This window comes from Pedobacter sp. UBA5917, from assembly GCF_002432345.1.
GTDB lineage: Bacteria > Bacteroidota > Bacteroidia > Sphingobacteriales > Sphingobacteriaceae > Pedobacter.
Window position 1 is genome coordinate 1 of record NZ_DJDT01000301.1, and the last position, 41,267, is coordinate 41,267.

General features: G+C 37.9%; 36 protein-coding genes. 14 read left to right on the top strand and 22 right to left on the bottom strand.

Going from position 1 to position 41,267, the window contains the following annotated elements; translation table 11 throughout:
- The 18 genes from B2V92_RS21090 to B2V92_RS21175 all read right to left on the bottom strand — a co-directional run.
- Window positions 1–350: glycosyltransferase family 2 protein (locus tag B2V92_RS21090; RefSeq protein ID WP_293311981.1), on the bottom strand; the 350-nt coding region annotated here is incomplete at its 3' end.
- A complete protein-coding gene (locus B2V92_RS21095) occupies window positions 350–1,303 on the bottom strand; it encodes a glycosyltransferase family 2 protein (RefSeq protein ID WP_293311982.1) in 954 nt (317 codons plus the stop codon). The genes B2V92_RS21090 and B2V92_RS21095, both read right to left, overlap by 1 nt.
- Complete coding sequence (locus B2V92_RS21100) at window positions 1,293–2,228, bottom strand: glycosyltransferase family 2 protein (RefSeq protein ID WP_293311983.1); 936 nt, start codon at window positions 2,226–2,228, stop codon at window positions 1,293–1,295. Before B2V92_RS21100 ends, B2V92_RS21095 begins: the two co-directional genes overlap by 11 nt.
- Window positions 2,225–3,538, bottom strand: a complete 1,314-nt coding sequence (locus tag B2V92_RS21105; RefSeq protein ID WP_293311984.1) for a glycosyltransferase family 4 protein — start codon at window positions 3,536–3,538, stop codon at window positions 2,225–2,227. Before B2V92_RS21105 ends, B2V92_RS21100 begins: the two co-directional genes overlap by 4 nt.
- A complete protein-coding gene (locus B2V92_RS21110) occupies window positions 3,535–4,197 on the bottom strand; it encodes a glycosyltransferase family 25 protein (RefSeq protein ID WP_293311985.1) in 663 nt (220 codons plus the stop codon). The genes B2V92_RS21105 and B2V92_RS21110 overlap by 4 nt, the downstream gene beginning before the upstream one ends.
- A 1-nt stretch (window position 4,198) precedes the next feature.
- Window positions 4,199–5,047, bottom strand: a complete 849-nt coding sequence (locus B2V92_RS21115) for an alpha-1,2-fucosyltransferase (RefSeq protein ID WP_293311986.1) — start codon at window positions 5,045–5,047, stop codon at window positions 4,199–4,201.
- 38 nt (window positions 5,048–5,085) lie between these two features.
- The gene (locus B2V92_RS21120; RefSeq protein WP_293311987.1) at window positions 5,086–5,859 is read right to left on the bottom strand and encodes a glycosyltransferase family 2 protein; all 774 of its coding nucleotides are present in this window, start codon (window positions 5,857–5,859) and stop codon (window positions 5,086–5,088) included.
- Between the two features lie 81 nt (window positions 5,860–5,940).
- A complete protein-coding gene (locus B2V92_RS21125; RefSeq protein ID WP_293311988.1) occupies window positions 5,941–6,960 on the bottom strand; it encodes a glycosyltransferase in 1,020 nt (339 codons plus the stop codon).
- On the bottom strand, window positions 6,957–7,811 hold the full coding sequence (locus B2V92_RS21130) for a glycosyltransferase family 2 protein (protein ID WP_293311989.1): 855 nt from the start codon (window positions 7,809–7,811) through the stop codon (window positions 6,957–6,959). Before B2V92_RS21130 ends, B2V92_RS21125 begins: the two co-directional genes overlap by 4 nt.
- Before the next feature lie 21 nt (window positions 7,812–7,832).
- On the bottom strand, window positions 7,833–8,750 hold the full coding sequence (locus B2V92_RS21135) for a hypothetical protein (RefSeq protein WP_293311990.1): 918 nt from the start codon (window positions 8,748–8,750) through the stop codon (window positions 7,833–7,835).
- A 1-nt stretch (window position 8,751) separates the two neighbouring features.
- Window positions 8,752–9,582, bottom strand: coding sequence for a hypothetical protein (locus B2V92_RS21140; RefSeq protein WP_293311991.1), 831 nt, complete (start codon window positions 9,580–9,582; stop codon window positions 8,752–8,754).
- Window positions 9,561–10,820, bottom strand: a complete 1,260-nt coding sequence (locus B2V92_RS21145) for an ABC transporter ATP-binding protein (protein WP_293311992.1) — start codon at window positions 10,818–10,820, stop codon at window positions 9,561–9,563. The genes B2V92_RS21140 and B2V92_RS21145 overlap by 22 nt, the downstream gene beginning before the upstream one ends.
- Window positions 10,821–10,868: 48 nt before the next feature.
- Complete coding sequence (locus tag B2V92_RS21150; protein WP_293311993.1) at window positions 10,869–11,726, bottom strand: ABC transporter permease; 858 nt, start codon at window positions 11,724–11,726, stop codon at window positions 10,869–10,871.
- 17 nt (window positions 11,727–11,743) lie between these two features.
- Window positions 11,744–12,838 (bottom strand): glycosyltransferase family 4 protein, encoded by a 1,095-nt coding sequence (locus B2V92_RS21155; RefSeq protein ID WP_293311994.1) that lies wholly within the window; start codon window positions 12,836–12,838, stop codon window positions 11,744–11,746.
- A complete protein-coding gene (gene asnB / locus B2V92_RS21160; protein ID WP_293311995.1) occupies window positions 12,831–14,627 on the bottom strand; it encodes an asparagine synthase (glutamine-hydrolyzing) in 1,797 nt (598 codons plus the stop codon). Before asnB ends, B2V92_RS21155 begins: the two co-directional genes overlap by 8 nt.
- Before the next feature lie 207 nt (window positions 14,628–14,834).
- A complete protein-coding gene (locus tag B2V92_RS21165; protein WP_293311996.1) occupies window positions 14,835–15,338 on the bottom strand; it encodes a UpxY family transcription antiterminator in 504 nt (167 codons plus the stop codon).
- A 310-nt stretch (window positions 15,339–15,648) separates the two neighbouring features.
- Window positions 15,649–18,048, bottom strand: coding sequence for a GumC family protein (locus B2V92_RS21170; RefSeq protein WP_293311997.1), 2,400 nt, complete (start codon window positions 18,046–18,048; stop codon window positions 15,649–15,651).
- 263 nt (window positions 18,049–18,311) lie between these two features.
- On the bottom strand, window positions 18,312–19,085 hold the full coding sequence (locus tag B2V92_RS21175; protein ID WP_293311998.1) for a polysaccharide biosynthesis/export family protein: 774 nt from the start codon (window positions 19,083–19,085) through the stop codon (window positions 18,312–18,314).
- Between the two features lie 1,641 nt (window positions 19,086–20,726).
- Between B2V92_RS21175 and B2V92_RS21180 the strand changes: the two genes are divergently transcribed.
- From B2V92_RS21180 to gap, 4 genes are all read left to right on the top strand, one after another.
- Window positions 20,727–21,212 carry a hypothetical protein gene (locus B2V92_RS21180; protein WP_293311999.1) on the top strand — a complete coding sequence of 162 codons (486 nt, stop codon included), beginning with the start codon at window positions 20,727–20,729 and terminating at the stop codon, window positions 21,210–21,212.
- 730 nt (window positions 21,213–21,942) lie between these two features.
- Window positions 21,943–22,683, top strand: a complete 741-nt coding sequence (locus tag B2V92_RS21185) for a glycosyltransferase family 2 protein (RefSeq protein WP_293312000.1) — start codon at window positions 21,943–21,945, stop codon at window positions 22,681–22,683.
- A gap of 104 nt (window positions 22,684–22,787) precedes the next feature.
- A complete protein-coding gene (locus B2V92_RS21190) occupies window positions 22,788–23,876 on the top strand; it encodes an MraY family glycosyltransferase (protein ID WP_293312001.1) in 1,089 nt (362 codons plus the stop codon).
- Window positions 23,877–23,995: 119 nt separating this feature from the next.
- Complete coding sequence (gap, locus tag B2V92_RS21195) at window positions 23,996–24,991, top strand: type I glyceraldehyde-3-phosphate dehydrogenase (RefSeq protein WP_293312002.1); 996 nt, start codon at window positions 23,996–23,998, stop codon at window positions 24,989–24,991.
- Here the strand turns inward: gap and B2V92_RS21200 are convergent.
- Entirely contained in the window at window positions 24,981–25,382 is a 402-nt protein-coding gene (locus B2V92_RS21200) for a DoxX family protein (protein WP_293312003.1), read from the bottom strand. The two genes, gap and B2V92_RS21200, sit on opposite strands and share 11 nt — an antisense overlap.
- Window positions 25,383–25,528: 146 nt before the next feature.
- Between B2V92_RS21200 and B2V92_RS21205 the strand changes: the two genes are divergently transcribed.
- From B2V92_RS21205 to B2V92_RS21215, 3 genes are all read left to right on the top strand, one after another.
- Window positions 25,529–26,917: a sulfatase-like hydrolase/transferase gene (locus B2V92_RS21205; RefSeq protein WP_293312004.1), complete on the top strand. Its 1,389-nt coding sequence runs from the start codon at window positions 25,529–25,531 to the stop codon at window positions 26,915–26,917.
- 148 nt (window positions 26,918–27,065) lie between these two features.
- Window positions 27,066–27,503 (top strand): GNAT family N-acetyltransferase, encoded by a 438-nt coding sequence (locus B2V92_RS21210; protein ID WP_293312005.1) that lies wholly within the window; start codon window positions 27,066–27,068, stop codon window positions 27,501–27,503.
- A 5-nt stretch (window positions 27,504–27,508) separates the two neighbouring features.
- Window positions 27,509–28,702, top strand: coding sequence for a phosphoglycerate kinase (locus B2V92_RS21215; protein WP_293312006.1), 1,194 nt, complete (start codon window positions 27,509–27,511; stop codon window positions 28,700–28,702).
- 261 nt (window positions 28,703–28,963) lie between these two features.
- Here the strand turns inward: B2V92_RS21215 and B2V92_RS21220 are convergent, their stop codons facing one another.
- The gene (locus B2V92_RS21220; RefSeq protein WP_293312007.1) at window positions 28,964–30,535 is read right to left on the bottom strand and encodes a PepSY-associated TM helix domain-containing protein; all 1,572 of its coding nucleotides are present in this window, start codon (window positions 30,533–30,535) and stop codon (window positions 28,964–28,966) included.
- Window positions 30,536–30,743: 208 nt separating this feature from the next.
- Here B2V92_RS21220 and B2V92_RS21225 point away from each other — a divergent pair, with 208 nt between their 5' ends.
- The gene (locus B2V92_RS21225; protein WP_293312008.1) at window positions 30,744–30,974 is read left to right on the top strand and encodes a hypothetical protein; all 231 of its coding nucleotides are present in this window, start codon (window positions 30,744–30,746) and stop codon (window positions 30,972–30,974) included.
- A gap of 75 nt (window positions 30,975–31,049) precedes the next feature.
- On the opposite strand, the gene B2V92_RS21230 is transcribed toward B2V92_RS21225, so the two are convergent.
- Together B2V92_RS21230 and B2V92_RS21235 are read right to left on the bottom strand one after the other, a co-directional pair.
- Window positions 31,050–31,856: a PKD domain-containing protein gene (locus B2V92_RS21230; RefSeq protein WP_293312009.1), complete on the bottom strand. Its 807-nt coding sequence runs from the start codon at window positions 31,854–31,856 to the stop codon at window positions 31,050–31,052.
- Window positions 31,857–31,966: 110 nt separating this feature from the next.
- On the bottom strand, window positions 31,967–34,003 hold the full coding sequence (locus tag B2V92_RS21235) for a beta-N-acetylhexosaminidase (RefSeq protein WP_293312010.1): 2,037 nt from the start codon (window positions 34,001–34,003) through the stop codon (window positions 31,967–31,969).
- A gap of 441 nt (window positions 34,004–34,444) precedes the next feature.
- Between B2V92_RS21235 and mraZ the strand changes: the two genes are divergently transcribed.
- From mraZ to mraY, 6 genes are all read left to right on the top strand, one after another.
- Window positions 34,445–34,912: a division/cell wall cluster transcriptional repressor MraZ gene (gene mraZ / locus B2V92_RS21240; protein WP_124560861.1), complete on the top strand. Its 468-nt coding sequence runs from the start codon at window positions 34,445–34,447 to the stop codon at window positions 34,910–34,912.
- On the top strand, window positions 34,902–35,807 hold the full coding sequence (gene rsmH, locus B2V92_RS21245; RefSeq protein ID WP_293312011.1) for a 16S rRNA (cytosine(1402)-N(4))-methyltransferase RsmH: 906 nt from the start codon (window positions 34,902–34,904) through the stop codon (window positions 35,805–35,807). The genes mraZ and rsmH overlap by 11 nt, the downstream gene beginning before the upstream one ends.
- Entirely contained in the window at window positions 35,804–36,226 is a 423-nt protein-coding gene (locus B2V92_RS21250; protein WP_293312012.1) for an FtsL-like putative cell division protein, read from the top strand. Before rsmH ends, B2V92_RS21250 begins: the two co-directional genes overlap by 4 nt.
- Window positions 36,216–38,318 (top strand): penicillin-binding protein, encoded by a 2,103-nt coding sequence (locus B2V92_RS21255; RefSeq protein ID WP_293312013.1) that lies wholly within the window; start codon window positions 36,216–36,218, stop codon window positions 38,316–38,318. Before B2V92_RS21250 ends, B2V92_RS21255 begins: the two co-directional genes overlap by 11 nt.
- Window positions 38,319–38,467: 149 nt before the next feature.
- Window positions 38,468–39,925 (top strand): UDP-N-acetylmuramoyl-L-alanyl-D-glutamate--2,6-diaminopimelate ligase, encoded by a 1,458-nt coding sequence (locus B2V92_RS21260; RefSeq protein WP_293312014.1) that lies wholly within the window; start codon window positions 38,468–38,470, stop codon window positions 39,923–39,925.
- Window positions 39,925–41,172, top strand: a complete 1,248-nt coding sequence (mraY, locus tag B2V92_RS21265) for a phospho-N-acetylmuramoyl-pentapeptide-transferase (RefSeq protein ID WP_293312015.1) — start codon at window positions 39,925–39,927, stop codon at window positions 41,170–41,172. Before B2V92_RS21260 ends, mraY begins: the two co-directional genes overlap by 1 nt.
- Window positions 41,173–41,267: the final 95 nt, after the last annotated feature.

Here is a 41,267-nt window from a genome sequence, read left to right on the forward strand (position 1 = left end):
TCGGGATGGAGTTTGGCTAAAGAAATTTGTTTTTCTAAATACATCTCATTAATCAAATCATCCGCATCAAAAAAAACAATATAACTTCCGCTCGAATTTTGAAACGCTAGATTTCTGGCTGCCGCTGCGCCAATATTTTGGCTTGAGGAAAGTACTTTTATTCTATTATCTAAAGCTGAAAAGGAATTTAGGATTTCGATACTTTTATCACTGGAACAATCATCAACAACAATAATTTCAATGTTACCGTAAGACTGGTCAATGAATGCAGTTAATGTTGCAGCTAAGAAGTTTTGAGCATTATAGCAAGGGATGCACACAGAGATTAAAAAGGATTGATTTATGATCATTAAAACAAAATATCTTTAATTCTTTTCGTTAGTTTCCACCCAAATATTTTTGATATCTTTTTTGATAACCCACTTTGTGGAGGAGAGAGTTTTTTTCCGCTTAACATCCATACGGATTTTTGAGCCTCTTTTAAAAGCAATTTTTCTTTTGGATAAAAATGGTATGCCCACAACGCCCAGTAATTTGCCATTATTGCTTTGGCGCGGAGGCTATTTTCTTCCTTTAATACTCTTTGAGTAGTTAGCTGAAGGGCTAGGTACACGGAATGGAGACTTTTTGAACTGGAATTACCAGAGAGGGTATTGCGGTTTCCACTTCTGTAATACAATATTGCCTGTTTGCAGAAAAGTATTTTTTCTGCAGTAAGGAGCAATCGTGGAAAAAACTCAAAATCGTCTATCAGCGAGAGCTCTTCGTTCCAGCCACCTGCCTTTAGCAACAGGTTTCTCGGAATTAAAAACATACCCGACTGCATCATCCCCAGGCCTTTTCCATTATCAATAAGCAACCATTCAATTGGTTTAAGGTTTTTCCAGGTAGCAAGCGACTCTACCAAAACCTTATTCACATCATTGTTAAAGAAGCGTTGATATGCACATGCAACAATACAATCTTTGGTTCTATTACAAGTGAGCAAAAGTTCAGAAACATAGTGCTCGTTAACCCAGTCGTCGGCATCTAAAAAAATAATATACTCACCCTTACTCTCTTGAAAAGCGTAATTTCTAGCAGCTGCAGCTCCCTTTTTTTTGCAGTTTACATATTTTATTCTCGGATCTTTTCTGCTAAATGACGAAATGATCTCTGCACTTCCGTCATTACTTAGATTATCAGCAACAATTACCTCAATATAGCTGTATCGCTGCTTTAATAGTGCATTAAGCGTATCGGTCAAGTAATTAGCTGCATTATAACAGGGGATGCAGATTGAAACCAGTGCTTTATTTGACACTCCGGAGCTGGGGTTTAAATAAACGTATGTTAAATTCTCTCAACATATAGGCAAATAAGGGGCTAAAAAAACACAGTATCTTAAATAAACGGTTCCCTTCTGCCGGATATTTGCTATTCAGCTCGCGTGCGGCAGAGATATTTTTCTTGGTTAATTGCCAATCTCCATACTGTGCCGATAACTGGGCATTTTTCCAAAAACATTCTGAAATTTCCAATGGATAGTATTTGCCAAGTGCTGTTGCCAACTCAAGGCTAACATAATAATGTGCCTGTGCACATTTTAACATATTCGAAGCCGACATACTTTGAGCATACTTGTAATTAATACAGGTAATAGTTGGCTCATAATCAAACCTTAATTGATGGAGTAAAGCTCTGATATAAAATGCACGGTCTTCGTTGTACAATACTTCGGCATTTTGGTTAAATCCCCCTATGTGTAAGAAACTTGATTTTTTGCAAATAGCAAAGTTGACAATCTTGTTAGTAATAACAAATCTAGCCGGATTTTCAAGCAATTCCCTTCGGTCAAAATTGGCACCACCAATATACTGCCTTGAATCAGCATCTAAATAATTGTAGTTTAAAAGAATAATGTCGGGAGTAGAACTATTGTTTATCCATTTGTGTGCTATCTGGGTAAAATTAGGTAATAACTCATCATCTGCATCATGAAAATGAATCCAATCAGACTGGACTAAAGCTGCCAACTGATTTTTACCGAAGGCACAGCCTCTATTAATATCACCCGAAATTACTATGGCTCCGTATTTCTCCGCAATTTCTTTGGTATTATCTATACTGCAATCATCATAAACAAGTATTTCATCAAATGCGATTGCTTGTTGGTTAGCGGATTCGAGCAAACGTGGTAAACACCAGGCGGCGTTATAAGCAGGAATACATAAAGCGATGGAACTCATAATTTCTTCCTGATTCTTTTTAATAGATAAGTGATCAGTTTCTTTAAAGGCTGTTTATCAAGAAGACTATCAATCTGATATTCTGTTCTGGATGGTTGAAATGATGCAACCTGATAATCATTGGCCTCTGCCGAAATAAATTGTGCTTTTGCTTTTTTATATATCAATAAATTTGCTTCTATCAATATCAAAGTGGATAATTCGTTAGTGAGTGTATTCCGCGCATTTGTCACCATGGTATTGTATTCATCCTTACTAAGCGCTTGTACTTTTTTAATGCAACTGGCCAAAGCAAGGTGATCTTCTCTGCTATACCTGAAACCATTTATGCCATCTTCGATGAGTTCTGAAACACCGGCACCATCCGAACAGATTAGTATTGTGCCCGCACTCATATATTCTAAACCTGTAAAGTTATACATATCCCAGGTAGAGGGAATAATGGCATAGCGTGCTTTTTGTTGGATTAGCTGGAGGCTTGTATGATCAATAGGATTATGGACAACGATTTTTATCCCCCATATTGCAGAAAACGCTTTGCTAAGCTGTGTTGATTTAGAATTTATATTATCGTAATTGGTATCTTTTCCATACCATTTTATCAGAACATCCCTTTCAGCTAACTCTTGTATGGCTTTGCATAAAATATCGGGTCCCTTCCATTGCTGTATCCGGGCACAAACGATACCAAAAGGTTCTTTTTTTTCATATGGAACAGCATCAGCGTATACAGAAAATACCGGTGGAATTAAAGTAATCTCTTTACTAAGAATACTTTTCCAAAAAAGTTGATTAGTTGTACTATGTGTAATTAATTTATCGGCATGCTGGAGGAAGTTTAATTCGGTATACCTGCATAAATCGCCCGATAAGCCCTCTTTAAGGTTTGGCTCAAACATTTCTATTTGTCCGCTACTGCCATGTAACCTCGTAATTACAGGTATTTTGTGGTTAACCAACCATGGGATAAATCCCAATCCAAAATCGGTACATTCTATTATATCAAATCCGATGCCCCGGTTTACCTGTTCCCACATGGCCCACGCTGCGGCCACATTCTTTTTATATTCCGGGATTAAATCAAACTTGCTAAAATTTTTTAATTGATTTTGATATAGCCCGGGCTCAAGGTATTCTATGTTTACGCCATCTAAATTATATTTTTCATTTGATTGGGTATAGCCACTGCCTACAATTACTTTTATTAGCTGTACATGTGGCTTTAATGCCTTAATATAGTGTAAGTAATAGGTAGAAATACCCCCTCCGGAGTGCGGATAATACTCGGGGAGGACAAAAAGTATTTTCAAATCAGTTTTTTAATAAATTGATTTATTTTTAGGTACAGTTTTCCTAAAAATGTACCGGTATAATTTACATCTTTATTCATGATATCACTATATCCCTTCCTTTGAACTGCAGACGCTTTTGTAAAGCCATAAACTTTAAGTTGAGGATGTAAATCTGCGATAACCGAATCTATCGATCTTTTATCGCTTTCTATTTTTCTGATCAATGCATTTAAACATCGGGTGTTTATTGCAACTGCTTGAAGAGCTAATGTATTTTGTAATCTTAAAATATGGTCCGTAACCGGCTTAGGATTTAAAAAATTGAATCCGCCGAAATAAATCATGTCGTAGTCATCCCCAACCAGCGAAATGATATCTTTCAAATCTGAAATAAATTGTTTTTTGATGATGACATCATCCTCCAGAATTAAAATTCTGTTTTGCTTTTTGTGTACTGCTTCTTTATAAATTGTAAAATGGCTTAGCCTACAACCCAAAGCACCTTTCGAAAATTGCCATTCTGGATCTTCAATATCGTTACCGTCAAAAGCTTCAAAAAATGTTACATTTTTTGTGCCCAGATTCTTATAGTTTTTTTCAAATTCTTTCTTTCTATCATGCCTTCTGGCTAAGTTGATACAATAAATTTCATCGAAATATTTATCTGGATTTTCCATTTTAAATCTTAAGCCAGGTTTTTGAAGCAGGGTTGGGTAATGTTGGGAACCAGTTATCTGGAGCAATTACAATTTTTTCGGGATTATTGTTTAACCATGCTCCCCACCAGCTAAAACTGCTGTTGGCTATTATATTGTGTTTACAGATAGACATGAGGTGTATTGCCTCCCAATCTGTATTTGTTTCCTTTATAATTTTATAGTTTGTAGTCAAAAAACCAAAAGCAGACTTGCACCAAACCGGGTCGTCGGAAAAAATGTAAAAAAAAACATTTTCTAATTTCTTGTTTAGCTCTGTTATCCCTTTTTTATAGTAATCTACACTTAATACAGGATGGTGCTGGCTGATGGATAAGTTAAGATAATCACCCCTTCTAACATGAATTGCCACCGGATTGTGTTTACTGAATATTTCATCTGCAATTGAAATAGCAGAACCGGAAAGTTTTGGAAAAGTAAATGCCTTTTTAACAGAGGAGACATTTTTTAAGAAAATATCCTCATTTTGAAAGTAGCCATCGAAAATGTAATTGCCTTTATCATCAACTTCTACCGGGTTATTATCGTTAAGTATTGTAAAATTGTTCCAACGTTTTGGTATTACTTTTTTTAAAAAAGTAAACCTTCCGGTATGGGAAAGTACTCTCGCTATCAGGCCATTTAATTTTTTAGCGTTTAAATGATCAAAAATTGCTAATTCATACGATCTTGCCGTAAACGCCTCAGTAGTTTGATTATTTCTTTCAAAAAATGTTAAATCCAGATAGATGGTCTTATCTGTTACACCTCTTGCCGCTGCATATTGAAACATTTGGTTTCCCAACCCACCTTTTAATTTAACAATTATCATTTCTATCCTGGTTGATTACCGTTGAAAAATATATATAATTAGAATCTTAATTGTTTGAAAAAAAATGATAAAATTTTTATCATCCTGGAGTTTTTTAATGCTTTATATTTGGCAATCATTGGCTCATTTGTTCTAAAATCACTTAAAAATGCCGAGTACTTGTTTATTAAATGACTATTTCTCTCAACTGCAATAACCTGGCTGTTTTCGGCAAGTGAGCTTACACCATCGGTTTTAAAAGTTGAAATAGTTAGGGGTATGTGTATATATGATGCATTGTAACTAAATACTGCATCCAGAAAAAAAGTCCAGTCTGCGCAGATTTTAAGTTCGGGGTTGTATAATCCGTAGGTACTGAACAATTCGCGTTTAATAAAGGCCGATTGGTGTGGCAGGTTATTATTTACAAAATGGCCAAAACTGAGTACTGTTGGCGTAACGTGTACATACTTTTTATCACGATCTACAATTTCAATATCGCCGTAAACTATATCTTTAACCAATAGTTCCATAACATTTTTTATAACATCGTTATTATAAAAAATATCACCCGAATTTAAGAAAATTAAATACTCACCAGTTGCATGTTTAATCCCAGTGTTCATTGCATCGTAAATACCCAAATCGTTTTTAGACTGCCAATAACCTAATTTATCCGAAATGCTTTCTATATACTGTTTACTTCCATCTGTAGAATTACCATCTATAATTAGATGCTCAAAATTTTTAGATGATTGGGCAAGTACGCTTTCAGTCGTTTGTTTTAAGCCTGTTAAATTGTTAAGATTTACGGTAATGATGGAGATTTTCAAGTTAATAAAAAGTTTACATTAAGTTATTATTAAATGGTTTTTAATATTAAATGATTAGTATTGGTTTTCCATAAAACTCAATTACTTAAATTTGTTTTTTAATGATCCGGGAACAACTTTCTTTAAATAGCCGAAGACCTTTTTTAAGGTCGAAGTTTGTTGCCACTTAAGTTTCCGGTTTATCTCCCTTTGCTCTTCATAGATCAAAGAATAAGAAGACACAATTTTAGAAAAAAGGTAAAACTGTGAACTTACTACATTTGCATTATATTGATTATAAATTTCTACCAAATCGCTTCTGTCTTCTAAAATAAATCTATTGAGCCATTTTGGTAAAATGCTTCTATCAACGGTGAAAGAACTGAAATGATAGAATATTAAATTTTCTGAACTATTTACAATATATTTTTCTCCCACTTTGTATAAAAACCTTTCATGTAAATTCCATGGTGCCATGTTGCACCCAAAATGTTTTAAAACTTTTACGCCATCAAAGAATATAGGAGCCAAATTCATGGGCAACTGATCTACAAAGATTCCTTTTTCAGACATAATAAAACCATTTTCATATGTATGCGCTTTCCACCATTCTAATAAATCACTACTGTTCTTGTCGTTTTTTAGGGCAAGAAACCCTAGATTGAAACTCCCGAAGTTTAAAAATAAGTTTTCGTCGGGTGTTTTACCATCTCTCGGGATCGGTGTAAGGATGTGGGGGGTGAATATAATGGAATGATGATCCAATTCTTCATCTATAATGGCTAAACTGTCGAAAACACATGTGTCTGGGTCTAGATAAATTGCTTTTTCGATGCCTTTTAGATTAAAAAGATATTTAAAAATAGCGGGTTTAACAGCGGTGTTTAGCTCAACAATATTATATTTTTTTGCCAGCTGTACTATTTCCGGTTCGATAGATGAAACTTCGGTTACTTCAAGATCCAATAAGTTATAATCGATCTCCGAACTTTTGGTATCACATAAGAAAATTTGAAATGAAGTATTGGGATTGTTTTTTCCGATACTTCGACCTAATACAGCTGCTTGGGCCAAGTAGTTATTAGAACATATGGTAAATACAACTAGATGATTAGCGTTCATTTTTGATCAAGGTTTTTGGGAGGGGCCAAATTGTTTTGTATTTGTTGTTTGTGAGGAGGTAAATTAATTTTTAAGTGTTTTTTTATTAAGATGATCAATATGCGGGCAGCAGTAATTGGTTTAAGTGTTACAAAGTTGTAAATAGCTCTTTTTAATATTTTCTTGTTGCTTAATCTTAGTTTGTGTAAAAAAATCAAATGATTGTCAATAACGATATTGTCAAAATCAGTTTTGAATAACACATCAGGATTAGAACTTAGGCCGCCCCCTTTAAATTTTGCAACTATCAGGTCAATGTATTGAAATTCAAAAAGGGCACAGGCCCTTATGTTAAAATCATGATCCGCATTTATCGGATATCTTAGATTATAGTGCCCAATTGAAGTGAAAACATCTTTGTGATAAAAAATCGATTGATGACAGATATTATTCCGGATAATTTTTTCTTTGTTAAAAATGCCGTCATATACCTGTCCATTTTTGGCCCATCCAGCATCTTGATCCACCATCACATTTCCATATATAATTTTGGAATTACCTTTGGAAAGGCACGCGATTTTTTTTAAAATAAGATCTTCGTATAATTCATCATCACTGCCTAAAAAATAAAGCCATTCTCCTTTTGCTGATTTTATGCCTTTATTCATTGCTTCATATACACCACAATCGTTTTCAGAGAAAATTTTTATCTTATCGTTTGCATAACTTTTAGCAATTTGAACTGTAGTGTCAGTTGAGTTCCCATCCATAATAAGTACCTCAAAGTCTTCGAATGTTTGGTTCAGAATACTTTCCAAACATTTTTTTAACGTTTCAGACGAGTTGTATGTTGGAATTATGATACTAAACACCAAGGGTCAGGTATTTACAATTTATATTCTTACGATTCTGACACCAAAATACCCCAATAATCTATGGGTTAATTTTTTCAAAGTATTGGTAATCGTCGGCTTTTTATCTACTTTGGGATCTGATAAATCTTCTGCCAAATCTTCGGTATCTTTAAACCGATGATGGTTTAAAAGCTGTTGGTAGGGAGAATTATAATATGGGATAGCAGCATAATGCATTATTTCTGTTTGCTCAGCCTGATTTATGCAATTAAATTCTCCTTTTATTCTCAGATCATGTGTTTTGTAATGGTTGCCAAATTGAGTAGGCATCCGATAAAGGTTTAATTTGTGTTTTTGAGTTAAAATGGATAATATGGACTGATCCCACCTATGTTCTATAAAACCATTCAAATTCTGTAGGGTAATGTTTGGCAGATCGGTAATGATGTTTTTGTTCTGTCCGAATTGTAACCATTCCTTAACAAAATTAATGGTAAAACTGTTTTTTTTAAATATGATAAAGGCTGCATCAACGTGTGCGCTGTACCAATATTCTTCTGTATCACAATCCATTAAAGTGAAACAGTCCCTTTTGGTCCACATATAATTTTGATGATTGGCATTACCAAACAATATGATGGATTGATCGCGGGTTAATCCGATAATTGGATGAATATCATCGATTAATTCTATTCCACAATCAGAATAAATAAGAATATCGTTCTCTTTAAGCTTATTTAAACTTTCAAGTATGATGTAAGGTTTCCAAAGCCAATAACCCATACCTTTAGGGCAGGTCAGTATTTCTTGATTGTTTGAGAAGAATTCGGTTCCTCTTAAGTCTTCAAAATTATAAGAATTAATCTGGGTGATACCTCTGTTTTTTGCAGATAGGTTAAGCCGGCTTCTTCCGGTATTAAACAGTTCGTTAGATAAATTAACTAAAGTTACATTCATCTTAAATAATATTTGTGATTAGGCCAATATCATGTGGGGTTTCGTTTTCTCCAAGCCAACCATTAACCTTTAGTAAAAAAACACCTTTTTTTTGATCCACTTTTTTATCATTGATTAAATTTTTGGCAATTTGGTGAAATGAATTTTCCAGTCCATTATTCAGATCATCCCAAATGATAATGAATTTTTCGTCTAAAAGCTGATATTTATACAACATTTGATATTCCCATAAGAGTGCTTCAGGAGTATGAAGGGCGTCGGAAAAAATAATATTAAATTTATTTTCTGATAATTTCATCCAGGATGCCTCATCCCATATATCACCTGCCAAATATTTTATTTTATTAGATTTGTAGTTATAACTAGTTAACTCAAACTCCCTGTTTCTTAACGAAGTTTTGGGGCCTTTCCATTTTTCAGTTTCTACAAAACTGAATGTATGTTTTAGCGGACTACTCATATCTTCAATATCAAAACCCATTAAAAAGGAATTTTCCAATCCTTCAGCAATTTGATAAAAGTTTTTACCAACTGATACCCCTAGTTCTAAATATTTTGGAGAATTTAAATACCTACTGTAATAAAGTAACAAATCGGTATAGGTTATTTCATCACCAATTTCACGATTTAATAACGGTTTAACATAATCTGGAACACCGTAACTAAAAAAAGATTTTTCGAAATCGTCATCGTTAACCCACTTTTGAATTTCTTTTAGCGAACTTCTATTTTTCTTTTTTACACGGTCGATTTCTTTAGGATCTAACTTTGGTCTTTTTTCTTTTTTTATTATATGCTTAAGCTTTTGCTTTATTTTGGTAAGTAGTCCCATTTTACGATATTTAATAATATACCGCCTCTATGGCCGGTATTTAAATAATTGTTGTTCTGAATTGTGAAATCTAACGATACCTCGTCAAATAAGGTTGTATTAATAATGCCCATTAAAAGGGTGATTTTATAATTTCCATTATTAAGATTCAAAACACTTAATGGAACTCTGACGTAATACGTGCCACTTTTTTTTAATGAAGTTAATGACGGATTCAGATCAGTATCGGCAGAAGAATATATATTAGCGTTTAATGAATTAGAAACGATAATTCCGACATTAAAATTGTTTACATCCTCATTCAACTGATATTTTATTAATAGATAGGGTTTGGTATCATTGAAAAAGACATTACCTTTTTTACCAGATTCTTCAAAGAGGTCTATTTTTAGGAAGTTTCCATCTTTTTTATCGACTTTAGATTCATATGATGAAGTGTTAGCATTTTCGCAGTTAAGGTAATCATCAATAATCACGTTAATATTGTCGGCATTTTTAATTTTTCCATTAGATAAGTATATTCCTTTCTTACATAATTGCTCTACACTGGCCATATTATGGCTTACAAACAATACCGTTCTGCCTTCGCCTTTACTCACTTCTCCCATCTTACCCAGGCACTTTTTCTGAAACTCTGCATCGCCTACGGCTAAAACCTCATCAACAATTAAAATTTCTGATTCCAAATGCGCGGCCACTGCAAAGGCCAAACGCACATACATTCCGGAAGAATATCGTTTAACAGGCGTATCCAGATAACGTTCTATTCCTGCAAAGTCAACAATTTCTTCGAGTTTGCGCTGGATTTCTTTTTTACGCATGCCTAAAATGGCACCGTTCAAAAAAATGTTTTCGCGCCCCGAAAGCTCCGGATGAAAACCTGTACCTACCTCTAATAAACTTGCTATTCTACCTTTTCCCGAAATTTTACCTGTTGTTGGGGCTGTAACTTTACTTAAAATTTTAAGCAAAGTGCTTTTCCCTGCCCCATTACGGCCAATAATCCCCACGGCATCACCCTGTTCTATTTCAAAACTGATATCCCTTAAACTCCAAACTACATTACTTTCACTTTTGGAATATTGATCATTGCTTTCGCCAATGCGTAAAAAGGGATCTTCCTTGCCACGTAAACGGGCATACCAACGTTCGAGGTCGCGGCTAATAGTGCCGGTGCCAATTTGCCCCAATTGATAAGCTTTGCTAAGGTTTTCCGCTTTTATCGCTATTTTAGACATATTAAAATAAGGGAATTTATAGTTTATTTTTTGCCTTACGCTTCACATTTATACCGTATCCACAAAATTTCGTTCCACCTTATTAAAAATCACGGTCCCAAAAATCAGTAATAGGAGTGTTACTAATGTCGCATATCCAAAACCTCCCCAGCTAAAGCTCCCTTCTCCTAAAAAGCCGTATCTAAAAGTTTCTATGATTGGGGTCATGGGGTTATATTCAATAATCCAGGCATAGGCCGGGTATTTCTTTACTGCTTCTGATAAAGGATAGATTACAGTGGTTGCGTACATTAATAACTGAACACCAAAACCTACTAAAAATGCTAAATCGCGGTATTTGGTTGTCAAGGCAGAAATGATCATGCCAGTGCCTAAGCCCAATAGAGCCATTAATATTACCACCACTGGGAACAGGCTAATGGCCCAGCTGATGTTGAAATTCGCTCCGGTAAAGTAATAGTAGCCCATCATGATCAGGAACAGGATCATTTGGACACCAAAGCGTACCAGGTTACTTACCACAATACTTAAAGGCATAATTAACCTCGGAAAATAAACCTTTCCAAAAATACCTGCATTATCCCTAAAAACGGTTGATGTTTTGGTAAGGCAATCGGCAAAATAATTCCATGCGGTAATGCCGGCCATATAGAAAAGTGGTTTTGGTAAACCATCGGTAGAAATACCTGCCAGATTACCAAATATAAAAGTAAATATGATGGTGGTAAACAAAGGCTGGATGAAAAACCAAAGGGGCCCGAGAATGGTTTGTTTATAAAACGAAACAAAATCACGTCTAACCAACAGCCATAGTAAATCGCGATATGCCCAAACTTCGCTAAATTTCAGGTCAAATAACGATGTTTTCGCTTCGATGGTCCAATTATATTCTTCCTGATGTTCCATTATTCTTTATAATCTTTTCAAAAGCCAAGCAAATGTGCCACTTTTGATACGTAAGCATCAAATCCAAAATAAGCTTTAACTTTTTCCTTCCTTTTGGTCGCTTCATCTTCCTGTACCGGTTCTGAAAGCAGGGTTTTAATACCCTTATAAATTGCTTCGGTATCTTCAGGATTTACCAGTAAACCTAATTCTCCATTTAAAAGTGCATCGCTGCTACCGTCGGCATTTCCAGCCAAAACCCTGCAGCCATGGGCAAGAGCTTCTGTAAATACCAGTCCAAATCCTTCACCCTTACTGGGCATCGCAAAAACATCAGCCTGATTGTATAAATTTTCTATTTCTGTATCAGAAACATAACCCGTTAAAACAACATGTTGCTCCAGTTGATAATTAAAAACTAGTTCCTGAATTCTAGTAAGTTCTGCTTCATCGGCCTTTCCAACAATCAAATAACTTAGTTTGGGGTAGTTTTTAACCAAATCTTTAAGCGCTGATAAAACCTTATCGTAACCTTTATACTGCTCGGATGAGGAGAGGCGGCAAACGGTTAATAAAATTTGATGATCGGCAGGGATGTGATATTTCGTGGTTATACTGTGGCCAATTTTTTCTTCGTTAAAAGGGTAATCTTTTGCCAAACTATTGTTGAGGATATGAATATTCTGCAGTGGAATTCCGTTTAGTTCATTGATTTTTTTTGCAGTGTAAGCACTTACCGCCCAGGTGTCGATTTCGCTTAATAGCTTTTTTTTCCATGAGGATAGCGGTTTCCATACTTCAATTCCATGCGCAAACAGTATAATTTTTTTCTTGGGGCTAAATTGCCTGATCAGCTTTGCAATTGGCAGCAAATGGATGTGGCTCAAGATAATAACATCGTACGAAAAACTTTTTCTGAAGGTGTTAAGTAAATATTTGATCTTATTCCCATTAAAGCAACTGTATTTGTGATGTTGCTGATTTTGATCGTATAGCGAAAGCGATAAACTATCTTCAATTTTACCCTGTTGAGCTAAGCTATGCAGTATCTGAATAAAATTTTTGCATACTTTCTCAATGCCGCCTGTTAAGCTGTAAGTATATAATGTTAAAAAGAGTATACGCTTAGGCATTAAATTTCCGCGTAGTTATTTGGTAAAGAGCAAAGGCTTTGGACCAGTGCATTTTGCCTGCTTTAAATTTTTGTATTAGCTTTAAGGTATATGGACTACCCGTATAAATTTTTTCATCGGTAATATGGTTCCCTGTTAAAAACCATTGCTGTAAAGGGAAAGTAAAGCCCATTTTGGGTCTGTCCCAGATCATTTTGGGCAGCAAGTTCTTAAAAGCTTCAATGAGTATTCCTTTTGGTCTTTCCTGAAATCTTTGCGGAGTTGGAATATGATCCGAAAAATCCACAAAACCCTGATCCAAAAAAGGTAGACGGACTTCAATTCCATGATGCATACTCATAAAATCGGTATCTTTTAAAAGCTGGTTCCTCATAAAAATATGCGTTTCGAACCACGATGCCCTTTCTTTGCCTTTTAATGTTTTAAATATTGCTGGAACAGGAAAATTTTCCATTAAAGCATCAACTTCTGTTTTAGCAATTCCTAAAATCCTGGCTATATCGTGTGGTATAAAAAATCCCCTTAAAAAAAGATATTCGCCAATGGGATTACGGTAAGCCAGATAATAAATACGCTTTATTTTTTCGTTGGGTATAAATGCACAAAGTTTTAATAAAAAACGGGGTAGGAGTTTAAGGCTTTTAATAAGCCCCATTCTGTTAAAAGAAGGATAGCCACCAAAAAGCTCGTCGGCCCCGATACCGGAGAGTACGGCCTTTAAGCCCATTTCTTTTGCATATTTATTCACAAACCAGCTGTTAATACCATCGTTACTGGGCTGGTCCATTGCTGTTAGAATTTCGCCGAAGTGTTCGTTAAAATCTTCTTTCTTAACAATATACTGATGGTGTGTGCCGCTGGTACGTGCAGTAACTTCCTGTTGAAAACGTTCTTCGGAAAAAGCTGTTTCATTAAAGTTTATGGAAAGACTCTGAAGGTTTTTTCCGATCGCCTCATCTGCCAGTAAAGTGATAATGCTCGAATCTATTCCGCCACTTAAAAATACGCCCACAGGCGCATCTGCCAATAAATGCCGTTTAACAGCCGAGTGGAGTTTTTTTGCCAGTCCGCCCGCCGGATCTTGATTTTGAACAATCTGTTTTAAGGAGTATTCAAAATGAAAAGGAATAATTTCAAACTTACGACTGTTATGATCCCAGCTTAAAAAGCTGCCAGCCGGTAAAATTTTTACCCCGTTAAGTGTTGTGTAAGGCTCAGGAACATGGCCAAAGGCAAGAAAATAGGTTTTCCAATCTTTATTTTCGCTGTAATTGCCACTAAGCTCAAATGCTTTTACCTCGGATGCAAATACGAGCCGGTTATTTGCTATGGCATAATAAAGCGGTTTTATGCCCATCTGATCGCGTACCAGAAAGGTCGTTTGCTTTTCACTGTCGTAAATTGCAAATGCAAACATGCCTACAAATTTTTCGAAAGCTTTAATGCCCCACTTTTGATAGGCAGCGAGGATCACTTCTGTATCGCTTTGGGAAACAAACCGGAATCCGTTTTCGGACAACTCTTTCTTCAGATCGGGAAAGTTATAAATTTCGCCATTGTAAGTAATGGTGAGTTTATTGTTATGGTACGACATGGGTTGATGGCCACTAGGGGAGAGGTCTATCAACGATAGGCGGCGGTGACCGAAAACCAGACCCTGATTTTTGTCTTCAAAGTAGCCCTCATCATCAGGCCCACCATGTGCCATTACATCACACATGGCTTTTACTTCCTGTTTGAGTTGATCTATTGATTTAGCTTTATCGATTATGCCTGCAATCCTACACATTTATATTGCCATTCTACATCTTACCTTTAACATCTTCCACTATGCCTGGGCACAGCTTCGCCCTCTCAGTCACATTTTCTTTAAAAAAAACGACTGTTATCTAATTGAATGAACTCCAATCAATCACTGTATGACTACCGATACCAAGTTCGGCTAATTTTTTTTATTTCAGTCATAAATACATTCATGACCATAATTTTCACGCACTCAGAACGGTTCTATAAAAGCCATCGAGGTATTAATATTAATGGCATAGCCCATATTCTGTAAACGTAAAATAATGCGTTGTTTATTATGTATAGATGCCATTTCGGCAATCATCCCTTTAAACGGACCTGCTTTAATGAGTACTTTTTCACCGGGTTGTATATCATAATCATAAAGCTCAAGCTCAGTATCTGTTGCTAATAGAAGTTTAAGATCGTTGATTTGCTGTTCGGGAATTGCTGCAATTTCACCAGAAAAATAAAGAAATCTCCCAATACCATTTGTCATTAATACTTCTGCGTATTCTTTTGCTGAAATATAGACAAACAGATAGGATTTAATTAAGGCTTCTTCTACAATTTTCTTCCGGTCGCTCCATTGTTTAACTGTTTTTTTTAATGGAAGATAACTGGTAATACCTTTTCTGCAAAGTTCCTGATAAGCCTTTTTCTCGGCCCTCGATCTTGTATAAACAGGGTACCACATGTATGTATTGCCAATCATTATCTATATCTGGGATTATACTCCTTCTTTTAGGGAAAGGTTGGGAAGACTTATTTACAAAAATGATGATTTTAATTGAAACAATAATAAGGTTGTGGTGATATTCTCCCGCAATAATTTTTTTATGTTATCCTGTAAAAACGGATAAAAATGATCGAAAATAAGCATCATACAGGTTGTTTGGACTATGATTTTTGCTATTGCGGCAAAAGCCAAAAGTACTCAATAAATGGTAATTTGTAGTTGGATTAATGCTTTTATTATTGCTATTTGTCAAATGTTTGCAACTATCTTAACCCTGTTATCTTTTCTATTTCTTTTTCCAAAACATCCACCATTTACGGTTTTCATCCTCGTAATAGCCCGATCCCGAATATCCCGAATAATCAGAGTAGTAGTAAGTACTGTTCCAACCACCACGGCTATAATCAGTGGTATAATAATTAGAGTAAAGGGCATCGTCTCCAAAAGCGTTTAAAATAATGGCCAGATTACTCAAGCCATATTCCCTTGATAAGCGCTCAGGGATATTGGCTGCTTTTTGCTGGGATACGCCAGAACGGATCACAAATAAATTTACATCCGATGAACGGATTAACGGTATGGCATCCGAAACCAAGCCAACTGGAGCGGTATCTACCAGGACATAATCGTAAAGGCCCTCCAGTTTTTTTAATAGTTCTTTCATGGCCTCGGTATGCAATAATTCTGACGGATTTGGTGGAACCGGACCTGAAGGAATAAAATCGATGTGATGTACTTCATCATGGATCATAGCCTCTTCAAATGTTACCTGACCGGATAATATAGAGCTGAGGCCTTTTTTGTTGTCGCTACCAAAAGCTTTATGCAATTTCGATTTACGTAAGTCGGCTGCAATTAAAATTACCCGTTTTTCTATCAGCGCAAGGGTGCTGGCCAGGTTAATGGTTACAAACGATTTTCCTTCACCAGATATTTCTGAAGTAACGCAAATAACCTTACTTTCTTTATGGCTTGCCAAAAAGCTTAGGTTGGTACGCACAGAACGTACAGATTCGGCAAATACCGATTTCGGTCTCGACAATGATAAGGCCTGCCTGCTATCCTGATCAATAAAGTCGGGAAATTTACGGATAACGCCTATAATTGGCGTATGTGTAAGCCCCTCTACCGTTTCCTTATCATAAATATAAGGGTTTAAAAAGCGTACCAACAGAATTAAGCCAAAACCCGAAGCTAAGCCTAACATTAACGCCATGCTATAAATCTTATTACTGTTGGGCGAGATGGCATAATAAGAAGGGTATGCTGGGTTAACGATTGATGCACCGGGTACAATTGCGGCCGCATTCATTTCTGCTTCTAATTTTTTTTCAGATAAATAGGAACGTACTTTATTGTTGACTTCGAAATTGGTTTGAAGTTTTACAAAGTTTTGCTCCTTTACCGGGATGGTACCTATGCTTTGGTTTACACCGGCAATCTGAGCGTCTACGTACCTTATTGTGGCTTCATTGTTTTTCCGCATGCCCGAAATGCTATTGCGGATGCTCGACTTAACATTGGCAATCTGTTGTTCTATCTGTTTAACGGGTTGAGATTCGGGGGTAAATTGAGTGAGTTTTGCCTCCCTGTTTATTAATAGGGCGTTTAGTTGGGTAACCAGTGTGCCCAAACCGGTACTGAGTTCGCCTTCTAAATCGACACCAATTTCAACTTTGCTGCGGTTGTTGTTAATCTGATCTTCTAATTGTTTTATACCTAATAACTTCAGGTTGAGCCCTGTCTTTTGTTTTTCAAAATCGGCAAGCTTTCCTACTGTCATGGTAGTAGAAGAACCCATATCCAAGATCTTGTTTCTGGTTTTATAATCTGCTAGGGTACTACCTGATTTACCTGCCTGTGTATCAATAAAGCCCAATTGGTTATCAATAAAATCTACCGTTTGCCTAGCCGATCTTCTTCTTTGGATTACATCATATTTAACATATTCTTTCATGATGGCATTTAAGATATCGGCAGCAAAAACCGCATTACCGTCTGTCTGGCTTAGCCCCATTACATTAGTGAAACGTGCTGCTTCGCCTATGTTGAGCCCGCCCATTGCCCGCCCTATAAAATCTTCCTTACTGTTAAACTTGAATTGATAAATACTTTTTAAGGGAACTTTATCTTTGATGCGGAAAACCATGTTCCCCATATTGATATCCTGGCCATAACGATAGGTGAATTTTTGATCTTTATTATCTGCAACAGAGAGTTCAAAATGTTGCTCGTCAAGCCCACTTACAGCATAAAGGGAGCGGGAGAAGTTAACGCTATCCTGCTTGATGATTTCGATTACAAAAGGAACATCCGGATACAGTTCAGTTGTACGTATACGTCCTTTTAGGTAGTAACTGATCTTATAATCAAGTGTTTTAACTGCATTCAAAATTACCTCGTTACTACGTATCGTAAAACTTTCGGCCTGTATCTTATCCGTGTAACTATAGTTTTGCATCGGCATCTGTCCACTTGTGCTTACCGAAGGGTTACTATCCTCTAACTTTAATGATGCCCCGGTTTGGAAAACCGGAGGTGTGTACCAAAGGTAAAGCTTGGCTATGCAAAGTGCTATGATAACGGTACCGGCAATCCAATACCAGCGACTTAAAAATACCTTGAAAATCTTATAAAAATCAATACTTTGGCTAACAGCCTTTTTCTCTTGCCCTAACTCTGTCAATGTATGTTGTTTTTAACGTTTGGTGCCTTTATAATTAATTTATAAAGATAACCCCAATTTTTTAAAAGAAATTATTTTTATTGTGAATGTGGCTCACTTTTGTTTGATGAAAATCAACGATTTATTACATTAATTAACAATAGACATCATTTTATTTAGGGTTATACAATTTGATAGTTGCCTGGTGCCGTAGCTTTGTATTAGTTGCGCTATAGTTGGTAAAATGCCGGGTTAATAATCTTCTAAAGATTAAACAAAAACAGCTATCTGGTTAGGGTAAATATCAGTACACCCAGGTTTACTACAACTAAAAGTGGCTGTAATATATTGTTAATACTCTGTAGTCTGTCGCTCGTTGCCGAACTCTTTGTTGGTTGGAGCACAATAATATCGTGGTTCTGTAATATCAGTTTTTTGCTTGCCAAACTGTTAATATCGTTTAAATTAACATAAATAATCTCAGGGTTCGCCCGGTCGCCCCTAATAATTTTTAGGGTTTTAGGATCTGCTGTTTTGGTAATGCCACCGGCATCTCCGATGATATCGATAAGGGTTGTATTTTCTTTTTCGATGAAAAAATTGCCCTGTTTGTTAAATTCGCCCAACAGCGTAACTTTTAAGTTAACCACGCTCAGCTCAATAATTGGATCTTTTAACAGTTTGGTTTTGTAGAGGTTCTGTATTTTTGCTGCTGCATCTCTACGGGTAAGCCCCTCTACCGGAACTTTCCCTATAGCCGGTAAATTAACTGTTCCATCTAATTCTACAGGATAGGATAGTACATTTTGGATGCTGCCACTGCTTGCATTTTGATTTGTACTACTTGTGGCTGTGCTGCTATTGGCCTGATTTGTTGTAGCCCCAAACTCGAAATTTTGTACGTTCCGGATAGCCAATTGATCATTCACTTTTATTTTATAATATCCATCACTAATGCCCTGGTCGTTTACCACATAAACCTGTTTAATAGTATCGGTAACAATATCGCTGGGAGCATTAAATAGTGTGCGTTGCTTACGTACCGAGCAGCTTGACAAAATCAAACAAAAAAAAATGAGGTATAAAGCAAATGAAGAGGAATATTTATAAGGGATCATAATCTTAAAGATACGTTTATGCGACTAAACTTCCACACATATCTTTTGCAAAAATACGTTTTCTAAACACTTAAAAAAATAACATATTTTATTGTGATCCTTCTAATATTTATCTATGCAGGCATAACATGTTGAGTATTATTACCATATGGGAAATATTGTATTTTTTTTAAAAATGCCTCTGATAACCAAATCGATATAGCTTGTATGATTTAGTTTGTTAAAAAAAATATACAGCGTGATAATTATCAATAATCATATTTTTTGTAATCATATGCTTACATATTTGAGCTGTTTTTGTTTGGCTTTGACGCCTGACAGGTAGTTATATATGATGAAAAGAGTAATTTGGTTAGTGTTAATTTTATTCGGACTTTGCAGCAAATCTTTTGCCCAAAGCTACACAGGGTGTTTGTATAATGGTGATATTTACACTGACACAAGTATTGGCAATCCGTCGCCAACCAATTATTCTTTTTATGGTAATTCATACAGTGTTGGAGCCAGATGTAACAACGGTACGGTTGTAAATTGTAGGGTTTATTACTTGTGTTTTGGCACTTGTTATTATAATGGGATTAAAAGTACTTTTAGCGTTGCTAATTGCCCTATTGACAACTGGTTATGGATGTTGATATTTCCAGTAAGTTTTTTGAGTATTAATTCTATTCGTAGAAAGTATGCCATATCAATGTTTTCGTAGTTAACTATTTCTTTTTTTATACCAAAATTAAAAGGTTCGTTGTTTGTAGATTTATTTTTATATACTCATAAATAAGTACATAAAAGTATAATTTTGTATGATAAAGTAGTTTTTTTAGTATAAATAGATTTATCCTGTTAATTTTGTTCATCGGTAGTCGTCCCCCGGTGAGTCATTCATGAAGTTAAAGGTATATCTTATATTCCTCGTAAGTTGTTTTTATACTAATTTTTGTGTTGCAGATGTTGGTTGTTTATCAGATTTCTCAGATTTTATTTATATTAACAGGACAACAGGAACCGGACCAAATGGAGGTCCCCAATATTCTCATGTGTCTGAATCAAGCAGAATAATCAGGAGCTCGGTTTACTGTGTCAAATATACAACAACTTCGCCTTCGCCTTGCTATATTAATTCAACAAGGACGAATTATCAGTCTGCTACTGGTACATTGGTGAATTTCTTCTACGTAAATTGCCCTTTGGATGATCATTTAGGATACCTCTTTCCTTTTATATTGATTAGCGGCTTTTTTTTAACAAGAAATAAATTCCTTATTGGATAATGATTATTTAATTGTTCATTTTGTTCATGATAATTATCAACTGATTTTATTGCGGATTTTCCTCAAATAATTCTTTAAAAGGAAAAGCTTTATTTTTTTTATGTTCCTTTAAACCACTGTATAAGTTGTTTTTTTTAAAACCATTGATTTATATCAATGGTTTTTGTTGTTTTAGAGCCTTTTAACCTATCATCAAATTCACGTCATAGAAAAAACAAAACTCCAAACTCCTAATAAATGATTGTATTTATTTTACAATTTTTGTGCGAAATAGTAGTATAAATACTACTAAATAATATTAAGTCGTCTATTTATGAGTTTTTTTAAAATAGCATTAGCGGTGTGGCTAATGCTAATTTGTAGCATTTGCTATGGTGATGTGCCTAATGAAGGTTGTGATACAGGCAACACAATTTATACCGAATATTTAGGTTACGCTCAAACACCCAATGGTTCTTTCATGCGTTACTATAAGAAAACAGGGGCAGTTGTTGTTAGGAATTATAATAGTCCTTACGTTTGTGGTGGTCTGAATGATTTTTATGTTCCTACTGGCCGGATTTATGATCCTGTAAATTCGATAACTTACAATAGTTGTGTTACTTCTAATTCTCTAGGTGGAGCTTTGATAAATGATGGTGGTGCTTATATAAAATTTACGTATAAGAAAAGCGAGTATTGCGGTACCACACCAAACAATCTGCCAGTTGACGATGGGTTATGGGGGGTAATGGCTTTTTCTAGCATAGCAGTTGTATTTATGATGTATCGTACAAAACAAATTACTTTATTTTTGTAAAAAAGTTCAAAATAATTACAGATAGTTTAGAGTAAACAGAAAATTTTATGTGTTAATTACCTTACAAAGGTTCTATATAAATAACGCGATACAACTTGCGAGGAGATTAAAAGCGGGATGAATAGTTATATTTATCATAAATACTTGAACAAAACGAACGTAGACTTTAGTTTGTAAAGGCGGTAACTTAGTGTATCAATATTAAGATGATACATGAAGGCTGTTAAGCTAATACTATTATTCCTCCTTTTTTTTAATGCAATTGGTAAGGCTCAAACCGGTTGTTTAATTGCTGGTAGGGTGTATCACCCACAAATTGGTACCGCAGTATTAACTTTACCTCTAGGTTTGCTAATACCTGTTTATGATGTGAACCAGTCATATTCTACCTCTGTAGGTAGCTGCCCGGGGTGGGTAACTACTGGTCCTCCAGGGCAGAGATGTGGGAATGGAACAGCGCCATTAGGTATTGTGATATTGGGAAATAGTAATGGAGTAGAAGTAACCTATAGTTCGATAATCAATTGCAACCTCGACGACTACTCATGGCCCCTCGCCACTGCCGCAGGCCTCCTCGGCATTTTCGTCATCAGAAGAAGAAATAAACTATAACTCATCAATTTTATGGTATTTAAAAGTTAATTGTTCAGGTTAGTATTTCAATTCTCTATCTTTACCACAGTTTTTTTATCCCTAATCCCAAAAAGCCAAAGAATCCCGTTTGGTCATCATGAAAATATCCCTAATCACCGTAGTTTATAATGGTGAAGCATTTCTGCAGGAATGTTTTAACTCCATAATAGCGCAGAACCATCCTGATATAGAGTATCTGGTAATTGATGGTGGATCTACCGATAAAACATTGGACATTATTAATCAAAACCGATCGCACATTGATTATTTTGTTTCAGAGAAAGATAAGGGGCTTTACGATGCAATTAATAAAGGTATCCGGCAATCAACCGGAGAAATAGTTGGGATTTTAAATGCCGATGATATGCTGGCCAGTGCCGATATATTAGGCAAGGTAGCCTCGGCTTTTTCAGCTAATCCAGCAATTGATGGAATTTACGGCGATCTGGATTATATTCATCCAACAAATTATAAAGTAATAAGGAAATGGCGGTCTAAGCAAACAACTTACCACGACCTTAAAAAAGGATGGATGCCGGCACACCCAACTTTATACCTAAAAAGAGAACTTTTTGATCAATATGGCACTTATGCTCTGGATTTGGGAACGGCAGCCGATTACGAATTAATATTGCGTTATTTTTATACCCATAAAATCAGAGCGGAATATTTACCCATGCTGATGGTAAATATGCGCATTGGAGGGCTTAGCAACCAGTCTTTTAATAGCAGAATATCTGCTTTAATCAATGATTATAAAGCTTTGAAAAGAAATAATATACCCAATGCAATGTTGGTTTTACTTAAGAAAAAGCTAAGTAAACTTAATCAGTTTTAGGCTGTTTGACTGCGCTGAGCTTGATTTATGTCATGTTAAACATTTGTTGCGCCAACTTAGTTTGTTTTACTATAGCTATATTTGCCTTAAGTCTGAGAAAAAACGTGTTAGAGCATATCCTGCATACCAATCCCATCTATTTTTACATTGCCATTTTTATTTTGGCTTTTTCTATGGTGATTATCAGTATTCCGAGTGTAATATTTACCTCTTTAAAATACGGGCTTTTTGATAAGAACGACCTCTATCGCAAAAATCATAAACGCAACATTTCGCGTTTGGGCGGCTTGGCTATTGTTGGTAGTTTTATCATCAGTATATTGCTTTTTTCATCGATCATCAATTTTAAAGAAGCCAATTTTGTGATCGCCTCCTGCATGATCCTGGCTGCATTGGGTTTAAAAGACGATGTTTACGGTACCAATACGAGTACTAAATTTGTTCTTCAGATTATTGTTGCCTTTATTCTTGTTTTTTTTGGTGCTTTCTGCTTAACCAGCTTATATGGCGTACTGGGTATCGGTAACATGCCGCCATTGTGGGGCGGTCTTTTTTCTATCGCACTGATCATTTTTTTGAACAATGCTTTTAACCTGATCGATGGAATAGATGGATTGGCAGGAGGAATTGGAATTTTTACCAGTTTAACTTTTGGCGTACTGTTTTCGCTGATGGGCCAGATTCCTTATGCTTTTATCGCTTTTGCACTGGCCGGGGCTATCGGTGGGTTTTTGAAATACAACTGGTTTCCCGCCAAAATATTTATGGGCGATACAGGCGCTTTGATCATAGGATTGATTTCTGCCGCGCTGGCCATTAAATTTATTGAGCTTAATAAGTTTACTGGTAAAAACCATCCGGCCTTTTATTCAGCACCGGCAATTGCTGTATCGATTTTAATTGTGCCCATATTCGATTCTTTAAGGGTTTTTACAGTAAGGATACTTAAAGGCCATTCGCCGTTTAAGGGCGACCGGAACCACATCCACCATCGTTTAGAAAGAATTGGTTTAACACCAAGTTGGATCGTTGGTGCCACCCTGGGTTTTAACCTGCTGATTTTGGCTGCCACTATTTTACTCCAGGAAATGGGAAATTTTGTGTTGATTTTATTTATTATCGGCATCTGTATAATCTTTAACAGCACACTTACACTTGCCCTGCGAAGGAAATCAAAAAGCAGTAATAATTAGTGCTCTTAAAGCTGTTTTTTGTGTTTTAACGCACTTTTATCATGCCTTTTCCATCTTATATCATAAGCGTTCTGCTTTCATAAATAAATACTAATTTTGCGCTCTAATTTTTATATACAATGAGGCTGGCAATAAATGGTTTTGGTAGAATAGGAAGAACATTTTTACGTTTGGCATTGGCCGAAGGTTTCGAAGTAGTTGCCATCAACGATCTGGCAGATGCAAAAACGATGGCCCATTTGTTTAAGTACGATACCGTACACGGTGTATATGCCGGTGGGGTTTCGGCCAAACCCGATGCACTGGTTATCGACCAGCTTTCTATCCCGGTATTTGCCATTAAAGAGGCAGACGAATTACCATGGTCGGCCCTGAGGGTTGATGTAGTGGTTGATTGTACCGGCAAAAACCTAACCAGGCAGGCCGCCGAAAAACACATTACCTCAGGCGCAAAACAGGTGCTTATTTCTGCCCCTGCTGCAGATGATATCCCAATGGTGGTATTGGGCGTTAACGATGATCAGATTGATCTGAAAAGCCCGATTTTATCAAACGCAAGCTGCACTACCAACAATATTGCACCAATGATTAAAATCCTAAACGATAATTGGGGGGTAGAAGAGGGATATATCACTACCATACACTCTATGACGGGCGATCAGAACCTGCACGATGCCAACCATAAAGATCTGCGCAGGGCAAGAGCGGCTTCCTCATCCATTATTCCAACCACAACAGGAGCTGCTAAAGCAATAACACATATTTTTCCTGAACTTGATGGCCGTTTAGGTGGAGCAGGTATCAGGGTTCCGGTTTTAAACGGATCGTTAACCGATTTTACCTGTTTGTTAAAAAAGAAAACAACCATTCAGGAAATTAACGCGGCATTTAAAGAGGCTGCCGAAAACGACCTTAAAAACCTGATTGAGTATACCGAAGATCCAATTGTTTCTATCGATATCATAGATAATCCACATTCGTGCATATTCGATTCATTGCTAACTTCAATTGTTGGCGATCTGGTTAAGGTAGTGGGCTGGTACGATAACGAGTATGGTTACAGCAGCCGTTTAATCGATGTAGTAAGAAAAATCGAAGCACTTTCTATAGATTAATTTTAGATTTTTGGGTCGATTTTAATGCCCAGTATACCAGTACGGGTTGAAAAAACAGACGTAAAAAACGTCTGCCATCTGTATTAAGTCCAAATGCGCTGCGTTTATGGGTAAATTGTGCAATATTTCCCGGAAATACGCTGATAAATAAGCCGGCAGCAATTTTGCCTACCAAAGCTTCATCTTGTTTGGATGCTGTAATCAATGCTGTACCCAATGCGATTTCGACTAGTCCGGAGTATACAACTGTGTCGTCTTTTTTGAGCGGAACCCAATTGGGCACCTGTGCGCGAAAAGCCTTGCGGGCAAAAGTTAAATGCCCAATTCCGGCAGCAATCAAACCTGCACCCAACAAAATCCTTGCTGCTGTTTTTATGTTTTCTTCTTTCATAACCATATTCAACTTATGGTTCAACAATCAATACGGCCTTCTGTTTAAACTTTGTAATGCTTATGGGGTTATATCTATCCAATTCATTACATTATCGTAAAAGTTAATTCTATAGATTTGGTAGTTTACTGTTTTGATTAAAAAATATGAATAAACCTATTCTTCTCATCGCTTTAAGCTTTTTACTTTCAATACTAGCAGTAAAAGCAGATGCTCAAACCACTAAAAGTTCAGATCCGAAAGCGCCGAATATTATCATTATCCTTACCGATGATATGGGTTATAGCGATGTGGGCGCATTTGGGGGTAAATTTGTTCCCACTCCCAACATTGATAGGATTGCGAAGAACGGTTTAAAGCTTACCCAGTATTATAGTGCGGCGCCGATATGTTCGCCATCGAGGGCAGGGATGCTTACCGGTATGTATCCCGCCAGGTGGAATTTTAGCACTTATCTCGATAATAGAAAACACAATCAGAATGCCCAACAGGCCGATTTTCTTGATCCAACAGCACCTACCATGGCAAAAGTTTTTAAAGCTGCGGGATATGCGACGGGGCATTTCGGCAAATGGCATTTAGGCGGTGGACGTGATGTTAAAAATGCCCCTGGATTTGAACAATATGGCTTTGATGCGCATGCCAGTACATACGAAAGTCCTGACCCTGATCCGGCCATTACCGCTACAGATTGGATATGGTCTGATAAGGACAGCATTAAACGTTGGGACCGCACCAAATATTTTGTGGATAAAACCCTTCAATTTTTAAAACAGCACCCAAATCAGCCCTGCTTTATAAATCTTTGGCCTGATGATGTGCACACCCCATGGGTACCCCGCACAGAAACAGAATATACTGGTAAATTTCCAATGAATCCTGAAGAGGAGGCCGCTTTTAAGCTGGTTTTGAAAGAATATGACCTTCAGATCGGGCGGCTTTTGGATGGATTAAAACAAATGGGTGCCGATAAAAATACCATTATCATCTTCACCAGCGATAATGGTCCTTTGCCGAGTTTCAGGGGGAGCAGGGCCGAAGGTTTAAGGGGATCAAAATTATCCCTTTATGAGGGAGGAACCAGGATGCCGTTTATCATCAGCTGGCCCGGGCACATTATAGAAGACAAAACCGACGATCAATCGGTTGTAAGTGCAGTGGATCTCTTACCTTCACTGGCTAAAATGGCCGGCATTAATCTGTCTTCGGGTTATAACGGAGATGGATTGGACAGGAGCAGGGTTCTGATGGGAAAACCCTCAGCAAGAAATAAGGAGATGTTCTGGGAGTACGGCCGTAACGATATTGCCTTTAAATACCCCAGGCCGATTGATAAGAGCCCTAACCTTGCCATCCGCTCGGGTGAATGGAAACTGTTGATGAACAGTAACGGTAGCGATATCCAGCTTTATAATATCAATAAGGATAAAAAAGAAAGCAACAACCTGGCAGCGGCTGAGCAAAAAACAACAGCAGAATTAAAAAAGAAGTTATTGGCCTGGTGGCAGTCGCTCCCAAAACTTGGAAATAAATAAGTGCTTTAAACAGGATGTTCCTAAAATGTTAGCAATTCTATCCATTATTATTATAGCGTTTCAATTGCTTTGTTAACTTTGCAAACGTTTGCGGCGCACTCTATAGCAATATCCTGAGAACAGGTATGAGCTAACTGATAAAAAAGATATGGTCAAATTTATTCTTCCTGAAGAAGTTCTACCTTTAAGAAGCCTGGTTTTACGCAACGGCAAACCATTCAGCGAATGCGTTTTTGATGGCGATCTGGCTTACGATACCTTTCACCTGGGTTTTTTGAAAGATGGAGAAATAAAATCCATTGCCACATTTATGCGCAATGATTTTTTTCCTGAAGAGGGAGAGGGCTATCAGCTCCGTGGCATGGCTACACATCCCGACGCCGGCGGACAGGGTTATGGTGCCGCACTGGTTACTTTTGCCATCGATTACCTGAAAGAGTACAATACCGATTATTTATGGTGCAATGCCCGCTCAACAGCAGCCGCTTTTTATAAAAAAATCGGTTTTACCACCGAATCACCCGAATTTGATATCCCTGGGATCGGTTTCCACTATGAAATGAAATTAAACTTAAAATCAAAATAATTAACATGAATACTATTGACCAATTCGACTTTAAAGACCAGAAAGCCCTGATCAGGGTTGATTTTAACGTGCCTTTGGATGATGAATTTAAAATTACCGACGACAAAAGAATCAGGGCTGCCTTACCAACCATTTCTAAAATCTTAAAAGATGGTGGTTCGGTGATCTTAATGTCGCACTTGGGCCGTCCGAAAGATGGACCTACCGATAAATATTCTTTAAAACACATCTTAACCGATTTATCTGCTTTAACAGGTGTTGAAGTGAAATTTGCTGATGACTGTATCGGCGAAAGCGCTGTAAAACAGGCTGCAGATTTAAAACCGGGCGAGATTTTACTGTTGGAAAATCTTCGTTTCTATAAGGAAGAAGAAAAAGGTGATGTTGCCTTTGCCGAAAAATTATCAAAATTGGGCGATGTTTATGTTAACGATGCTTTTGGTACTGCACACCGTGCACATGCTTCAACTTCGATTATTGCACAGTTTTTCCCTAATGCGAAATACTTCGGTTATTTAATGGCTTCGGAAGTAGAAAATGCGGAGAAAATTTTAAACCATGCAGAAAGACCTTTTACAGCCATTATGGGCGGTGCCAAAGTATCTGATAAAATTCTTTTGATCGAGAAATTATTGGAGAAAGTGGATAACCTGATCATCGGTGGTGGTATGGCCTATACTTTTGCCAAAGCACAGGGTGGCGAAATCGGTACTTCTTTATTAGAGGCAGATAAGCAGGAACTTTCTTTAGAGCTGATCGAAAAAGCAAAAGCTAAGGGTGTAAACCTGATTTTACCGGTTGATACCGTAATTGCGGATCGTTTTGCCAATGATGCAGATAAAAAAGACGTTACTTCTGGTCAGATTCCTGCAGATTGGATGGGACTTGATATCGGTCCTAAATCAGCTGCTTTATTTCAGGAGGTAATTAAAAACTCTAAAACTTTATTGTGGAACGGTCCAATGGGTGTTTTCGAAATGGAAAGCTTCCAGGTAGGTACCAAAGCAGTTGCTGATGCAGTTGTGGCCGCAACCAAAGATAACGGTGCATTCTCATTGATCGGTGGTGGCGATTCGGCTGCTGCGATTGCTAAATTTGGTTTAGAAGATGAAGTAAGCTATGTTTCTACAGGTGGTGGTGCTTTACTCGAATATATGGAAGGTAAAGAATTACCAGGTGTTAAGGCTATTAATGGCTAAATAATAGCGCTAAATATTAAAAAGGCCTTGCAGACGATGTTTGCAGGGCCTTTGTTGTGATAACCTTAGTTCAATTCTGTTTATTCCAAATGATCGTTTTATAATGCGATCGTCATGCTGAATTTATTTCAGCATCTTTCCAGTCAAATAGACCCTGAAATAAATTCAGGGTGACGACTAAGAATTTAAATATCTGGAATAGATTTCTCCACTTCGTTTCACTCCGGTCGAAATGACGGAACGAGGGAAGTGAATCATTGCCTAAAAAAACTCAAACCCCGTATTCAGCAACACCACATAAACCGCAACATAACATACCAGAAATGCGGTAGACAGTGCAAAATACCGCGTTACTTTATGGCTACCTTTCTTAAATGGCAATAAGAACAGGATATTAAATAATTCTGACAACAAAGCGCATATAAAATTTAGACAGACCATTACACAGCTAAATGCCACTACAAAAACAGCTGGCTGAATAATAATGCCCGAAGGAAGACCATAAAGTGCGCCCATTACAAAACTGATCAATAGGATAATCAACGCATATTTAAAACCTGATTTAAAATTGATGAGGAAATATCTTCCCAATTTAGGTAGCGGTGTTTTAATGATCGCTGGTTTTGTCTCTTTTTCTATTATAATAGCCTCGGCCTGTTCATCAGGCGTTGGTTCTTTTGTTTTACGTTTTTTACCTTTCTTCTGTTTTTTATAACGTGGCCACCAGATAATAAATCCGGTAATGAAAAGTGCTAAAGGAATCAAACCGGCAATAATAGCGATTACCTGTGTAGGTCTGCCACCGAAACTGCCGTAATGGATCGGCGTTAACCAGCTCAAATAAGCATTGCCCACATTCGGGAAATCCTGACGGCTGTTCAATAATGTTTTGGCAGTATATTGATCAACTACGAGCATTTCTCTTTTTCCAACCTTTGGCAGGTTTCCGCTTATCATATCCAGGCGATAAGTACCCATCTTATCTGCAGGGAAAGCGATGCCACCAATATAGGCATTTGGCATTTTCTCTTTTGCAGCGGCAGCGATATCTTTAAGGGGCAAAGGAACAGCCTGCGCGTGCCAGGCAGATTTCGCCCCCAATAATGCTGCAACACCCTGTGGCGATTTTCCGCTCAATATGAATAACAGGGGAATAACCAGCGTAGAAAAGGTGATGGAAAAACCGGTTAAACTTAATATGGCTACAATGGGAGAGGAGTAAAAACCCAACGAATTATGCCAGTCGTAATTCTGCCTTTTAAAGGAGCCGCTAAACCTTACCGTGAGTACCGATTTTAACTGCTTCCATTTCTTGGGGATCCATAAACGCAGACCTGAAATGGTGAGGATTAAGAGGCAGAGTGAGGCCAGACCGCAGATGTACCTGCCGGCAACAGGAATAAGCAGCGTTCTGTGCAGTTCGGTTACCACACGGATAAAAGAACTGGTATATATTCTTTTTCCGCCTATTTTACCGGTATAGGGATTGATAAATACCTGTTCGTCTGTTTTTGCATTAATAATGCTATAAGCCTCGTTCGGGTTTTTTACATCGCCCAGCAGCAGGTATTCTATTTTTAATTTGGGGTAATTCTTTTTGATCAAAGGAACAATCTCCTCAACCGGCATCTTTTGTTGCTGCGCAATCACATCAAACAGATTTGGGTTCAGGGCGCGGTCTATATCGTCCTGAAAAACCAGGATGCTTCCGGTAACACCCACAAAGGCAACAATTGCCCCGGCAATAATGCCAAGATAGAGGTGCCATTTACCAAACCATCTTTTTTGATGTTTTGCCCAGTTTAAGCTTTTGGAATTGTTTTTTGATTTCATTTTTGAGCGTTTTTACCGCCTGCAATTTTTGTAAGAGGATTTTTTATAACTGCAAAGAAATCGTTTTAATTGCATTGATGCAAATTATTTTTAATGAGTCTAAATAAGTTGATGACTTTGTTTTAGCTCAAACCCCAGATCATGATGAAAATAACAAAATGATAAACTTAATTTTGAAGATGCCGCAAAGGTAAATCCGTTTGGGGAAATGCCTTTTGCCGTAATTACCGGAACATCAGTTGTCCTGACAAAGGGTTTTAAGGATGAATCGGTTAAAAAGGAATACCAGGATCTGGTTGCAAAACTACAGGCAGATTTTTTAAAACTTTCTACCAATAGCTGGTTGGTTAAAGCAGAAAAAAGCGGACACATTATCCAGGCGAGCGAGCCTGAAATTGTTGTTGATCAGATTAGAAAAGTGCTGGGTAAAAGAAACTGATATTAAATAGCCATCCACAGGTAGCTGCCAAATTCTTATCATAATGGTATAAAAATTTGGCGGCAAACTGTTTATCTATTCAAAAGCGAAAATAAACTCTATCTGGTTCCCGTTAAATCCGGTGCTAAGATTAAAATAGTTTGATATCATATTTCCCGAATAAGAATAACCTACACCTGATCCCCAGTTGGAAGTAAGCAGGTATTTTTCCTGATTAGCAGAAGCATAAATATGAAAGCCATATTTGCCCTTTTGAAGGGCCTCCATATCGAGGATAATCTTCTCCTTTACCGGTATTTCAATTGGTGCATTTATAGTAGAAACTGTTTGTATGGGGGCAGATTGATAGACGAATTCTCCATTATAATCGCCATTGCTGAAAGAAGGATAGTCATTTATACCTATCTTTTTTATTGCTGCCTGTACATTGGCAACCTGATTAGAAGGCCAGTTTGGAGAAGTTGAAAAATTGCCATTAAAATAAAGGTTTTTTATTCTCACCAGTTTCAGTACACGATCTAACACCTGGACTTTTTTTGATGCGGTTACCACTTCACCAGTGCTTGATGTGGCGGTTAAACTGACGGTATATACCCCCGATTTTGTAAAATATAGCACTGGCGAATCTTTTGAGGAAACAGTGCCATTACCCAGGTCCCATTTTAAGCTGTTGCTGTTTTTTGCAAGACTTGACAATGTAAGCTGTTCGTAAGTTGATATCCTGATCACGGCCGAGCTGTCTATTTGTGTTCTGTTGTAGATATCTATTACATGGTTGATCCCGAAATTTACAGTGGGAACTATTGGGGTTATCTTATCTTTTTTGCACGAGAAAAGGCCTAATCCACTTAATAAAAGTAGGGCGATGTAATTTTTTTTCATTTGTATTTCATAAGGTGTGGATCTAAGTTATCAAAAACTGTTAAGCTTATGTGATAGTTGTATATTATAAAATCGTTAAATTTAATGGTATAGCTGTTAAAGCTCTTTCATTATGGCTCAACCACATTCAGTCTGTCAAAAGGACTTAAATTATAAGTGGAATTTCCGTAGCTATCGGTACCATTAATACCTTTTACACTTGCCCGTAAGGTATATTTTGCTTTTGGGTTATAATTGTTCAACTGTAAATGGTATAAAAAGCTTTTCGTTTTATGTGTTCCCCTAAATTTATCGGCAATTCCAGTATGTTCATCCTGGGCCACAACTTTTCCGTCTTGCAACAATTCAACTTTCCTGATCTCCATAAAATTGGCACCGTTGGTATAATAAAAACCTGCAACAATGCGGCCGTTTGCATAAGTTTTTTTGGTCACCTCCCATTCTATGTTCTGGTAATCATTGCTCAACTGTTCTGGCTTCCATTTACCGGTAATATATCCTCCGGGTTTATAATAATCTATTTTTAAGGCTTCCAAACGGTTCTGATTGATGGCTAGTCGAGCCTTGAAATCGTCGAGATTACGTCCATCCTTTGGTATCCAACCTATTTCGGCAAGCGCCAAAAGCCTCGGGAAATTCTGTACGTTCATGTCTTTCAGCTCTTGGGTAATTGCAGTCCATTGGTTGGCCTGTACACCCAGTACAAATTTACTTTCCTCAGGGCTTAAACCGATTTCGGGCTCATAATTGTATATTTTGTCTATTGAGTTGATATTGCCATACGCCAGATCGCTCATTGTACCGTCATTCCGGTCGGCCTGGGTAATGTCGAAATAAAAAGGATCGGTAGGGGTGGCCACAGCATAAAAGCCATTTTTGGCTGCATCAGTAATGGCTTCGTCACCGAGCCATGACATTATCGCTGTTTCTTTCGTCAGGTTTTTCTTGTCGCTTAAAATATCGTTCCAGCCGATCGGTTTTTTGCCTTTTGATTTAATAATGGCCGATACCCTGCTTGCAAAGTAGCTCTGCAGTTCGTTGGTGTTGTTAAGCGATTTTTCTTTCATAAAAGCCTGCACATGCGGTTCCTTTTCCCATAGTACATGGCGTACCTCATCACCGCCGAAATGGATGTATGAGGCCGGGAATAACTGGGCAAGTTCTGTAAATACCCCGTCCAAAAATGCGTAAACCTTTTCGCTTGTTGGGTCTAAAGTATTCGGTGTAAACTGATTGCCCCAATGCGACCATGAATCTAAAAACGGGAATACATAATCGGGTTTGCGGTTTTGGTTTACGCCCAGTTCAGGGTAGGCCAGGATGGTGGGCCATGAATGTCCGGGAACATCAATTTCGGGAATAACAGTGATATTCCTTGCTGCGGCATATTTTACCAGTTCGCGGATCTGATCCTGTGTATAAAAACCGCTTCTTTCGGCAGGTTGTTTCGAGCTTGAATCAAAAACCGTGGTTTGTGGAGAGGTAAGTTTAGGGTATTTTTTGATTTCGATGCGCCAGCCCTGATCGTCGGTTAAGTGAAGATGGAGTACATTTAATTTGTAAAGCGCCATTACATCCATATACTTCTTCATTACATCAAGGCCATAAAAAGTGCGGCTCACGTCCTGCATATAACCGCGCCAGCTGTAGCGTGGTTTATCGGTAATTTCGCCGCAGGGAATGCTCCAGTTTAATTTTGTTTTGCCCATTTTACCTTCAATCTGCATAGGAAACAGTTGTCTTAAAGTTTGTGTGGCGTTAAAAATGCCCGCGCCTGTTTTGGCATAAACGTGGATGGATTGTGTGCTAATCTTTAATTTATAACCTTCGTTGCCTAAACTATTCAGTGTATCAGAGGTGATAAAAAATATTCCCTGCTTTTCCTGTTTTAGAGCCGCTGTTTTGAAATTGATGCCAGTGCTGCTTTTTAATAAGGTTGTAAATACGCCAATAGGTGCCAGTGCATCTTTGGAGTAATAAATTATGGTATTTGGCTTGAGCTCGAATCTGCCATCGGCCCTGCTTATTGATAATGGTTTTGGGATAATATTGTTCTGCAAGAGGTTGTTTTTATATGTTACCTGTGCGTTGCAGAGTGAACCGGCCATGGTTAAGACCAAAGAAAATTTCAGGAATCTGGTTATCATTTATAGATTTGTGTTGGTTGTTTATCCAAATTAGAGATAAACAACCGATAAAGAAAGACAAAATAACGGTCAAACGTTTGCGTAATCGTTCCTGGATTATTCCATGCTCTCTGCGCTATGCTTTCTTATGGAAAAAGTTAAAAATTGGAAGAAAAGTGGGAGGTTCTCCCACTTTTTAAAAGCTATAAATGAGCGCTTTTGGGCAAAAACCACGAAATTATGGCCGAAAATGGGCTGATGTGATACTTTGTTTGAAATTATTTTAATCACCTAATTATCAGTGTTTAATGGTTTGTGTGTTATGCGGAAAGCTTAATTCTAACTATCTTGTGGAGCCGTTTATGTAACAAAAAGGATGTGGAAAACTTTTTTGTGGTAAAAAGTGGTAAAAAGTGGTAGAACTCTTTACTTTTACACTAGATAAAAAGTGTAGATACCACTATGACCCAACTTTTAGGAGAATTCGATTGTAAACTTGACGCAAAGGGCCGCCTTATGGTACCTGCTGCGCTTAAGAAACAATTGCCTAATGCCGAAAATGATGGGCTCATTATCAACCGTGGTTTCGAGAAAAATCTGGTCATCTATCCTAAAAATGTTTGGGATGCTGTTGTGGCCGATCTTGCCAAGCTTAATATTTACGATCAGGAAAACCGTGCCTTTGTTAGGGCTTTCACTCGTGGCGCAACCGAGCTTTCGCTTGATGCTGCCGGCCGTGTGCTTTTGCCTAAATCGCTTGTAGAGTATGCCGGTATCGGTAGCGATCTGGTGCTGGCCTGTCAGTTGGATCGTATCGAGGTATGGGATAAAAAATCTTACGAAGATATTTTTGATGATGTTCCGGCCAATTTTGCAAGCCTTGCTCAAAAAGTAATGGGCGATAAGAAAGGAGGTGCAGATGGCGAATAATTATCATGTTCCCGTAATGTTGCAGCCCTGCATTGATGGTTTAAATATTAAGCCTGATGGTGTGTATGTGGATGTTACTTTTGGTGGCGGCGGTCACTCGAAAGAAATATTGAAGCATCTTGGTCCCAAAGGTAAACTGATTGCGTTTGATCAGGATCCTGATGCGCAGGCAAATGTTCCGGCTGATGACCGTTTTATTTTTATCGATCAGAATTTTGGTTTCTTAAAAAATAACCTCCGTTTAAAAGGTTTCAGGCAGGTAGATGGTGTCCTGGCTGATCTTGGTGTTTCTTCGCATCAGTTTGATGTGCCGCAACGTGGTTTTTCTATCCGTCATAACGCTGATCTCGATATGCGTATGGATCAACACCGCGATTTAACTGCTGCAGAAATATTGAATACCTATACGGAAGATAAGCTGCATAAAATATTCGGTATTTATGGTGAGGTGAAAAATGCAAAATCATTGGCGCGTGCCATTGTTACTTCGCGTTTGGAGCAGCCTTTTACCGATATCAATAGTTTAAAATCGGCTATCGCATCTTATATCCCGAAAGGAAAGGAGAATAAATACCTGGCGCAGGTTTTCCAGGCGCTGCGTATCGAGGTAAATGCCGAAATCCAGGTGCTGGAAGATTTTTTGCAGCAGGCTGCCGAGGTGTTAAAGCCTGGAGGTCATTTAGTGGTGATGTCGTACCATTCATTGGAAGATAGGCCGGTTAAAAACTTTATGGCTAAAGGAAAATTCCAGGGTGAGGTAGAGAAGGATTTCTTTGGGAACCAGCAAAAGCCATTTAATGTAATTACACGCAAAGCGATTATTGCCACTGATGAGGAGATTGCCCAGAACAACCGGGCCCGCAGTGCGAAACTTAGAATTGCCGAAAAGATATGAACAGGTTTAGGGAAGAGATAGAGGAAGAAGAGATTGGGCCCGAACCAGAGCTGAAAGCTGCGCCCAAACGGCCAAAAACTGCTGAAGAAAAAATGGATAGTAATTCATTCATCAGCAAGCTTTTTAATGATGGACTGGTAACGAAGGAAGCTGCTACTGATGCGCTGCCTTTTTTGTGTTTTCTGGCCTTTTTGGGAATGGTATACATTGCTAACAGCCACTTTGCGGTAAACAATGTTCGCCGTATTGATAAATTAAATAAAGAAGTAAAAGAATTACGATGGGAGTATAAATCGTTAAAGGCCGACCTGATGTTTAAAAGTAAACTAACAGAGGTTGCCAAAAAGGTTGATACCCTTGGGATAAAAGAACTGATTGAACCACCAAAAAAAATAATTGTTAAAAGCGATGAATATTAGGGCAAACATCTTGCTTCGTGTATATCTGGCATTTGGCTTAATTGTGCTTTTTGCTTTCGCGGTGTTTTTACGCCTCGGTCAGGTGCAGTTTGTACAGGGAAAAAAATGGAAAGCTATGGCTGATAGTCTTTCTACTCGGTATGTAAATGTTGAGGCTACCCGTGGCAACATCTATTCTAACGATGGCAGTTTACTGGCTACTTCGGTGCCTGAGTACGAACTGCGTATGGATATGTTTGCAGGTGGTATTGCCGATAATAAAATTTTTGATGAGAAAGTAGATTCGCTAGGTTATAGGCTTTCGCAGCTTTTTAAAGATAAAAGTCCTAAAGAGTATTCGCGTTACCTGCGTTTAGGCCGTCAGGATAGTGCACGTTATTTATTGATCCACCGTAAAGTGGGTTATGCCGATCTTAAAACCGTTAGAACTTTTCCTTTATACAACATTGGTAGGTATAGTGGTGGTTTAATTGCTGTTCAGCAGAACAAACGGATCCGTCCGTTCCAGGCTTTGGCTGCCCGTACCATTGGTTATAAAAACGAAAATGTTAAAAACGGTGTGGGTTTAGAAGGTGCTTACCAGGAGTATATTAATGGTGAAACCGGAAAAAGACTGATGCAGCGTATTGCCGGTGGTGTTTATATCCCGGTTAACGAAGAGGCAGAGGTGGCGCCAAAAGATGGGGCTGATATTATTTCTACCATCGATATCAATATGCAGGATCTGGCCCAGAATGCTTTGGAAAAACAACTGATCAAATCGCAGGCCGATCATGGTACAGTAATAGTGATGGAGGTAGCAACAGGAGAAGTGCGTGCGGTAGCTAATTTTTCTAAAGTAGAAGAGGGTGTTTATAAAGAACAGTTTAATTATGCCATTGCAGGGAACCAGGATCCGGGCTCGACTTTTAAACTGGCTTCTTACATGGCGCTTTTGGAGGATAAGCTGATTGATACCAATACGATGATTGGTACAGGGTATTATCAGATTCCGGGCAAACTGATTACCGATTCGCATCCAAAAATTGAAACCGTTACTGCGAAAAAAGCTTTCGAAACTTCTTCCAATGCTGCAATCGCGAAGCTGATCAATACGCATTATGGTAACGATCCGATAAAATTTACCGATCATTTGTATGATTGGCAACTGAATAAAAAAATGGATCTGCAGATTCCGGGTGAGGCAACGCCGGTGGTTAAAAATCCAAAATCGAACAGAAGCTGGAACAAAAACATGACCCTTCCGCAAATGGCTTACGGTTATGAGATGCAATTAACGCCGTTAAAAATGCTTGTTATGTACAATGCGGTAGCCAACAACGGTAAAATGGTAGCACCAATTTTTGTAAAAGAGATTAGAAGGCTGGGTAACCCGATTGAGCAGTTTAAAGCAAGGGTGGTTAACGATAAAATCTGCTCGGATGTAACCCTGAGCAAAATTAAAAGTATGCTCGAAGGAGTGGTTACCGAAGGTAGTGGTAAACAGATTGTTTATAACCCGTTGTATAAAATTGCCGGTAAAACCGGAACAGCCCAGGTTGCCGATGCGAATAAAGGTTATAAAGGGAAAAAGCAATACCAGGCTTCTTTTGTAGGGTATTTTCCTGCAGATAAACCTAAATACTCAATGATTGTGGTTATTAACGATCCTAAAGGTGCTTATTATGGCGCTACAGTTTCGGGGCCGGTTTTCAGGGAAGTTGCCGATCGTATTTATGCGAGTGATATGCAGATGTACAACGATATGCCAACGCGTTTAGTAGGTAATACAGGTAATCCGCCAACAAAGGCAGGACAGAGTAAGGCTACGCAGAAAGTGTACAGGGCCTTTGGTTTTAAACCGCTGTTTGCTTCAAAATCGGAGTATTACAACATTATAGATACCAGTGCCGGAACAGTTTTTCAGGAGAATAACGAACGTAAAGGTGTAATGCCGAACGTGGCTGGGATGGGCCTTAAAGATGCATTATACCTTTTGGGTAATGCGGGTTTAAAAACAAAGGTTTCAGGCTCAGGGAAAGTAATCAGCCAATCCATTATCGCCGGAACAAAGGTGGGTAAGGGAGCTGGCGTACAAATAGAATTGAATTAAGGTAGATGGTGTAGGGTTTAAGGCTTAAGGTTTTGATACTTCATTCTGAATACTTGATACTAAAAAAATAGTGTATAGAGGTTTAAGGTATAGAGTTTAAGTCTTGATACTAGATATTCACCGCTTGATACTAAAATAATAAGAAAAAAATGCAATTACAGGATTTACTTTATGGCGTAACGATTAAAGAATTGGTTGGTAAAACCGATAGGGAAATCAACGCACTTAATTTCGATTCGCGTAAAGTTGTAAAAGACGATGTTTTCTTTGCTGTAGTTGGAACGCTTGCAGATGGTCATCAGTTTATCGAACAAACCATTAAGCAGGGGGCGGGTGTAATTATCTGCGAAAATCTGCCTGAGATTGACGATTACACGGTTACTTATGTTAAAGTAGAAAATACGTCTGTGGCACTGGGCATTATGGCTGGTAATTATTTTGGAAATCCATCAGCTGATTTAAAACTGATCGGCATTACCGGAACTAACGGAAAAACCACTATCGCTACCATTCTTTTTAAATTATTTAAAGATTTAGGCTATAAAACCGGACTGTTATCAACGGTAGAAAATTATATCAATGATACTGTAGTTACGGCAACACATACCACGCCTAATCCAATTGCATTGAACCAACTTTTACGGCAGATGGTTGATGCAGGTTGCGATTACTGTTTTATGGAAGTGAGTTCTCATGCGATATCACAGCACCGTATAGAAGGCTTAACATTTGCCGGTGGGGTATTTTCAAATATCACACACGATCATTTGGATTTTCATAAAACCTTCGATGCCTATTTAAAAGCTAAAAAGGCCTTTTTTGATGGATTGCCAAAATCTGCATTTGCGTTAACCAATATCGATGATAAAAACGGTATGGTGATGTTGCAGAACACCAAAGCCTATAAAAAAACCTATGCGCTAAAACAACTGGCCGATTTTAAAGCAAAAATTATCGAAAACCAGTTCAGCGGTCTCCATTTGGATATCGATAATGAAGATGTATACTTCAAACTGGTGGGTTCTTTTAATGCTTACAACCTATTGGCGGTTTACGGAACGGCAGTATTGCTTGAGCAGGATAAATTAAAAGTATTGACTCTGTTAAGCCGTTTATCAGGCGCAGAAGGAAGGTTCGATTACATTACTTCTGCGGATAAAATTATCGGTATTGTGGATTACGCACATACTCCGGATGCTGTACAGAATGTGTTAAGTACCATTGCGAATATCCGTAAAGGAACCGAACAGGTAATTACCGTGATCGGTTGTGGTGGCGACCGGGATAAAACCAAACGCCCGATTATGGCACAGGTGGCCTGCGATTGGAGCGATAAAGTAATCCTTACTTCCGATAATCCACGTACAGAAGATCCGCAAACGATCATCAGTGAAATGGAAGCAGGTGTTTCGCCAACCAACAAGCGTAAAACCTTGTCCATTTTGGATAGAAGAGAAGCTATTAAAACAGCGTGTCATTTGGCAAAACCGGGAGATATTATCCTGGTAGCAGGCAAAGGACACGAAAAATACCAGGAAATTAATGGTGTAAGGAACCATTTTGATGATAAAGAAATTTTACTTGAACAACTAAAACCAATCAGCTAATGTTATATTTATTATTCGAATACCTGCATAAGCACTACGATATTCCCGGATTGAGGTTGTTCCAGTACATCACTTTCCGTGCTTCGGTTTCTATTATTCTGTCGCTGATTATTACTACGGTATATGGACGTAGGCTGATTGATTTTTTACATAGAAAACAGGTAGGCGAAACGGTAAGGAATTTAGGTTTAGAGGGCCAGATGCAGAAACAGGGTACGCCTACCATGGGTGGTATTATCATTTTGCTCGGTATCCTCATCCCAACTTTATTATTTGCCAATATTTCCAATATCTATGTTATCCTGATGATCATTACCACCATCTGGATGGGCGCCGTAGGTTTCCTGGACGATTATATCAAGGTTTTCAAAAAGAATAAAGAAGGATTGGCAGGCCGTTTTAAAGTAGTTGGCCAGGTAGGTTTAGGCTTAATTGTTGGCTCTACCATGTACTTTCACCCAAATATTGTGGTAAGGGAAACTGTACAGGACGATGTGAAAAGTACTTCTTCCGTACCCATGGTGTTGCGTCAAAAAGGCGAAACCTTTTATTATACGCAGGATGTAAAATCAACCAAATCGAATATGCCTTTTTATAAGAACAATGAGTTCGACTATGCTAAGGTATTGAAATTTTTGGGTGGCGATTATCAGAAATATGCCTTTTTCATCTTTCTTATTGTAACGGTATTTATCATTACGGCGGTATCGAACGGTGCAAACATTACCGATGGAATTGATGGCCTGGCCACGGGAACTTCGGCAGTGATCGGGATCACCCTTGGTATTTTGGCCTATGTATCGGGTAATACCATTATGGCCGATTACCTCAACATTATGTACATCCCGAACTCTGCGGAGCTGATGATTTTTGCAGGGGCATTTGTGGGATCGTGTGTGGGGTTCCTTTGGTATAACTCTTATCCCGCGCAGATTTTTATGGGCGATACAGGAAGTTTGGCCATTGGGGGCATTATTGCCTCGTTTGCCATCATGATCCGCAAGGAGCTGTTGATCCCTATTTTATGCGGTGTGTTTTTGGTAGAACTCGTGTCGGTAATTATGCAGGTGTCCTACTTTAAGTATACCAAAAAGAAATTTGGCGAAGGACGCAGGATTTTCCTGATGTCGCCTTTGCACCACCACTACCAGAAGAAAGGTTATCATGAAGCCAAAATTGTAACACGTTTCTGGATTATCGGAATCATGCTGGCGATTATGACCATTGTAACACTTAAGCTAAGGTAAAAGGTGTAAGGAAAAAGCTTAAAGACTAAAGTCCAAAGGTTAAACAAGTAAAAAGTAAAACTAAGATGCACTCAGGTGACTTAGGTGGTGAAAAG

Coding starts and splice junctions, on each gene's coding strand:
- B2V92_RS21100 (WP_293311983.1), bottom strand. CDS start 2,228: ATGAGTTCCATCGCTTTATGTATTCCTGCTTATAACGCCGCCTGGTGT.
- B2V92_RS21110 (WP_293311985.1), bottom strand. CDS start 4,197: ATGGAAAATCCAGATAAATATTTCGATGAAATTTATTGTATCAACTTA.
- B2V92_RS21115 (WP_293311986.1), bottom strand. CDS start 5,047: ATGATAATTGTTAAATTAAAAGGTGGGTTGGGAAACCAAATGTTTCAA.
- B2V92_RS21125 (WP_293311988.1), bottom strand. CDS start 6,960: ATGAACGCTAATCATCTAGTTGTATTTACCATATGTTCTAATAACTAC.
- B2V92_RS21135 (WP_293311990.1), bottom strand. CDS start 8,750: ATGAATGTAACTTTAGTTAATTTATCTAACGAACTGTTTAATACCGGA.
- B2V92_RS21140 (WP_293311991.1), bottom strand. CDS start 9,582: ATGGGACTACTTACCAAAATAAAGCAAAAGCTTAAGCATATAATAAAA.
- B2V92_RS21145 (WP_293311992.1), bottom strand. CDS start 10,820: ATGTCTAAAATAGCGATAAAAGCGGAAAACCTTAGCAAAGCTTATCAA.
- B2V92_RS21150 (WP_293311993.1), bottom strand. CDS start 11,726: ATGGAACATCAGGAAGAATATAATTGGACCATCGAAGCGAAAACATCG.
- B2V92_RS21155 (WP_293311994.1), bottom strand. CDS start 12,838: ATGCCTAAGCGTATACTCTTTTTAACATTATATACTTACAGCTTAACA.
- asnB (WP_293311995.1), bottom strand. CDS start 14,627: ATGTGTAGGATTGCAGGCATAATCGATAAAGCTAAATCAATAGATCAA.
- B2V92_RS21165 (WP_293311996.1), bottom strand. CDS start 15,338: ATGATTGGCAATACATACATGTGGTACCCTGTTTATACAAGATCGAGG.
- B2V92_RS21180 (WP_293311999.1), top strand. CDS start 20,727: ATGAGTTTTTTTAAAATAGCATTAGCGGTGTGGCTAATGCTAATTTGT.
- B2V92_RS21185 (WP_293312000.1), top strand. CDS start 21,943: ATGAAAATATCCCTAATCACCGTAGTTTATAATGGTGAAGCATTTCTG.
- gap (WP_293312002.1), top strand. CDS start 23,996: ATGAGGCTGGCAATAAATGGTTTTGGTAGAATAGGAAGAACATTTTTA.
- B2V92_RS21200 (WP_293312003.1), bottom strand. CDS start 25,382: ATGAAAGAAGAAAACATAAAAACAGCAGCAAGGATTTTGTTGGGTGCA.
- B2V92_RS21205 (WP_293312004.1), top strand. CDS start 25,529: ATGAATAAACCTATTCTTCTCATCGCTTTAAGCTTTTTACTTTCAATA.
- B2V92_RS21210 (WP_293312005.1), top strand. CDS start 27,066: ATGGTCAAATTTATTCTTCCTGAAGAAGTTCTACCTTTAAGAAGCCTG.
- B2V92_RS21215 (WP_293312006.1), top strand. CDS start 27,509: ATGAATACTATTGACCAATTCGACTTTAAAGACCAGAAAGCCCTGATC.
- B2V92_RS21220 (WP_293312007.1), bottom strand. CDS start 30,535: ATGAAATCAAAAAACAATTCCAAAAGCTTAAACTGGGCAAAACATCAA.
- B2V92_RS21225 (WP_293312008.1), top strand. CDS start 30,744: ATGCCTTTTGCCGTAATTACCGGAACATCAGTTGTCCTGACAAAGGGT.
- B2V92_RS21230 (WP_293312009.1), bottom strand. CDS start 31,856: ATGAAAAAAAATTACATCGCCCTACTTTTATTAAGTGGATTAGGCCTT.
- B2V92_RS21235 (WP_293312010.1), bottom strand. CDS start 34,003: ATGATAACCAGATTCCTGAAATTTTCTTTGGTCTTAACCATGGCCGGT.
- mraZ (WP_124560861.1), top strand. CDS start 34,445: ATGACCCAACTTTTAGGAGAATTCGATTGTAAACTTGACGCAAAGGGC.
- rsmH (WP_293312011.1), top strand. CDS start 34,902: ATGGCGAATAATTATCATGTTCCCGTAATGTTGCAGCCCTGCATTGAT.
- B2V92_RS21250 (WP_293312012.1), top strand. CDS start 35,804: ATGAACAGGTTTAGGGAAGAGATAGAGGAAGAAGAGATTGGGCCCGAA.
- B2V92_RS21255 (WP_293312013.1), top strand. CDS start 36,216: ATGAATATTAGGGCAAACATCTTGCTTCGTGTATATCTGGCATTTGGC.
- B2V92_RS21260 (WP_293312014.1), top strand. CDS start 38,468: ATGCAATTACAGGATTTACTTTATGGCGTAACGATTAAAGAATTGGTT.
- mraY (WP_293312015.1), top strand. CDS start 39,925: ATGTTATATTTATTATTCGAATACCTGCATAAGCACTACGATATTCCC.